The organism is Microbacterium sp. PRC9 (genome assembly GCF_031844125.1).
GTDB lineage: Bacteria > Actinomycetota > Actinomycetes > Actinomycetales > Microbacteriaceae > Microbacterium.
In genome coordinates this window covers 745294-799885 of record NZ_JAUZUR010000001.1, presented here as the reverse complement: position 1 = coordinate 799885, position 54592 = coordinate 745294, and the positions used below count along the sequence as shown (strand labels likewise).

The following is a 54592-nucleotide window of genomic DNA, read 5'->3' as shown; positions in this document are numbered from 1 at the left end:
GACCGCTCGGACGACATCAGCGTCCTCAGCGTCCGCAACATCGCGTTCGCCCACGTGCTGCCGGCTGACCAGCTCAACGCCTACGACGTGCTCGTCTCGGACGACATCGTCTTCACCAAGGCCGCCTACGACGCGTTCGTCGCGTCGAAGAGCGCCGTCACCGAGGAGGCCTCGGCATGACCGCCGTCAACAAGGACCCGCGCGACATCATCCTGAAGCCGGTCGTTTCGGAGAAGAGCTACGGGCTCATCGACGAGGGCAAGTACACCTTCCTCGTCGACCCCCGTGCCTCGAAGACCGAGATCAAGCTCGCCATCGAGAAGATCTTCGGCGTCAAGGTCGCAGCGGTCAACACGCTCAACCGCACGGGCAAGGCCCGTCGCACCCGCTTCGGCACGGGCAAGCGCAAGGACACCAAGCGCGCCATCGTGACCCTGAAGTCGGGCACCATCGACATCTTCACGGCAGTCGGCTGACGGTCGGGATAGAGGACTAGAGATATGGCTATTCGCAAGTACAAGCCCACGACCCCGGGTCGCCGCGGCTCGTCGGTGGCCGACTTCGCCGAGATCACCCGATCGACGCCTGAGAAGTCGCTCCTCCGCCCGCTCAGTAAGACCGGTGGCCGCAACAACCAGGGCCGCATCACCACGCGTCACATCGGTGGTGGCCACAAGCGTCAGTACCGCGTCATCGACTTCCGTCGTAACGACAAGGACGGCATCAACGCCAAGGTCGCTCACATCGAGTACGACCCCAACCGCACCGCGCGCATCGCGCTCCTGCACTACTTCGACGGCGAGAAGCGCTACATCATCGCGCCGAACAAGCTGTCGCAGGGCGACATCGTCGAGTCGGGTCCGTCGGCCGACATCAAGCCGGGCAACAACCTGCCGCTGAAGAACATCCCCACCGGTACCGTGATCCACGCGATCGAGCTCCGCCCCGGCGGCGGCGCGAAGCTGGCCCGCTCGGCCGGCGCGTCGGTTCGCCTCGTGGCGAAGGACGGCCCCTACGCCCAGCTGCGTCTGCCCTCGGGCGAGATCCGCAACGTCGACGCGCGCTGCCGCGCGACCGTCGGCGAGGTGGGCAACGCCGAGCAGTCGAACATCAACTGGGGCAAGGCCGGCCGTAACCGCTGGAAGGGCATCCGCCCGACCGTCCGCGGTGTCGCCATGAACCCGGTCGACCACCCGCACGGTGGTGGTGAGGGTAAGACCTCCGGTGGTCGTCACCCGGTTTCGCCGTGGGGTCAGGCCGAAGGCCGCACCCGTCACGCGAACAAGGAAAGCGACAAGTACATCGTCCGTCGTCGCAACGCCGGCAAGAAGCGGAAGTAGGAGTAGAGGAAGATGCCTCGCAGCCTTAAGAAGGGCCCCTTCGTCGACGAGCACCTGCTTCGCAAGGTCGTCGTCCAGAACGAAGCCGGCACCAAGAACGTCATCAAGACCTGGTCGCGCCGTTCGATGATCATCCCGGCCATGCTGGGTCACACCATCGCCGTGCACGACGGACGCAAGCACATCCCCGTGTTCGTGTCCGAGACCATGGTCGGCCACAAGCTGGGCGAGTTCGCGCCCACCCGCACCTTCCGCGGCCACGTGAAGGACGACAAGAAGGGCCGCCGCCGCTGACGCGGGGGCAGAGGAGAGAGAAATGGTGGAGTCCATCGCACGCGTGCGACACATCCGCGTGACCCCTCAGAAGGCTCGTCGTGTCGTTGCGCTCATCAAGGGCAAGCAGGCTGAGGAGGCCCTGGCCATCCTCAAGTTCGCACCGCAGGGTGCGAGCGAGCCGATCTACAAGCTCGTCGCCGCCGCGATCGCGAACGCTCGCGTCAAGGCGGACAAGGACGGCGAGTACCTGGACGAGCAGGACCTGTACGTGAAGAACGCGTACGTCGACGAGGGCACGACGCTCAAGCGTTTCCAGCCCCGCGCGCAGGGTCGTGCCTTCCAGATCAAGAAGCGCACCAGCCACATCACCGTCGTGCTCTCGACCCCCGAGGTCGCGGAGACGGCACCGGCTGCCAAGAGCAAGAAGGCGAGCAAGTAATGGGACAGAAAGTCCACCCGTACGGCTTCCGCCTCGGCATCACGACCGACCACGTGTCGCGTTGGTTCTCGGACTCGACGAAGCCCGGCCAGCGTTACGCCGACTACGTCGCCGAGGACATCCGCATCCGCAAGCTCCTGCAGACCCAGCTCGACCGGGCCGGCGTGAGCAACATCGAGATCGAGCGCACCCGTGACCGCGTTCGCGTCGACATCCACACCGCCCGTCCGGGCATCGTGATCGGTCGCCGCGGCGCCGAGGCCGAGCGCATCCGCGCCGACCTCGAGAAGCTCACCGGCAAGCAGATCCAGCTGAACATCCTCGAGGTCAAGAACCCCGAGGCCGACGCTCAGCTCGTCGCGCAGGGCATCGCCGAGCAGCTCACCGCTCGCGTGGCGTTCCGTCGCGCGATGCGCAAGGGCCTGCAGGGCGCTCAGCGCGCCGGCGCCAAGGGCGTCCGCATCCAGGTCTCCGGCCGCCTCGGCGGCGCCGAGATGAGCCGCTCGGAGTTCTACCGCGAGGGTCGTGTGCCGCTGCACACGCTGCGCGCGAACATCGACTACGGCTTCTACGAGGCGAAGACCACCTTCGGCCGCATCGGCGTGAAGGTCTGGATCTACAAGGGCGACCTCACCAACAAGGAGCTCGCTCGCGAGCAGGCCAACGCGCCCAAGTCGGACCGTCGTCGTGACGACCGCCGTGGCGCCCCGCGTGGCGACCGCGGCGAGCGTGGCGGCGACCGCCGCAACGAGGCCCCCGTGGCAGAAGGAGCGTCGGCGTAATGCTCATCCCCCGCAAGGTCAAGTACCGCAAGCAGCACCACCCCGGCCGCTCGGGCCAGGCCACCGGTGGCACGAAGGTGTCGTTCGGTGAGTTCGGCATCCAGGCCCTCACGCCCGCTTACGTGACGAACCGTCAGATCGAGTCCGCTCGTATCGCGATGACCCGTCACATCAAGCGTGGCGGCAAGGTGTGGATCAACATCTACCCCGACCGTCCGCTCACCAAGAAGCCGGCCGAAACCCGCATGGGTTCCGGTAAGGGTTCGCCCGAGTGGTGGGTCGCAAACGTCAAGCCGGGTCGCGTCCTCTTCGAGGTCGCCGGCGTCAACGAGGAACTCGCTCGTGAGGCCCTGACCCGTGCCATCCACAAGCTGCCTCTCAAGGCACGCATCATCAAGCGCGAGGAGGGCGACGCGTAATGGCGATCGGCACCAAGACGCTCGCTCCGAGCGAGCTCGACACGTTCGAAGACCAGCGCCTCGTCGAGGAGCTGCGCAAGGCCAAGGAAGAGCTGTTCAACCTGCGCTTCCAGTCGGCGACCGGCCAGCTCGAGAGCCACGGCCGCATCCGCGCGGTCAAGCGCGACATCGCGCGGCTCTACACCGTGATCCGTGAGCGCGAGCTCGGCATCCGTGCCACGCCCGCGCCGCTGGAGACCGCGACGAAGGCGAAGAAGACGAAGGCCAAGAAGGCGGATGCCGCTGACGAGGCCGCGAAGGAAGAGGCCGAGTGATGGCTGACAAGAAGCAGGCCGCTGAGGTCGAGCACGGCGAGCACGACGTTCGCGACGCCGACGCCCGTGGCTACCGCAAGGCCCGCCGTGGCTACGTCGTCAGCGACAAGATGGACAAGACCATCGTCGTCGAGGTCGAGGACCGCGTGAAGCACCCGCTCTACGGCAAGGTCATCCGCCGCACCTCCAAGGTGAAGGCGCACGACGAGACGAACTCCGCCGGCATCGGCGACCTCGTCCTCATCAACGAGACCCGCCCGCTCAGCGCCACCAAGCGCTGGCGTCTGGTCGAGATCCTGGAGAAGGCCAAGTGATTCAGAACGAGTCCCGCCTCAAGGTCGCCGACAACACGGGCGCCAAGGAGCTGCTCACCATCCGCGTTCTCGGTGGCTCGAACCGCCGTTACGCGGGTCTCGGTGACATCATCGTGGCCACCGTCAAGGACGCGATCCCGGGCGGCAACGTCAAGAAGGGCGACGTCGTCAAGGCCGTCGTCGTTCGCACCAAGAAGGAGACCCGTCGTCCCGACGGGTCGTACATCAAGTTCGACGAGAACGCCGCCGTCATCCTGAAGAACGACGGGGAGCCCCGCGGCACCCGCATCTTCGGACCGGTCGGTCGTGAGCTTCGTGACAAGAAGTTCATGAAGATCGTCTCGCTCGCACCGGAGGTGATCTGACCCCATGGCCAAGATCAAGAAGGGTGACCTGGTTCAGGTCATCACGGGCAAGAAGCAGGACAAGGGCGGCGACCGCGGCAAGCAGGGCAAGGTCCTCGAGATCCTCGCCGAGCAGAACCGCGTCATCGTCGAGGGCGTGAACTACGTCACGAAGCACAACCGTGTCGGTCAGTCGCAGCGCGGCACCAAGACGGGCGGCATCGAGACGATGGAAGCCCCCATCCACATCTCCAACGTCCAGGTCGTCGACCCCTCGACCAAGAAGCCGACCCGTGTCGGCCACCGTGTCGAGGAGCAGACCAAGGACGGCGTGAAGCGCACCGTCCGCGTGCGCTACGCGAAGAAGTCAGGCAAGGACCTCTGAACATGAGCAGCACCACTGCCGTGGAGGCTGGCAAGATCCAGCCCCGCCTGAAGCAGAAGTACAACGGCGAGATCAAGAAGGCTCTGCAGGACGAGTTCGGCTACGCCAACGTCATGCAGATCCCCGGCCTGGTCAAGGTCGTCGTGAACACCGGTGTCGGCGAGGCAGCTCGCGACAGCAAGGTGATCGATGGCGCGGTCGACGACCTCACCAAGATCACCGGTCAGAAGCCGGTCGTGACCAAGGCCCGCAAGTCCATCGCGCAGTTCAAGCTGCGTGAGGGGCAGGCCATCGGCGCGCACGTCACCCTCCGTGGCGACCGCGCGTGGGAGTTCATCGACCGCCTCGTCAACCTGGCGCTGCCCCGCATCCGCGACTTCCGCGGCCTGTCGGGCGCCCAGTTCGACGGTCACGGCAACTACACCTTCGGTCTCCAGGAGCAGTCCGTGTTCCACGAGATCAACCAGGACAAGATCGACCGCGTCCGCGGCTTCGACATCACCATCGTGACGACGGCGAAGACGGACGCCGAGGGCCGCGCACTCCTGCGCGCCCTGGGCTTCCCGTTCAAGTCGGACGACGCGCAGGCGTAATTCCTGAATCGGATGCCTCGACCCGGGCGCGTGCGCGCGGGTCGAGGCATCCGGATCCCATAACTGAACATGGCAATCATGGAAGGTCGTCCGGCGTGTAACGCCTGCCGATACCTCGTGAACAAAGGAATCAAGAAATGACAATGACAGACCCGGTCGCAGACATGCTGACCCGTCTGCGCAACGCGAACTCGGCGCACCACGACTCCGTGTCGCTGCCGAGCTCCAAGCTCAAGACCCACATCGCCGAGATCCTCAAGCAGGAGGGCTACATCTCCGCGTGGGAGGTCAGCGACGCCCGCGTCGGCTCGACCCTCACCCTGACGCTCAAGTACGGCCCGAACCGCGAGCGGTCGATCGCCGGCATCAAGCGCGTCTCGAAGCCCGGCCTGCGCGTGTACGCGAAGTCGACCGAGATCCCCCGCGTCCTCGGCGGCCTCGGCGTCGCGATCCTGTCCACCTCCTCCGGTCTTCTCACCGACCGTCAGGCAGAGCAGAAGGGCGTGGGTGGGGAAGTCCTCGCCTACGTGTGGTGATCTGACATGTCGAGAATCGGTCGTCTTCCGATCGACATCCCCGCCGGCGTGACCGTTTCGGTCGATGGCCAGGATGTCGCCGTCAAGGGCCCCAAGGGCGAGCTCCTGCTCACCGTGGCCCGTCCCATCGAAGTCAAGGTCGAAGAGGCACAGGTCGTCGTGACCCGTCCCGACGACGAGCGCGCCTCGCGTTCGCTGCACGGCCTGACCCGCACGCTCATCAACAACAACATCATCGGTGTCACCCAGGGCTACACCAAGGGTCTCGAGGTCGTCGGCACGGGTTACCGTGTCGCGCAGAAGGGCAGCTCGATCGAGTTCGCCCTCGGCTTCTCGCACCCGGTGCTGGTCGACCCGCCCGCCGGCATCACGCTGACCGTCGAGGGCAACAACAAGGTCACCGTGAGCGGCATCGACAAGCAGGCGGTCGGCGAGGTCGCCGCCAACATCCGCAAGATCCGCAAGCCCGAGCCGTACAAGGGCAAGGGTGTGCGGTATGCCGGCGAGGTCGTTCGTCGCAAGGCCGGAAAGAGTGGTAAGTAACCATGGCTGTCAAGACAAAGACCCAGGCGCGTTCGCGCCGTCATGCCCGCCTCCGCAAGAAGGTCGTCGGCACCGAGCTGCGTCCGCGCCTCGTCGTCACCCGTTCGGCCCGCCACGTCTTCGTGCAGGTCGTGGACGACAGCAAGGGCCACACCGTGGCATCGGCCTCGACGCTCGAGACCGGTCTGCGCACGTTCGACGGTGACAAGACCGCCAAGGCCCGCAAGGTCGGCGAACTCGTCGCCGAGCGCGCGAAGGCCGCCGGCGTCTCGGACGTCGTGTTCGACCGTGGCGGCAACCGCTACGCCGGCCGTGTCGCGGCGATCGCCGACGGCGCCCGCGAGGGAGGTCTGAACCTGTGAGTGACAACAAGGAGAACATCGTGACCGAGCAGGCTGCTGCCGAGGCTCCGGCCGACGCCGCCGCGACGGCTCCCGCCGAGCGCGAGCGCGAGCCGCGCCGCGGTGGGCGCGAGCGCAACCAGACCCGCGGTGACCGCGGTGGTCGCGATCGCAACGAGAGCCAGTTCCTCGAGCGCGTCGTCACCATCAACCGCGTGTCGAAGGTCGTCAAGGGTGGTCGTCGCTTCAGCTTCACCGCGCTCGTCGTCGTCGGCGACGGCAACGGTGTGGTGGGCGTCGGCTACGGCAAGGCCCGCGAGGTGCCGCTGGCGATCTCGAAGGGTGTCGAAGAGGCCAAGCGCAACTTCTTCCGCGTGCCGCGTGTCGGCTCGACCATCCCGCACCCCGTGCAGGGTGAGGCCGCTGCCGGTGTGGTGCTGCTGCGCCCCGCCGCCGCCGGTACCGGTGTCATCGCCGGTGGCCCGGTGCGTGCCGTCCTCGAGTGCGCCGGTATCCACGACGTGCTGTCGAAGTCGCTCGGCTCGTCGAACACGATCAACATCGTCCACGCGACGGTGGAGGCCCTGAAGCAGCTCGAGGAGCCCCGTGCGGTCGCCGCGCGTCGCGGTCTCGACTTCGACCAGGTCGCCCCCGCCCGTCTCGTCCGTGCCGAGGCTGAGGCCGCGGCCGCTGCGAAGGCAGGTGTCTGATGGCTGCGCGCCTGAAGGTTACGCAGGTCAAGTCCAAGGTGAGCGAGAAGCAGAACCAGCGTGACACGCTGCGTTCGCTCGGTCTGAAGCGGATCGGCGACTCGGTCGTCCGCCCCGACGACGCGCAGACGCGCGGCTACGTCCGGACCGTCGCACACCTCGTGAAGGTTGAGGAGATCGACTGATGGCTGAGAAGAACGACGCCGTCGAGGCTGAGAAGGCCCCGAAGAAGGCTGCTGCTCCCAAGGCTGCCGCCGAGAAGAAGGCCCCCGCGAAGGCGTCCGCCGCCAAGGCGGACAAGGCTGAGAAGGCCCCCGCGAAGAAGGCTGCGCCGGCGAAGAAGGCTGCTCCCAAGAAGGATGCTCCGGCTTCGCGCCCGGGCGTGCTCAAGGTGCACCACCTTCGTCCGGTCCCCGGCTCCAACACCGCGAAGACCCGTGTCGGTCGCGGTGAGGGCTCGAAGGGCAAGACGGCGGGTCGCGGTACCAAGGGTACGAAGGCCCGCTACCAGGTCAAGGTCGGCTTCGAGGGTGGGCAGATGCCGCTGCACATGCGCACCCCGAAGCTCCGCGGCTTCAAGAACCCGTTCCGCGTCGAGTACCAGGTCGTGAACCTGGACAAGCTCGCGGAGCTGTACCCCGCTGGTGGCGACGTCACCATCGGCGACCTGGTCGCCAAGGGTGCAGTGCGCAAGAACGAGAAGGTCAAGGTGCTCGGCACCGGCGACATCTCGGTGAAGCTCAACGTGTCGGTCGACAAGGTCTCGGCTTCGGCCGAGCAGAAGATCGTCGCCGCGGGCGGCGCCGTCAAGTAATACGCACACAGTGGGGGCCGGAGCTTGCTCCGGCCCCCACTGGGTTACCCTGGACGTCGGTACGTCTGCGTGCCGACGCCCCCTCTGGAGGAATCCTCTTGTTCAGCGCCATCGCGCGGATCTTCCGCACACCCGACCTTCGGCGGAAGATCGCATTCACCCTGGCGATCATCGCCCTGTACCGCTTCGGCGCGCACGTTCCTGCGCCGTTCGTCGACTTCCCGAACGTGCAGTCGTGTCTGCGGCAGTCCGCCGGCACCGAGGGTCTCCTCTCGCTGGTGAACCTCTTCTCCGGCGGCGCCCTCCTCCAGCTGTCGATCTTCGCCCTCGGCGTCATGCCGTACATCACGGCGACGATCATCGTGCAGCTGCTGCGCGTCGTCATCCCGCACTTCGAGACCCTCTACAAGGAGGGCCAGGCGGGCCAGGCCAGGCTGACGCAGTACACGCGCTACCTCACGATCGCGCTCGCACTGCTCCAGTCGACCACGCTCGTCACCGTCGCCCGCAGCGGCCAGCTCTTCGGGACCACCGGTGTTCCCGAGTGCGAGAACCTCCTCACGAACGACGTGTGGTGGGCTCAGCTGCTCATGATCATCACGATGACCGCCGGCACCGGCCTCATCATGTGGTTCGCCGAGCTCGTCACCGAGCGCGGCATCGGCAACGGCATGTCGCTGCTGATCTTCACCTCGATCGCCGCAGCGTTCCCCGCCTCGATGTGGGCGATCTGGCAGTCCAAGGGCTTCGAGGTCTTCCTGCTCGTCCTGGCCGTCGGCATCGTCGTCGTCGCGCTCGTCGTCTTCGTCGAGCAGTCGCAGCGCCGCATCCCGGTCCAGTACGCCAAGCGCATGGTCGGACGCCGCACCTACGGCGGCACGAACACGTACATCCCGATCAAGGTCAACATGGCCGGCGTCGTGCCCGTCATCTTCGCCTCATCGCTGCTGTACATCCCGGCGCTCATCGCGCAGTTCAACCAGCCGCAGGCGGGCGAAGAGGTTCCGGCCTGGGTCGCCTGGATCCAGCTGTACCTCGTGCGCGGCGACCACCCGCTGTACATGGCGCTGTACTTCCTCCTCATCGTCGGCTTCACCTACTTCTACGTCGCGATCACGTTCAACCCGGTCGAGGTCGCCGACAACATGAAGAAGTACGGCGGCTTCATCCCCGGCATCCGTGCCGGTCGGCCCACGGCGGAGTACCTGGACTACGTGCTCACGCGCATCACCCTCCCGGGCTCGATCTACCTCGGTCTGATCGCGCTCCTGCCGCTCATCGCCCTCGCGACGGTCGGCGCCAACCAGAACTTCCCGTTCGGCGGCGCCTCGATCCTGATCATCGTCGGCGTGGGTCTCGAGACGGTGAAGCAGATCGACGCGCAGCTGCAGCAGCGCCACTACGAAGGGCTCCTCCGATGACGCGACTTCTGATCGTCGGCCCGCAGGGTTCGGGCAAGGGCACGCAGGGCATCCGCATCGCCGAGGCGTTCGGCGTCCCGGCCATCTCGACGGGCGACGTGTTCCGCGCCGCCGTCGCCGATGGCTCGGACCTCGGCAGCCAGGTCAAGGCCATCATCGAGGCGGGCGACCTGGTCCCCGACGAGCTGACCAGCGCCGTGGTGCGTGAGCGTCTCTCGCAGGGCGACGCCGAAGGCGGCTTCCTGCTCGACGGCTACCCCCGCAACGTGGCTCAGGTCATGCACCTCGACGAGTTCCTCGAAGGACGCGACGAGGAGCTGGACGCCGTGATCCTGCTCGATGTGCCGCGTGAGGAGAGCATCTCGCGCATCGCGGGCCGTGCTGCCGAGCAGGGGCGCAGCGATGACACCGAAGAGGTCATCGCGAACCGCCTGGCGATCTACGAGCGCGAGACGGCGCCCATCCTCGGCGTGTACGAGACGCGCGACCTCGTCGTGCCGGTCGACGGTGTGGGCACCCTCGACGAGATCACCGAGCGGATCGTCTCCGCCCTCGAGGCGCGCGGGCTCGTCCGCGTCCCCGTCGCCTGATCCCGTGTCGCTCCGCCGTTCGATCTACAAGTCGCCCGCCCAGCTGCGGGCGATGGTGGAGCCCGGGCTCATCACGGCTGCAGCTCTCGACGCGGCCCGCAGCTTGATCGCCCCCGGCGTGACGACGGCGGAGCTGGATGCCGCGGCATCCGCTCTCATCACCGGCCGAGGCGCGAAGTCCAACTTCCAGATGGTGCGCGGGTACCGCCACACCATCTGCGCCTCGGTCAACGAGGAGGTCGTCCACGGCATCCCCGGCGACCGGGTGCTCGCGCCCGGCGACATCCTGTCCGTGGACGCCGGCGCCGAGTACAAGGGCTGGAACGGGGACTCCGCGTTCACGTTCGTCCTCCCGGACGACAGCCGCCCCGACGTCGTCGCGGCGCGGCAGCACCTTTCGGACGTGACCGAGGGGTCGCTGTGGGCCGGTATCGCCGCGCTCGCGACCGCGAAGCACATCGGCGAGGTCGGCGCGGCTATCGAGGGGTACATCGAAGCCAACTCGCCGCGCTCTTCGGACGGGTCTGCCGGAACCTACGGCATCCTGCGCGAGTACGTCGGGCACGGCATCGGTCGCAAGATGCACGAGTCGCCCTCGGTGTTCAACTACCGCGTCGCCGACCCCGGCCCCGAGGTGCGGCCCGGACTGGTGCTCGCCATCGAGCCCATGGTCGTGATCGGCGACCAGGCCACGTTCGTCGAGGACGACGGATGGACGGTCTCCACGATCGACGGCACCGCCGGCTCGCACTGGGAGCACAGCGTCGCCGTTCACGAAGACGGAATCTGGGTGCTCACCGCACCCGACGGCGGCGCCGCGGGCCTTGCGCCCTTCGGCGTGACCCCGCGCGAGATCGCCTAGGAGGCTCCACATGGCACAGACGTCCCGCAAGACCAACTGGTTCGCGATCTGGGTGACCCTGGGCGTCGTGGTGGCGCTCGTGCTCGTCACCGTGCTCGTGGTCACCCTGAACAACGCGGCGACGCCCAAGCCGCTGCCGACCGAGGTGAACACGCCGTCGGCGTCGAACATCGACAGCGAGACCGGCGCGATCGTCGTCGGCACCGGCGAGGACACCCTCGGCACCTACATCGACTTCATGTGCCCCGTCTGCAACCAGTTCGAGCAGGTCTACGGCGCCGAGATCGAGAGCATGGTCGACGACGGCAGCATGACTCTCGAGATCCACCCGATCTCGATCCTCGACGGCCAGTCGAGCGGCACCCAGTACTCGACCCGCGCCGCGAACGCCGCCTACTGCGTGGCCGTCGCCGACGCCGACGCGTCGCTGCCGTTCCAGCAGGCGATGTTCGAGAATCAGCCCTCCGAGGGTTCGAAGGGCCTCACGAACAACGAGATCCTCGACATCGCCTCGGGCGTGGGCGTCACGGGCATCGACTCGTGTGTCAACGACGGCACCTACGCCGGCTTCGTGACGACGATGACCGAGCAGACTCCGATCCAGCCCGGCTCCTCCGGTATCGGCACCCCGACGATCACGGTCAACGGCCAGGTCATCGCGAACTCGGCGCTGCCGCCCGCCGGCTCGCTCGCGACGCTGTTCGAGTAGAAGCTCTCCGGGGGACGGATGCTGCAGCCGCAGCATCCGTCCCCCGGAGACGTCCGCCGACCCAGGCTCACCACGAGGTCGCATCGGTCCGCCGAAGATTCCTCGCGATGTCGGCCCCGGGCCAATAGAGTCGCACTCACGGGGGAGTGGGAGAAGAGCGGATGCTGCAGGCGAGTGTGCGTCGAATCGGGACGGTGGTCGCCATCGGCGCGCTGGCCGGTGCCGGGGTGGTCGCGGTCGCACCGCTCGCGGACCCGCCGGCGGCTGTCGCCGCTGTGGGGGAGTGCCCACCCGGCACGATCCCGGGACCGGGCAACACGAACCCGATCTGGACAGACAACAACGTCGCGATCTACGCGGGGCAGGACTTCCGCGCCGAGGCCGGCGCGGCGGAGGCCGAAGGCCTGGTGGTGGTGCAGGGCGACGCCGACTTTACGAAGTCGGCAGGCGGCACCTTCAACGTCGGCTGGGTCGGGGTCGGGTCGGGTGTGGTCCCCACTCCCGGCGACACCATGCTCGCGGTCGGGGGCGACGTGTCGGTCGGCGCCGGCACCGTGCTCGACGTCGGCGCGAACGCACGCAACGCCGAGAACGAGCTCGTCGGCGGCAACGTCGACGTCGGCGGCATCACGACTCCCGACTACGAGACCGATGGCTCGCGCTATCGGCTCAACAACGGCACGCTCACACAGGACCTGGGCGCCGATGCGACGGCGAACTGGTCGACGTGGGGCACAGAGATCACCACGATGTCGGCGGAGTACGCGGCGCTCGCTGCGACCGGGACGGTGACCGCGGCGTTCACCGTGATCGACTTCGTCGGTGACGGGGCGGCCGCCCAGCAGGTATTCACGGTCACGTCGGCCGCCCTCGCCGCCAATCCCGAGATCCACTTCACCGGCATCCCTGACGGGGCGTCCGTCGTGATCAACGTGACAGGCTCCGGCCCCGCGAGCTGGGCGCCCTACTATTTCAGCGACAACGGCGTGCGTGTCGACGCCCCGGCATCCGCGGACTTCGGGACCGTGGCGCAGCGCACCCTCTGGAACTTCGTCTCCGCGACCTCGCTGCACGTCGCCGGGTCGTCGCAGGTGCTCGGCTCCATCCTGCTGCCCGCGGCCGATCCTGCCGCCGACCAGCCCGCGCTGCGCGTGACCGCGAGCACCAACGGCCGGCTGTACACGAACGGCACGATCGTCATGGACGGCGTGGGCAACGAGCACCACAACTATCCGTGGATCGACCCGCCGTTCGACTGCATCCCCGAGCCGATCCCTCCGCTGGCGACGGGGTCGGTCACGATCGCCAAGGAGATCTCGCCCGAGGATGCCGCCATCCTTCCCGAAGGCGTGCTGTTCTACGGCACGGTCGTGTGCGACCTGCCTGAGGACGGCGGCGAGGTCGTGGCGGAGTGGTACGTCGCACCCGGCGAGTCCGTGGTGGTGGACGGGCTGCCGGTCGGCGCGTCCTGTGTCATCCAGGAGTCGATCGGCGTGGGCTCGCGCGCGGTCGCGCCGTTGGTGCTCGTCGGTCCGGTGCTCGCTCCGACGTACTTCCTGTGGCAGACCCCGGTCTGGGATCCGTCGCCTCCGCAGTTCGTGGTGCCGGCGTCGAACGATCCCGTCCAGTTCACCTTCACCGTCACCAACGCGCTCGTGCGCGGTGCGTTCACGATCGAGAAGTCGGTGGAGGGCGAGGGTGCGCCGGATGCGGCCTTCACCGGCACCTGGTCGTGCACTCTCGCGGGCGAGGCGGTCGGCGACGGCGACTGGTCGCTGCAGGCGGGGCAGACGACGGAGCCTATCGAAGCGCTCGTCGGCGCGGTCTGCGCAGTCACCGAGACGACCCCGGCCGAGCCCGACGGCGGCAGCTGGTCGGCCCCGGTCATCGATCCGCCATCCGTGACCATCACCGCAGCGTCCGCCCAGGAGCCGCTGACGTTCGTGGTCACCAACACGTTCGTCCCCGACCCGGTACTCGGCGGGTTCGACATCGTCAAAGTCGTCGATGATCCGGACGGCGTCGGCTTCGACGATTCCTTCGGCGGCACCTGGTCGTGCACGGCGGAGGGCAGCGAGGTCGCCGGCGGCTCGTGGACGGCTACGACGACGGAGCCCTTCGCGGTCGACGACATCGCCGTGGGAGCGACCTGCAGCGTGACGGAGGACGCGCCCGCGGACCCGGCGGACGGCACATGGGGCGACGTCGAGATCGCACCCGCGAGCTTCGTCGTCGAAGACGCCGAGACCCGGGTCATCGTGACCGTGACCAACACGCTCACCGCCGACGCGCCCGCGACCGGCGGCGGCGCGCTTCCGGCCACCGGCACCACGGTGCCGTGGTGGGCCATCGCGGTGGGCGGAGCGCTGCTCGTCGGAGGAGCCGCGGTCGTGCTCATCACCGTGGTGCGCCGCCGGCGTTCCTGAGTGCGAGCCGTGACGGCACCGCGGTCATTTGCCGAGGCATCCACTATCACGTATGCTTGATCTTTGGTGCGTTGCGCCTGTATTGGCGTGTCGCCGCACCGAATCCCATCCACCGCAGATCGACCGGTCTGCACAAGTGTTAGCGAGCGTATGGCGAAGAAAGACGGTGTCATCGAGATCGAGGGCGTCGTGTCCGAGGCGCTGCCCAACGCGATGTTCCGCGTTGAGCTCAGCAACGGCCACAAGGTCCTCGCGACGATCTCCGGCAAGATGCGGCAGAACTACATCCGCATCATTCCCGAGGACCGTGTCGTCGTGGAGCTGTCGCCCTACGACCTCACCCGCGGGCGCATCGTCTACCGCTACCGCTAGACCGGTCGAGAAGTAACACCCCAGGCTCCGGCCTGCCCGGTGAAGACAGCGAAGAGAAGAAGTCATGAAGGTCAACCCCTCCGTCAAGCCCATCTGCGACCACTGCAAGGTCATCCGTCGCCACGGTCGCGTCATGGTGATCTGCAAGAGCAACCCGCGTCACAAGCAGCGCCAGGGCTGACATCAGGTCTGGACGGATGCTGCGGCCCGCAGCATCCGTCACCCCACAACTGAATACGACTACAGGCAGCGTCAGAACCCGCATCGAGCGGGGGACACCTCGGGCTGGGGGCCCGGGCACCGATGCTGCTCCACACCTCCACCAACTCTCAGGAGAATCGCATGGCACGTCTTGCCGGCGTTGACATCCCGCGCGACAAGCGCGTGGTGATCGCCCTCACGTACATCTACGGCGTCGGCCGTACCCGCTCGAACGAGATCCTCGCCGCGACGGAGATCGACGAGAACATCCGCGTCAAGGACCTCAGCGACGACCAGCTCGTCGCACTCCGCGACTACATCGAAGGCAACTACAAGGTCGAGGGTGACCTCCGTCGTGAGGTTGCCGCCGACATCCGCCGCAAGGTCGAGATCGGTTCCTACGAGGGCCTGCGCCACCGCCGCGGCCTCCCGGTGCGCGGTCAGCGCACGAAGACGAACGCCCGTACCCGCAAGGGCCCGAAGCGCACCGTCGCCGGCAAGAAGAAGGCGCGCTAAGGCGCGGCCCCCAGGGTTTAGGAGAGCAAGAGCAATGGCACAGGCCAAGTCCGCCGCGCGCAAGCCGCGCCGCAAGGAGAAGAAGAACATCGCGCTGGGCCAGGCCCACATCAAGTCGACGTTCAACAACACGATCGTCTCGATCACCGACCCGTCGGGCGCTGTCATCAGCTGGGCGTCGTCGGGTGGCGTGGGCTTCAAGGGCTCGCGCAAGTCGACGCCGTACGCCGCCGGCATGGCCGCGGAGTCCGCTGCCCGCCAGGCGCAGGAGCACGGCGTCAAGAAGGTCGACGTCTTCGTGAAGGGCCCGGGTTCGGGCCGCGAGACCGCGATCCGCTCGCTGACCGCCGCCGGCCTCGAGGTCGGCTCGATCCAGGACGTGACGCCGCAGGCCCACAACGGCTGCCGTCCGCCCAAGCGCCGCCGCGTCTGACTTCCCGTAAGCCGGGGCACCGTTCGTCGGTGCCCCGGCTCCGGCACGTTTCCCACGGATGCCGCGACCGCTCGCCCGCGCGTCGGCCGCAGCATCCCGAGCAAAACTCAACACCTCACCCACCGCACGTGTCATATAGCGGGCACGTGATCGAAAGGAACACATAGTGCTCATCGCACAGCGTCCCACTCTGACCGAGGAGAAGATCGGGGAGTTCCGCAGCCGTTTCGTCATCGAGCCGCTGGAGCCCGGCTTCGGTTACACGATCGGCAACGCGCTGCGTCGCAGCCTCCTGTCGTCCATCCCCGGCGCAGCCGTGACGTCGATCCGCATCGACGGCGTCCTCCACGAGTTCAGCACCATTCCCGGTGTCAAGGAGGATGTCACCGAGATCATCCTCAACATCAAGCAGCTGGTCGTCTCCAGCGAGCGCGACGAGCCCATCACCGCGTACCTGCGCAAGACCGGCGCCGGTGAGGTCACCGCCGCCGACATCTCGGCGCCGGCCGGTGTCGAGGTGCACAACCCCGAGCTCGTCATCGCGACGCTGAACGACACCGCCAAGTTCGAGCTCGAGCTCACCATCGAGCGCGGCCGCGGCTACGTCTCGGCGACCCAGAACCGCAACGAGTACGCCGAGGCCGGTCAGATCCCGATCGACTCGATCTACTCGCCGGTCCTCAAGGTCTCGTACCGCGTCGACGCGACGCGTGCCGGTGAGCGCACCGACTTCGACAAGCTCGTGCTGGACGTCGAGACCAAGTCCTCGATCGCTCCGCGCGACGCCGTCGCGTCGGCCGGCCGCACCCTGACGGAGCTCTTCGGCCTGGCCCGCGAGCTCAACGTCGAGGCTGAGGGCATCGAGATCGGCCCCGCGCCGGTCGAGACCGTCCTCTCGAACGAGCTGTCGATGCCCATCGAGGACCTCGACCTGTCGGTGCGTTCGTACAACTGCCTCAAGCGTGAGGGCATCAACACCGTGTCGGAGCTCGTCGCCCTCTCGGAGACGCAGCTCATGAACATCCGCAACTTCGGTCAGAAGTCGGTCGACGAGGTGCGCGACAAGCTCATCTCGCTCGGCCTGTCGCTGAAGGACTCGGTCCCCGGGTTCGACGGCGCGCACTTCTACGGCGGCTACGACGACGAGACCGTGTGATCGGATGCCGGGACTCCCGGCATCCCGTATCCCCTGACCGAATTTCATCCTGGAGTAACTGAGAATGCCCAAGCCCACCAAGGGTCCCCGCCTCGGAGGCGGCCCCGCCCACGAGCGCCTGCTGCTTGCGAACCTGGCCGCCGCGCTGTTCACCCACAAGTCGATCAAGACGACCGAGACCAAGGCCAAGCGCCTGCGTCCGCTCGCCGAGCGTCTCATCACGTTCGCGAAGCGCGGCGACCTGCACGCGCGTCGTCGCGTGCTGTCGGTCATCGGTGACAAGGAAGTCGTGCACGTCCTGTTCACCGAGATCGCTCCGCTGGTCGCGGACCGTGAGGGCGGCTACACCCGCATCACGAAGGTCGGCAACCGCAAGGGCGACAACGCGCCCATGGCCGTCATCGAGCTCGTCCTCGAGCCCGTGACGAAGAAGCCGTCGGCCAAGAAGGCCGCCGCCGCCAAGGCTGCTCCGGCCGAGGAGGCTCCCGCCGAGGAGACCCCCGCCACGGACGAGGCCGCCGAGGCCGGCGCCGAGTCGCAGGACGAGGGCGCTGCCGCTGAGGCTGCCGCCGAGGAGGCCGTCGAGGCCCCCGCCGAGGAGAAGTCCGAGTAATTCGGATCCCGCCGGGCGCAGCAGCCCGGCACCCCTTGCACCGCGAGGCCCGTCACCCCCTGGGTGACGGGCCTCGCTGCGTCTGCCCGTCCTTGTGCCGGGGTGCAGGGGGCGCCGGCTCAGGGGACGCCGGTTCAGGGGGTGAGGTCGGCGCTGAAGATCTCGGCGAGGCGGTCGGCGCGGTCCGCGGCGTCGGCGCGGCGCTCGTCGGCGAGCTCGTCGACGGCGGCCGCGACGGTGTCGGCGAAGATACGCCCGCCGGCGGCGCCGGGGTGGATCCTGTCGCCGGCGAGGAGATCCTCGTGGGGCGCGATGGCTCCGGACCAGTCGGCGACGATGACGTTGCGGTGGTCCTCGGCGAACGCGGCGAGCTCGGCGTTGACGCCGGGGATCCAGTCGCGCGGCGCGTACGCGTTCACGAGGACGAGGTTGCGCTTCGGTCCCACCGTGTCGGCGAGCTGTTCCAGCGTCGAGGGGTCGACCGCGCCGTTCGTGCCCAGGGCGACGACGACGTACGGCCGCAGCCGGCCGGTGGCGTCGAGGTCGTCGACGATCTCGGGTCCTGCCCACATGGAGCGCGAGACCTCGGCGTCGACGTCGATGCCCGGCAGGCGCTCCACGAGCCCGCCGGCCGACGCCAGCATGACGGAGTCGCCGACGGCGCTGATCTGGTCGCCCGGGATGTCAGCGGGGGCGGTGGACGCCGCATCCGTTGCCGAGGGGGTGGGGGCGATCGGCGCGGGAGCCTCGCGCAGCGCCTTCTCGAGGGCGGCGCGGCCGGCCGCGACGGCCGCCTCGGCGCTGGTCTCGTCGGGCGAGACCGCGATGGCGGTGCCCGCGCCGGCGAGCACGAGCGCGCCGCTGAGCGCGACGCCGACGGCGCGAAGCCGTGCGCCGGGCCCGCTCTGCAGGCGTGTCGCGAGCAGCCGCACCGAGGCGCGGAATCCGTGCCGGCGCACGGGCGTCTCCACCAAGCGGAACGACAGGGCGGATGCTGCGGCCGTCGCCGCGAGGACTCCGAGGCCGATCCAGGCGGGCGCCGTCGCGACGGTCGCGTCGGGTGCGAACGCCGCCACCGCGAGTACGAGCAGCGGCCAGTGCCACAGGTAGATGCCGTAGGAGCGGTCGCCGATCCAGCGCATCGGCCGCACGTCGATCGCGCGTCCGAACCAGGAGCCGGGCCACACGCCCGCGACGATCGCGACGGCGCTGAGCAGGCTCGCGGCGAGGAGGGCGCCGGGGAACGTCAGGATGGAGGAGCTCTGCGGCAGCATCGCGAGCGCGACCAAGCCGACGAGGGCGAGCACGCCGGCCGCGCCGGTCACGTCCCGCGCCACGCGCGACTCGGCCCACTGCAGGCCAGCCAGTGGCGCCAGCAGGAACGCGAGGCCGACGCCGAGCAGCAGGCCGAACGCGTGCGTGTCGGTGCCGAAGTAGGCGCGCGTGACGTCGCCGCCGCCCGAGACCACGACGCCCATCCAGGCGGCCGAGGCGGCCGCCAGCACGAAGGCGGCCGCGGTGCGCGCCCACGGGCGCGGCAGCAGCAGGAACAGCGGGAAGATCAGCGGCCAGAGCACGTAGAACTGCTCCTCGACCGCGAGCGACCAGAAGTTGCGGAACAGTTCGGGCGTCGCCGCGGCGAAGTACCCGCCGCCGCCCGCGACCGAGACCCAGTTGTAGCTGAAGGTCGCCGCGCCCAGCACCTGGTCGTCGAGGTCGACGAGAACGTCGCCGCCCACGATCCAGGCGAGAGCCGAGCAGACCACGACCACCACCGCGAGGGCGGGCAGCAGCCTCCGCGCGCGCCGCTGCCAGAACCGGCCGAGGGCGACGCGTCCGGTTGAGAGCTGCTCCCGCAGCAGCAGGCTCGTGATGAGGAATCCGCTGATCACGAAGAAGACGTCCACTCCGACGAACCCGCCCGGCAGCACCGCCGGCGGGAACAGATGGTAGACGACCACGAGCAGGACGGCGATCGCGCGCATGCCGTCCAGCCCGGCGAAGCGGGCGGGCGGGGCGGGGGAGGGCGCAGTCGACGTCATGGGTTCTCACGAACGAAGGAGGGGGAAACGGCAATCATACGCGGCGCGTCTGGGCGTATCACGGCGCGCGGTGGCCGCTCTATGCCAGAAGCAGGCCGAGCGCTACTCTTGGCCCCAACCTCGGCGCGCCGAGGTGTTGGGGATGCTTCCAGCGCCGCTGCACGTGATCGAACGGCGGCGTACGAGGGGAGAGAGCGTGTCCGGACCGGAGACGCCCGTGGCGACACCCGCGCACTGGGTGGGCACGCCACGGGTCCGTGCGCGTGCGGGTCTGTCGATCTACTCGATCCTGCTCATCATGCTGCTGTCGGTGAGCGTGCTGTCGAGCATCGTCGTCGGCATCATCGGATACGTCAACGGCACCGAGGCGCTGCGCGCGATCGCATACGAGAAGCTCGTCGAGATCCGCGAGAACCGCGCGCGCGAGGTGTCGCAGCTGTTCCGCTCCATCGAGAACTCGGTGCGGCTGTCGGCGCTCAACGACACCAGCAAGGCTGCGGTGCGCGCCTTCACCGAGGGCTTCGCGGAGTTGAACGCGCAGGAGACGGATGCCGCAGCATCCGCCGCCGTCAGCACCTACTATCGCGACGCATTCGCCGCCGACCTCGAGGATGCGACCGGCGAGGACGTCGACGGCTCGGCGTTCGCCCCGCGCGGGGCGGCCCAGACGTACCTGCAGAGCCACTACGTGATCCCGTACGACAGCTGGGAGGACGCGATCGTCGCCGATGACGCGGGCGACGGCAGCGCGTGGTCGGCGGCGCACGCGAAGTACCACGACTACTACCGCACGATGACCGAGCTGCAGGAGTACGAGGACGTGCTCATGCTCGACACCGAGGGCAACGTCGTCTACACCGCGTACAAGGGCGTCGACCTCGGGACGAACCTGTTCGACGGACCGTACCGGCTGTCGAACCTCGCCGTCGCGTACCGCGAGGCGATGGACCGCAACATCGTCGGCGACGTCGTGCTCGCCGACTTCGCGTCGTACGGGCCGAGTCTCGGCGCGCCGGCCGGCTGGGCCGTGGTGCCGATCGCCGACGACGGCGAGGTGCTCGGCGCGCTCGCGATCGAGCTGCCGATCGAGCGCATCGACGACGTCATGACCGTCGCCGGCGAGTGGGAGCTCAACGGCCTCGGCGCGACGGGCGAGACGTACCTCGTGGGCGCCGACGGCACGATGCGATCCGTCTCGCGCGCGCTGCTCGACGACGCGGCGACGTACGAGACGGATGCTGTGGCCGCGGGTCTTGCGCCGGCTGCGGCGGCGCTCGCCGTGAACAACGGCAACACGCTGCTCAACCAGGCGATCGCGGGCACCGCCGTGACCCGCGCTCTGGCCGGCGATTCGGGCACGCTGCTCGAGAGCGACTACCTCGGCCGTGCCAGCCTCACGGCCTACGCGCCGCTCGAGGTCGACGGTCTGGACTGGGTGATCGTCGCGCAGGAGACCGAGCAGGAGGCGATGGTCCCCGTCGAGGACTTCACGCGCAATCTCATCCTCTCGACGGCGGCGATGATCATCTTCGTCTGCGTGCTGTCGCTGGTGCTCGCGCAGGTGTTCGTGCGGCCGCTGCGCCGCCTCAAGACGGCGGCCCAGCGCATCGCCGCGGGCGACGAGGGCGTGCAGGTCGACGCCGGTTCGAGCGACGAGCTCGCCGACGTCGCGAACGCCTTCAACGACATGAGCCGCAGCCTGCAGGTGAAGTCGCACCTCATCGCTCAGCAGGAGAAGGCCAACGAAGACCTCATCCTCTCGTTCATGCCCGAGGGCATGGCGAGCCGCTACAAGCTCGGCGACGACGCGATCACGCAGGACAGCGACGACGTCACGGTGGTCTTCGCCGACATCGTGGGCTTCGAGGCACTCGCGCTGTCGATGTCGTCCGACGACGCGGTCGCGCGTCTCAACGACCTCATCCGGGCGTTCGACGAGGCGGCTGAGCGGCACGGCGTCGAACGCGTGCGCACCACACGGCAGAGCTACCTCGCCAGCTGCGGGCTCGCCACGCCACGGGTCGACAACGCGCGCCGTGCGGTCGAGTTCGCCCTCGAGCTCGACACGATCCTCGAGCGGTACTCGACGCAGCAGGGCGTGTCGCTGACGCTGCGAGCGGGGCTCGACTCCGGCAAGGTGACGAGCGGCCTCATCGGTCGTGCGCGGGTCGTGTACGACATGTGGGGCGATGCCGTGAACCTCGCGTTCCGCGTGCAGGGCGACTCCGACGAACCCGGCATCTACATCACCCAGCGCGTCGCCGAGCGCCTGCCCGACTCGATCACGACCCTGCCTGCGGGCGAGATCGAGACGCAGTCGGGCGGCCAGCGCGTGTGGAAGGTGCAGGCCCCGAGCGTCGTCGTGGCCGAGGGGTGAGGCATCCGTGGCCGATATCGTCTCGCAGCCGTGGTTCTGGCCCGCCGTCGTGGTCTCGGTGGGGCTGCCGCTCGCGCTCATCGGGCTGACGGAGTTCCACAACGCGCTCGCCCGGCGCGGCAGCCGCGCGGCGCCGATCGTGCTGATGGTGCGCAACTACCTCGTGCCGGTCGCCGGCATCCTGGTGCTGCTCAGCCAGCCGGGTGCGTGGGAGGGATCGGGCACCTGGCCGAAGGTCGTGTGGACGATCTTCGGGCTGCTCGTGATCGTCGTCACGATCAACGCCGTCAACCACCTCGTGTTCCACCGCGCCGAGAAGGGGTCATGGCGCGACCGCTTCCCCACGATCTTCAGCGACCTCATCCGGTTCGTCTTCATCATCCTCGGCATCGCGGCGGTGTTCTGGTGGGTGTGGGACGCCGACGTCGCCGGCGTGTTCGCCGCGCTCGGCATCACCTCGATCGTGGTCGGCCTCGCGCTGCAGAACGCGGTGGGGTCGATCGTCTCGGGTCTCTTCCTCGTGTTCGAGGCGCCGTTCGAGCTCGGCGACTGGATCGAGACCGGCGGCACGCGCGGGCAGATCGTCGAGGTGAACTGGCGCGCCGTGCACCTCGAGACCGGCAACGGCACGGTGATCATCCCTACGGCGGAACTCGCCGGCGGCTCGTTCGTGAACCTCTCGCGCAACCCGGAGCCGTACGCCGCGACCCTCGAGGTCGAGTTCGGCACCGATGACCCGCCCGGGCGCGTGCGCGAGCTGCTCGTGGCGGTGGCGCGGGACATCCCGCTGCTGTCGCCCGATCTCGAACCGTCGGCGGTGACCCTGGGCGGCTCGCGGTACGAGGTGTCGATCCCGCTCCGCACGCCCGGCGACCGCGCGGACGCCCTCGATGCGTTCGCGACCCGTGTCTGGTACGCCGCGCGCCGCGGCGACCTGCACCTGGACGGCGACCTCACCGACGACTGGCGCACGTCGGCGCGACTTCAGGATGCCCTGCGGCAGATCGCGCCGTCGCTGAGCCTCGCGCCCGGTGAGGCCGAGGCGCTCGCCGCTCACGCGCGCCTCGAGCGGTACTGCGCGGGGGAGTCCCTGCTGCGGCCCGGCATCGTGCCCGTGGAGACCCGCTTCATCCTCGCCGGCACGGTCGTGCTCGGCATCCCGACCGAGGACGAGGGGTTCGTGCAGGTGGGGATTCTGGCCGAAGGCGACGCCGTCGGCCTCACCGCGCTCTCGCGCACGCCGACCATCTCGCGAGCACTCGCCACGAGCGAGGTCGATGTCGTGGTCGTGCCGGTCGCCGCGCTCGACGACATCGTCCGTGCGCATCCCGTGGTCGCGCGCGAGATCGTCCGCGAGAGCGAGAACCGGCTCCGCCAGGCCGGCGCGGCGCTCGCCGCGGTCGGCGAGACGCTGCCCCGGGGCCGCTTCGTCGTCGGGTGAGGGCGCCTCGGCAGGTGGGAGCGCCTCGGTAGGCTGGAGTCCGTGCGGATCCGCCTCGACATCGCCTACGACGGCACGCACTTCCGCGGGTGGGCGCGTCAGCCCGGGCTGCGCACGGTACAGGAGACGCTCGAGTCGTCGCTCGCACGCGTCGTCGGCGGCGATCCGCGGCTCGTGGTCGCCGGCCGCACCGATGCGGGCGTGCACGCCACCGGTCAGGCCGCGCACGTCGACCTCGACGAGGCGCAGCAGCAGCGCATGCTCACCAGGCACGCGCGTCCGGCCGCCGGCGTCCCCACCGCCGAAGACCGCGCAGCCGCCCTCGCCGCCCGCATGACGGGCGTGGTGGGCGCGTACTCCGACGTCGCGGTCACGGGCTCGCGCATCGCCCCCGAGGGCTTCGATGCGCGGTTCTCGGCGGTCTGGCGCCGCTACGAGTACCGCATCGGCGACACCGTGACCGGCTACGACCCGCTCGAGCGCCATCGCACCACCTCGGTGCGGGCATCCCTCGATGCGGAGGCGATGGATGCTGCCGCTCGCGCCCTCATCGGACTCCACGACTTCGCCGCCTACTGCAAGCCGCGCGAAGAGGCGACGACGATCCGCACGCTGCTCGAGTTCGACTGGCACCGCGACGACGCCGGCGTGCTCGTCGCGAACGTCAAGGCCGACGCGTTCTGCCACAGCATGGTGCGCGCCCTCGTCGGCGCGTGCGTCGCCGTGGGTGAGGGCCGTCTCGACGTCGACGACGTCGTCGACATCCGCGACGCGCAGGAGCGCGTGCCCGAGGTCAAGGTGCTCGCGGCGCGCGGGCTCACGCTCACCGAGGTGGGCTACCCGGCCGACGATCTGCTCGCACAGCGGGCAGAGCAGACGCGCGCGCGGCGCGATCGCGAGTGACACCGTCCCGCTAGACTGACCGGACGTTTCCGGCGCGACTCGGGGGTTTTATGCGCAGGTGGAACCGGTTCGCCGGTGTCGTGACGATCTCGCTCGTGGGCATGGCGGCGCTCGCCGGCTGCGGGCCCGCGCCGTGGGAGGAGGGCGGAGGCGGGAGTACGCCGACCCCCACGTCGAGCGCCGTCCCGACCCCCGTGCCCAATGACCTGTCGGGCGGTGCCACCGAGCGCCAGCTCACCGCCGGCGCCGTCGCGGCGACGATCGACTACTGGTCGACGCTGTCGATGGACAAGTGGACGGCCGAAGCGGTCAAGCCCGTCAGCATCTCGCTGATCACGACCGTCACGCCGAACGACGGCCAGAAGGTGTACCTGCAGCGCGCGACCATGACGGCGATCCCCTCCACGCCGACGGGCGCGCTCGACGCCCTACAGCCGCAGGTCGACGCCGCGACGGTGAGTCCCGGCTACCTCGTGCTGGACCCGTACAGCTACTCGCAGACGTTCAACGTCGGCCCGGTGCCGGCCGAGGCGACCTCCGTGACGTTGCAGTTCAGCTACGACTTCCTGGTGCAGACGACGCCGACCTCGAGCGAGTACGCCAAGCAGACGGCGACCGACACGCTCACGGTAGCTCTGACTGACTGATCAGGCGGTTGACGATGGTGGCGCCGACGCGCTCCCATCGGTCGCCGCCCTTGCCGCTCGCGACCCGTGCGGCCTCGCGGCCGGTGTACACGAGGGTGTCGAGGTCGTACCCGAGCACCGAGACCGGCGCCCAGCCGGCGCTCGCCGTGGGCCGGATGGGGAGCGCGCCGTGCACGTCGAGCAGTGTCACGCGCTCGAGGGTCGCGCGCAGCAGATCGCGCACCACCGCATCGGGGCGGGGCACGAGCACCACGACGGCGCCCGCCGAGGGCGATCCGACGTCGGATTCGGCCGGGAACGCGGCGCGCACCTCGTCCTCGAGTCGCTCGGACAGGGTCGCGAACGCGGCGGCGCCCGCGGTCTGGCGGATGTCGGCGGCGTCGTCGAGCCCGAGATAGACGACCGACCACGGCTCCGAGGTCTTCTGCGCCCGCGCGAGGCGGTCGCCGGCGGTCCGCTCGAACTGCTGCCACGCCGTCGAGACGGCCGCGGTGCGGCCGAGCCCGCTGTCGCGGGCCGTGGTGCCGACCACCGCGACCAGAGCGCAGGCCACGTACACCAGCATCCCGACCGACGAGATCAGCCGCACGAGCTCGAAGTCGTCGCCGCCCGATGGGGGGTAGACGAGGCCCGCGATCAAGGTGCCGACGCCGGTGACGAAGAACGCGATCGACACGATCACGAGCGGCAGCAGCAGGCGGTCGTGGCGGCGCGATGAGGAGCGCGCCCAATCGAGCACGAAGAGGCCCGCGAACACGGAGGCCGCGAAGAAGATGGTGCGGTACGCGACGGTGAACCACGCCAGGTCGTCGACGATCGCCAGCGAGAACGCCGACACCGCGGCCATGGCCGCTCCCGCCCAGATGTGCGGACGCAGCCCCCACGCCGCGCGGAAGCCCGACCACAGGAATGCCGGTGCTCCCATCAGTGCGCCGAGCGACGCGCGACGGAGCTGCTCGATGCCGGCGACGTCGCCCGCGACGACGCCGTAGGTGGCGAGCATCGCGAGGGTGAAGGCGATGCTCCAGTAGAGCGTCGGGAGTCCGGGCCGCACGAGGAACGCGATGCCGATGGTGAGCATCGTCGCCAGGGTGGTGATCACCGCCTGGGCGATGCCGAGGTCGACGCCTGCTCCGGCGATGAGGTCGGTCATGCTCGCCCTTCTGTGTCGCGCCGGGCGTCCGGCCGCGCGGCCGCATCCCCGGCCAGCTCGCCCGCCAGGGGCAGGCGGATCGTGATGGTGGTGCCCGCGCCCGGCTCGCTGTCGATCGACAGGGTGCCCCCGTGCGCGAGCACGATGTCGTTGCTGATGCCGAGTCCGAGCCCGGTGCCGCCGGACTTCTTCTTGGCCTCCTCGGTGCGGAAGTACGGCGTCAGGATGTTCGGGAGGTCGTCCGCGGCGATGCCGATGCCGGTGTCGGCGACCGACAGCACGACGTGGTGGTCCTCGACGGCCCCGGTGATGCGCACGCGGCCGTCGCGCGGCGTGTACTTGATCGCGTTGCTCACGACGTTGTCGACGACCTGCCGCAGCCGGAACCCGTCCGCCGTGATCGGAAGGGCCTCGTCGGCGCGCACGTCGATCGAGATGTCGCCCGAGACCGCGGTCGGGCGGAACGAGGCGACCGATTCGAGCAGGATCTGGCGCAGGTCGATGTCGTCGACCTCGTCGCGGGCGGTGAAGCCGCGCTTCGAGGTCGTGCCCAGGCTCTGGATCATCGTCAGCATGCGGTCGCTCGCCGCCACGATCGACTCGAACCGCTCGCGGGTGCGCGGGGTCAGGTCGTCGAGTTCGAGGGCGAGTTCCGCATTGCCGATCATCACGGTGAGGGGGTGCTTCAGCTCGTGCGACGCCATGGCGGTGAACCGCTCCCGCTCGCGCTGCGCGTAGGTGAGGGCCGTCACGTCATGCACGAGGAGAAGGATGCTGGATCCCTCGTCTCCGCCGGCGGCGAGGCGCTTGGCGGTCACCGTGAGCGCACGCCACTCGCCTTCCGCGGTGAACAGCCAGACCGAGGCATCCGTGAAGGTGTCTCCGCGTGCAGCGCGTGCGAAGGGTCGCTCGGAGAACGGCACGGGCATGCCGCGCCGCCCGGTGTACTCGACGGAGCGGGCGGGCAGCGTCGGGTCGAGCGGGTCGAGCCCGTACAGGCGTGAGTAGGCGTCGTTGACGGCGAGCACGGACCCGTCCTCGGAGATGCGCGCGATGCCGGTGTCGACGCCGTTGAGGATCTCGCCGGTGCGGCGCTCCTGATCGGCGCGGCGCGTGTAGGTCGCGGTGAGACGGCCCGCCTGACGTCGCAGCAGGTGTCGCAGCGCGCGGGTCCGGCGGAGGGCGAGATGGGCGGTGATGCCGATGAAGGTCAGCGACAGCAGGACGACGAACACCCGCAGCGCCGCGAGATTGCTGGATGCGATCGCGGAGTCGACGAGGAGGATGAGCCCGATCATCGCGAGCATCGCGGCGAGGGCGGTCGTGCGGAAATGCATCGCGACCCACATCACCGGGAACGCCCAGAGGTAGCCCAGGCGCAGCTCGGTCCCGCTCGACATCAGGCCGATGGCGATCGCGTCCGCGAACGGCACCGCGAGTACGGCCCAGGGGGGCAGGCGCGACCACGGCAGAGACAAGGTCGCCAGCGTGAGGATGACCACGAGGAGCGTGCCGAGCAGGAAATTCCAGCGGCCGAACATCTCGGGCTGCAGCACCATCACGAGGATCGCGGTGATGAGCACGGACGCTGCGAGCACGAGCTGCGTGAGCCAGATCGACCGGGTGCGGCCGTCGGGCGCGCCCACGACGAAGGTCGATCGTGCAGCCCCGGTAGCCATAGGCCGATTCTATTGACCCGGCCACCTGGCATTTCGGCGCCGGGCCGACAGTCGGCAAACGCTCTCTTGCGGATGCCTTGCGCAAACCTTGCGGTTGCGTTCGCGGTCTCTCGGAGGGACCTTGCGGTCGGTGGGAGAAGCTCTTCATGTGCCGGAGACACCGGCCGAGGATCCGAAAGGCGACGAACGTGACCGAGATCGTCCCCCTCACCCGCAGCCAGCGCACCCACCGCGCGGAGCCGGCAGCTGCACTCGAGGATGTCACGACCGTTCACGGATTCGCCGACGACTTCGAGGCCGTCCTCGACGACACCTCGGTGCACCGCTCGACCATCGGCTGCGTCATCCCGGCGTACAACGAGGAGGAGTCGATCGCCCAGGTGATCGAGTCGCTGCTCGGGCAGACCCGCGTGCCGGACGTGATCCACGTCGTCGTCAACAACACGTCCGACGCGACCGTCAAGCTCGCATCGCAGTACGCCGGCCCGCACGAGGTCGTCACCGAGCTCGGCGAGCAGTTCACCGAGGTGTTCGTCCACGACATCGGCAAGAACCCCGACAAGAAGGTCGGCGCGCTCAACTACGGCTACACGCTGGTCGAGGGCTACGACTACCTGCTCGGTGTCGACGGCGACACGGTCGCGGACGCGAAGGCGGTCGAATACCTCGAGGCCGAGGCGACCAGCGACACCCGCATCGGCGGCATCTCGGCGATCTACTCGATCGACGACAAGCCGATCAAGGGCGCTCTCGCGAAGTTCCTCACGACCGGCCAGCGCTCGCAGTTCGCGGCGTTCAACCTGCACAACCTGCTCCGCGGCCGCAACATGGCGGTTCTCGGCGGCCAGTTCTCGATCTTCTCGACGCACGCCCTGCGCGACGTGATGAAGGAGAACCACCAGTCGACGCCGTGGGTGAAGGACTCCGAGGTCGAGGACTCGCTCCTCTCGCTGCAGATCAAGAGCGCCGGCTACCTCACCAAGATCAGCCCGTTCGCCCGCGCCGACGTCGGCGGCATGACGACCCTCCGGGCGCTCGACGCGCAGCAGGTCAAGTGGACCTACGGCGCCATCGAGCTCATGTGGCCGGGTCAGCGCGGCGACACCAAGGGGCAGCCGTTCCACCCGAACCTGCGCGTCCGCTGGCTCGAGCACTTCGACATGCTCATGAACATGTTCGTGCGCATCGCATTCGTCACGCTGCTCGCGGCGTCGCTGTCGATCGGCGCGTTCGTCTTCTCGTACTGGTGGCTCATCCCGCCGGTGGTCGCCATCGCGCTCAACACCCGCATGGCGCTCACGATGCACAACCGCAACGCGCGCGATGTGCTCTTCGGCCTCACGCTGGTGCCCGCCGAGATCTACATGTGGATCCGCTGCAGCCACTTCGTACGGTCATGGACGCGATTCCTGTCGCGCAAGAAGGTCGACAACTGGGCGATGCAGGCCAAGGCCGAGCGCGGCGGCGGCTTCGGCCACTGGACGCCGCTCATCCTCGCGATCGGCGTCATCGTCGCGATGGTTGCGATCTGGATGATGCTGCCCGTGATGGTGCAGTCCACCGTCCTGTGGATCGGCTGGCCGATCGTCGGCGTCGTCACGGTGCTGCAGACGCTGTCCATGTTCTTCAAGCTCATCCGTCGTCAGCACGGATACAAGGTCTGACCCGAACCCGAATCGGGTCGGAACTGGGGAAAGCGCCGAGGCTGGGGAGCACGGCGCGGGGGAGGAGGTGAGGGGCCCGTCTGGGGGAGAGGCGGGCACCCTCACCGACATCGCACGGCGGAGGCATCCGCTCTGTCTGGGGCAGAGAGGATGCCTCCGCCGCTGTCGGTTCGCCGCGCGGGTGTCAGCTCTCCGAGGTCAGCCGGTATCCGACGCCGCGCACGGTCTCGATGTAGCGCGGGTTGGCGGCGCTCTCGCCGAGCTTGCGCCGCAGGTTCGTCATATGCGCTTCGACCGCACGCTTGTCGGCGTCGCCGACGAAGTAGCTCGTGACGTACGATTCGCCGCGCAGCACCAGCGTCAGATCGGCCTTGCTGCGCACGCGCCGCTTCGACTCGAGCAGCGTCGCGAGCAGGTCGAACTCGGTCCGCGTGAGGTCGAGCTCCTCACCGCCGATGAGCACGATGCGGTTCTCGGGGTGCAGCCGCAGGTCGCGGTGCGTCAGCCATTCGCCGTCCGTGTCGACGACGGCGGGGACGGATGCTGCGCCCGCAGGCACGATCACGGTCGCGGGCGTTGCGAGGTCGCGGTCCTCGATCGCGGGCGCGGTCGGCACCGCGGTGGTGTTCGGCCGCGTGCCGGGGAACGACGGACCGACGCTCCCCTGCGAGGGCGCGGCGGGCGCGGTGACGGCGCGCTCCGCGTCGGTGGTCCGGCGCCGCATGAGCGCCTCGACGCGGGCGCGGAGCTCGCGCGGCCGGAAGGGCTTGAGGAGGTAGTCGTCGGCGCCGGCGCCGAGCCCGGCGATCACATCGGCCTCATCGTTCATGCCGGTGAGCATGATGATGTACGTGTCGGACTGGGCCCGGATGCGCTTGGCCGCTTCGATGCCGTCGATGCCGGGCATGTTGACGTCGATGGTCGTCAGCACCGGCTGGTAGGTGAGCACTGCCCGCACGCCGTCGATGCCGTTGCCGACCGAGACCGTCGAGAACCCGGAGGACTCCAGGACCTCCGCCAGGACGTGGCGGATCTCCTTGTCGTCCTCGATGATGACTGCTGTCTTCAGCTCGTCAGAAGGGGTGCTCATGCGTGCGTACTCTCTGGGACGGTGGAACCGGACATGCGCCGATTGCCGACCCCAGCCGCGGCCCCCGACGCATGCGCAAAGTACTCCCGATGCTACACAACCGCGGGAAGGCCTGGTCGGAGCTCAATCCGTGACGACGTCCCGGGTGAGCTCGACGGCGGCCTCCGGCCACCACTGTCCGGCCGCCGGGCCGCCGTTGCAGTCGCCGTCGCTCTCACCCGGCGGTTTGACCCAGAGGTTCGTGTCGACGACGTCGTCGCCGATCGTGCCGCCGGGTTCTCCGACGAGACGCCCGGGCGGGTTGCACCACTCGCCGTTCGAGCCCGCGCCGTTGCGGCCGGTGTCGATGATCGCGTGCAGGTCATCGAGGCGGCTCGCGACGTCGTGGGCGTAGTCCACCTCGTCGTCGGTCGCCTCGAAGTTCGACACGTTGGTGACGAAGCCACGGATGCTTCGGCCACCGTCGCCGCGGGACGCGCGGTCGACGCGGCCGATGAGGTCGGCCATCTCCGCCGGGGCCAGCCAGTTCGAGTGTCCGCCGTCGACGTAGATCCAGGTGCTCTCGGCGGCGAGCGCCTCGACCGCGGCGCTCAGCTGCTCGACCCGCTCGTCGACGTTTCCGCACTCGGGCGCGAGGGCGAGGCTGTCGGGCTCGAGGATCACGATCGGCGACGTGTCGGCCGCCTCGCGCAGGGCGTCGCCGATCGCGCGCGTCCACTCGAGGTACGCGTCGCCCTCGAGGCCGCCGGCGGAGTGCCCGCCGCAGTCGCGCTCGGGCAGGCCGTAGACGACGACAGCGACGCGCGCGGACTGGTCGCGCGCCTCCGCGGCGAGGCCCGCGATGCGCTCGCCCACGACGTCGACGGGGTCGCCCTCCGGCGTGAGCCAGACGGCAGTGGGCTGTTCGCTCAGATATCTCGCCGCAGCCTGCTCGGGGCTGCCGTCGGCCGCACGGGTCGCAGCATCCGTCGCCTTCGAGAGGTCGGAGGCGACGATCTTCGTGCCGCGCGCGGGCGGCTCGGGCGACTGACCGCGCAGGAGGACGACGGCCGCGACGGCGGCGACGACCGCGACGACGCTTGTGATCGCCAGGATCGTGATGGTCCGTCGCGACGTGGGCACGAAGGCGAGCCTACGAGAACTCCGCCGCGGCGACGTGCCGCGGCGTGTCGTCTCAGGCCGTGCGCGGGCGGGGGCTCCGTACGCGCGCGGCGGATGCGGTGCGTCCGGTCGCGAGTGCGCCACGGCGGGCGGTGCCGCCGCGCTTCGACCCGACGAGCTGCAGCAGGGCGGCCGCCAGCGGGCTCGCCGACGTCGCCTCCGCTTCGAAAGCACTCGCGACGACGGATGCTGCGCGCTCGAACTCCTGCGCCTTCAGGACGGCCGCGCGGCGCTCGGCGACGACGCGGTCGGCGGCGGCGTACTCGGCCCGGAGGCGCTCGCGCTCGGACTCGTCGAGCCCGGGTCGCCGCGCGGTGCGCTCGAGGGCCTCGGCGGCGCGGGAGCGCAGCGCGATGCTGCGGTGCAGCTCGCTTTCGGCGGTCTCACGGGCGAGGCGGCTCGCATCGAGGGCGTCGGCGAGCTCGGCGCGGACGGTCTTCGGGGATGCAGCGGTCATGGGGTCCTCCAGGATCGGGGTACGGGTTCACGCTCGGATGCCGTGAACCGGCACACCACTCAAGAGCCGCAGCATCCGGTTTTCGTACATACGAGCTTCCTGTCAAGGCCATCCGCTCGCCACGTCGGCGGAATAGGCTGTGGTCGTCATGAAGGTCATCTCGTACAACCTGCGCAAGCACCGGGCGGCGGGGGAGCTCGCCCACCTGGTGGAGCGCCATGGCGCCGACGTGCTGTGCCTCCAGGAAGCGGACACGTCCGACATCCCCGAAGAGATCTCGGGGCTGCGGCTCGCGGACTCCACGCAGCGCAATCGCCTCGGGCTCGCCGTGTACTACCGCGAGAACACCTACCGCGCCGTCGAGGTGCGGGCGCTGGCGCTGAAGAAGTCGCTGCACGACCGCGTGCTCAAGCCCGCCGAAGAGCGACTGCTCGGCGTCCGGCTGCACGACATCGACGAGAACACCGACCTCATCGTGGCCTCGTTCCACGCCGCGCCGCTCACGGCGCTGAACTCGCTGCGCCGCCACCAGATCCGCACCGCGCTCGGCGAGCTGCAGCAGCTCGGCGAAGGACTGCCGGCGCTCATGGTCGGCGACTACAACTACCCGGTGTTCAAGGAGCGGCTGGGCCAGCACATCCGCGAGCAGGGGTACGAGCTGAACCTGTCGGACTCGCGCACGTACACGCGCTACCGCTTCTTCCGCGGCCACTACGACTTCGCGACCTCGATCGGCTTCGAGATCGACCGCGTGCGGACGCTGCCGCAGGGCCTCAGCGACCACCTGCCGATCCTCGTGACCGCGCATCCCGCGGCCGGGGTGCGCCGCGTGGTCGAGATCGCCGATCCCGAGACGGCCGCGGCGGGCAGCGGCGCCGCTTAGAGCAGCGACGGGTCGGGGTCGCTCCACTTCTCGATCCCCTGCACCACCCAGAACACGAAGAACAGCGCGAGCGCGATCGCTTCGACGATGAGGACGATGGGGATGCCGGAGCCGCTCGCCTGCGGCAGCAGCACGACGTACGCCACGAGCACCAGCACGAGCCCCACGGCGATCGCGGTGTACAGCACACGGAACGCCGGGGCCGGAGGCGGACCCTGCCGGGGGAACGCGCTGCGCACGGCGACCGCCGCGAACAGGGCGAAGAAGGCCGTCGTCGCGATGAAGTGCGCGTTCTGCAGGAACGCGTCTCGCGCGAACGCCCAGGTGAGGCCCGTGACGGCGAGCACGACGGCCGCGATCAAGAGCGACGGCCACACCGCCCCGAGCGAGACCTGGCCGAGCGCACCGAGCAGCAGCGCGACGAGGAGCAGCAGCATCCCGAGCACGAGGTAGACGACGACGCCGTTCGCGACGTCCGCCTCGTACGCGGGCGGGAAGCACCGCCCGGTGCACGGGACGTCGACGCCGGGCACGGCGCCAGCGGCGAGAGTCGTCGGCACCAGGGCGATGAGCGGCGCGAACAGTGCGGCCGCATCGAGGAGGGCTCGCTCGGCACCCCGCCCCGACAGCGCGAACAGCGCGAGAGAGACGGCGATCAGCGCGCCGACGAACACGTCGCGTGCCGGCGTGTAGAAGTAGTCGCTGATGGATGTCAGCCAGCCGAACGTCGTCGCCGCCTGGGCGATGGCGACGAAGATCGCGATGACGGTGCCTGCCAGCCCGATCCGCAGGTAGCGGTAGGTCCGCTCGAGCGACGTCGACGCAGCGGAGGCCATGGCGATCACGATAGCGGTCGGCCCCGACGACGGCGCCGAGCGGACTCGCGGGTGGTCGCCGCTCCACCCCACGGGCCTGGTCCGCGCAGTCGCTGCGAGCTCAGCGGGTGTCCGCCCCGGCGTAGTCGCCCTGGTACTGGTAGCCGTAGTAGCCGCCGTCCCTGCGCGGCACGCGGTTCAGCACGACGCCGAGCACACGGGCGTTGGCCTTGCCGAGGTTCGCGAGCGCCTTGTGCAGCATGTCGTACGTCGTCTTGCCGGCGCCGACCACGATGAGCGCTCCGTCCGCGGCGGTCGTGAGGATCGCAGCATCCGTCACCGGAAGGAGAGGCGGGGAATCGATGATGACGAGGGCGTGCTCGGTGAGGCTGCTCACGAGCGCCTGCATGCGGTTCGAGCCGAGCACTTCGCTGGGGTTCGGCGGGACGCGGCCGGCGGTGATGACGGCGAGGTTGCGGCTCGCGCCGACGTTGTGCACGACGTCGTTGAGCTCGGCGCGTCCGGCGAGGACGTCGGTGAGTCCGGCGCCGTCGGGCAGGCCGAACACCGTCGAGACCATCGGGCGGCGCAGGTCTGCATCGAGCAGCACGACGTGGCGACCGGCGGCCGCGAGGCTCACGGCGAGGTTCGCGGCCATCGTCGACTTGCCGTCGCCGGGCAAGGGGCTCGTGACGACGATCGCGCGGGGCGGGTTGTCGACGTCCATGAACTGCAGGTTCGTGCGTAGCTCGCGCATCGCCTCGGCGAGCGGGGCGGAGGAGGAGTGCTGGCTCTCGAAGTCGGCGAGGCCGCGCGCGACGCTGAGGCCCTTGTCGACCGGAAGGGTTCCGACGACGGGAACGCCGGTCTCGCGCTCGATGTCGCGCGGATCGCGCAGGCGCCGGTCGACCACGTGGCGCACGACCGCGTAGCCGATGCCCAGGGCGAGCCCGACGAGGGCGCCGAGGGCGAGCGCGAGGCGCACATTGGGCGACGAGGGCGCCGTGGGCAGGCGGGCTGAGTCGCCCGTGACGAGCGTGACGGCGGCCGTGCCGGTCTCGTCGGTGCCCTCGACGGCGTTGATCTGCTCGACCATGCATCCGAGCCACGACTCGGCGAGGTCGCGGGCCTCTTCGGGGCTCGATGCGTTCGCAGTGACGCGCACGATGACGGTGTCGAGGGGGTTCGAGACGTCGACGCGGGTGACCAGGGATTCGGGCGTCGTGTTCAGGCCGAGCTCGTCGATCGCGCACTCTGCGACGGCGCGCCACGATCCGAGCTCGACGTACGAAGTGACCTTGCTGCGGGCGAGCTGGTCGCCGACGAGGGATGAGCCGGTGTCGGAGCCGGCGTTGGTCGCCGTGACGATCCCGCTGGCGTTCGCCGTGTAGACCTTGGGCTGCAGGGCGGTCCATCCCCACGCCACGGCCACGCCCAGGAGAGTGAGGATCACGATGGCGAGCCAATGCGCTCGCAAGATGCGCAGGTAATCCCGCAGCTCCATGGGCCCCCTCCCAGTCCCCCGTACACTACCGCGTGTGACCGGCAACCTCGTGATCGCTGCCCTCGGGGTGCGGGTGGGCATCGTCTGCGACGGCCTGGATGCCGATGCACGGGCCGCTGTCGAGCAAGCGTGGACGGATGCTGCGACCACCGGTGTCGCCGACATCGAGGTGGTCGCGGACGCGGGTGGCAGCGTCCGCTCTCTGCTGTCGTCGCTGTCTCAGCGCGTGACGCTCGCGGCGATCGAGGCCCAACGTGGACGGCTGTGGATGCTGCACGCCGCCGGCATCGCCCTGCCCGACGGTCGGGTGGTCGCGCTCGTGGGCCCGAGTGGGCGGGGCAAGACGACGGCGTCGCGGGTACTCGGCGAGGCGTACGGATACGTCTCGGACGAGACGGTGGCCGTCGACTCGTCGGGTCGCGTGCACCCGTACCGCAAGCCGTTGTCGATCATCGAGCCGGGCGAGTCCGAGAAGGCGCAACGCTCGCCGTCGGTGCTGGGTCTGGGCCCGCTGCCGGATGGTGAACGGCAGCTCGCGGGAATCGTGCTCCTCGACCGGCGCGAGGGCCTCTCAGGGGCGGTCGTCTCGGACGTCGACCTCGGCGATGCGCTCGAGGAGCTGGTCGCTCAATCGAGCTATCTCACGAACCTGCCTGCACCGCTGCGCACGATCGCCGCGCATGTCGCGTCGGTCGGCGGCGTGCGTCGGGTTTCCTACACGGATGCTGCGGCCCTCGTCTCGGTGCTCCCCGAGCTGGCCGTGGAGTCACCGTCGCGACCGCGGGTGTCGAAGCCGGTGTCTCTGGGCGGTTCGGCTGTTGTCGGTTCGTCCCCGGATCGGGTAATCCGTCGCGTCGCGCCGCTGGACGTATTGCCGCTCGTCGATCCCGATCGTCTCGCCCTCCTCCACGTCGACGCCGACCACGCCGGCACGGTGCGCGTGCTGGCGGGCATCGCTCCCGCGCTGTGGCGCGCCGCCGACGGCGTCGGTCTCGAGGCGTTGGTGGATGCTGCGATCTCCGCCTACGGCGCTCCTGGGGATAAGGACGCCACAGTCGCCGTCGAAGCCGCCGTCGATGAGCTGGTTGCGGCCGGCGTGCTGAAGGTCTCGTCGCCGGCGAAGGCTTCGGTGCCGGCGTTGTGGCGCATCCACGACGATGTCGCCTGGACGGGCGAGTCCTCGCGCGTGGTGGTGCTGGCGCTGGCGAATCCCGCGGCTTCGCCGCTGGCCCTCGAGGGTTCAGCGGCGCTGATCTGGGTTGCCCTCGCCGCCGGTCCGGGGTGCTCCGACGACATCGTCGCGCGCGTAGCTGATGCGGCGGAGGTCGATCATGATGCGATCCGCCCCGACGTCGAGTCGTTCCTCGGAACGCTTCGCGATCAGCACCTTGTGTTCACCGGCTGATTTCGCTCAGGGAGTTGCCGGCTCGCTGGGGTGCTGAGCGGTACTACCACCCGTGAGCACGGTGGTGCTCTGAACGGAGGCGGCGGCAGCGGTGAACACGATCGACCCTTGCCCCACGAAGTCACCGGATCCGGTGTAGACGCCGCGGATCGCTGTGGTGCCGCCATAGGCGACGTATTGTCCGGCCGCCGGGACGTGGATAAATGAGCCGCTGCTCCCTCCCGATACAGATGCCGGGCCTTGCCATCGTGAGTCCGCGTCGGTGCGGGTGAACGTGTAACCGGGCGGCACGCTGACGACCATGGTGAGCGTACCGGTCGGGCTCACGGGGCCAGATAGCGGTTCGTGGAAGATATAGCCGCCGACGTCTTGCACCGTGTTCGTGAACGATGACGCGACGAGTCGGCTGGTCTGGAGCGATGCCGCAGCAGCCGGAACGGCGGCGGCGACAACAAGGGCCGGCGCAGTCCAGGCGCCGATGCGGAGCAGCTCGCGGCGGTCGAGTTGAGATCTCAGTGGCGCGATTACAGAACGTTCCATGGTTCCCCCCCCGGAGCCCATCAGACAGTATGTGGGTCGACGCCTTCGTCTCGACCTGGTGGTCTATCACCACAATAAGAGAAGCGACCGCAACCGGACAAAAGCGTGAATCACAGGGATCCCCACCGCGTTGCGGGCCACAGGATCGAGAGGATCTTCCGACGATCCCATCGCGGGTCGCCCATCGCCAGCATCCGGTATGCGGGCTCTGGGTCCGACGCCGCGTCGCGGAGTCTGAAGATCCCGCGCGGCTATCACGCGTTTCGCGTTTGCGGGATGAGCCTGATAGATACGGTGAGGCTCGACGTGGCGTTGTTCTTGATCGGCACGGAGAACCTCGCGTTGCCGCCGTGCGTGGTTGGAATGGCCAGAGTCAGCAACGTGGCGGTGTCCACGGACGCGCTATCCGCAGGCGCCGCAGCAGCCAGTACCACTATGCCCGCTGCCCCGGTCGCCGACCTTCAGCAGCTTGGGGTCGATCGTTTGCTCAGCGCAAGCGTGTCGGTGACTGTGTTCCCCCAGAGACCGTCGTGGCTGACGGGCGCGCCGTCGCGCACCAAGGGAGAGGCGCGAGATGGCACAACCACGACGGCGCCGGCGGCGGCGCTACGAGATCGGGCAGGAGCCGTGGCTGCTTCGCGAATACGGCGGGGCGCCGATGTGGCTCATCTGCGTCGCAGCCGTATTCCTCGTGGCGGTCGCCGCGATGTGGTTCGTCATGGGGTGAGCCGGCGGCGGTGGGTCCACACGGCCCGCACTCCCGCAGGGGCGGAACGGATGCCGCGTCCCCACCGCGCGAGCCGCGCACGCGTCCGCCCGCGAAGAGTGTCGACCGTCTCGGGCCGGGCAACCAGCAGGTCAGGCCTGGTGGGCCAGACCGCGCGCCACAGGATGCGCGGGCGCTGAGTCCACCGCGCGCGCCGGAGCGCCAGCATCCAGAAATACGAGCCGTGCGAGCCGGCGGTCACCCGCTCGCGCCAGTCGCGCAGGTCCGGCGACGCCAGCTCTGCGGCCGAAGGCTCGACGGCGACCCCGAGCCGAGGCAGCACCGTCTCGAGGGTCGCCACGCAGCCGGTGTCGCGCGCGAGCACACCGAGATCGGCTCGCTCCTCGTCGGTGAAGGGTGTGCGCACCAGTTGCTCGAGCTCGTCGAGGTGGCGGGGCTGGATCGTCGCACCCCGCAGCGAGTGCAGGCCGAGCACGAGCGCGCCGGCGACCTTGTCGAGCGCGAGGCAGTCTCGGTGCGCAAGCTGCAACGTCCACCGGTGCCGCCAGAGCGCCTCGAACACGTCGGCGGGATCGGCGAGGAACCCCGGAAAGAAGTTGTGCACATCCAGATCGCATGGCCACCCGTTGTGCAGAAACGTCACGGAGTGCAAGGTGGTGAGCTCGCTGATCAGCCCGCCGGGCCGTTTCGTCCACCCGGACTCCGCGATCGCCTCGCACAGCTCCTCGAATCGCGACGGCTCGACGAGCAGGTCGACGTCGGCCGACACCCGCTCCTCGCGGAGGCCGTGGAGGTGCAGCGCGGGCCCCTTGATGAGCACGGCACGGATGCCTCGCCTCTCGGCAAGTGCGCACACCCAGGCGGCAGCGAGCTCGTCGGCCTCGTCGAGGCGCAGCAGAACCGTCGCATCGGTCGAGACATCGGTGGGCACGGGCCCCACGATAACGGGGGTTTCAGGCGGCGAAGTCGTAGCGGGCGCGCCCGCCGAGGCGTGGAGTGCGCGCGGGGTCGACGTAGGCGGGTGGGATGAGCCACACCTTGGCTTTTCGACCGGTGCCTTCGACCTGTATGTCCCACCCGTTGTCGTGTATGCGGTGGTGACACGATTCGCAGAGCAGTACGCCGTTGTCGAGGTCTGTCGGGCCGGCGTCTCGCGCCCACCAGCGGATGTGATGCACCTTCGTGAACTGGGGCGGAAGCCCGCACCCGCCGCACCCGCCGTCGCGCTCGCCGAGGGCGAGTTTCTGGGACCTGGAGTAGAGCCGCCGTTCGCGACCCCAGTCGAGGATCTCGCTGTCGCCGCCGAGCACGACGGGGATCACCGAGGCGCTGGACGCGAGCTTGCGGGCCGCGGAGGCCGAGATCGGAGCGTCGATACCGTCGATCTCGGCGGTGCCGATGCCCTCGCGGAGGGTCTCGAGGTCCATGCGCACGACCACGGTCACCCCGTTCAGGGGGAGGTCCTTCTCGTCACAGCCGAGGACGTGCTCGCAGATGCTCACGAGCGCGTCGGCCTGCATCTGCGGGATCGTGCGGCGCTCAGCATCCGTCGTCTCATCGAGCAGGAGCATCGCGGGCGCATCGGGCGCGGGTGTGACGCGGGCGTTCTGGGCGTCACGCTGGGCGCGGAGCTTCGCAGTGACCATGCCTTCGAGTGCGGTCACGACCGGCGCGCCGCTCACGGGGTCGAACTTGCCGTTGATGACGATCATGCCGGAGCGATCGCGGCGGATGGTCAGCGCCGTCTCGGCCGCCAGGTCCGCTTCGCGGGGCTCGACACCGTCAGGGTCGAGCCAGGCCTCGGCGCGGAGAATGAGCTTCGACAGGGCGTCGAGGGGGAGCCCGGCGGCCTGCGACACGAGGAGCTTCTCGGCCCGGTCGACCTTCTCAGCGCCGGCGCGGATCGCGACGCGGTCGAGCATGGCGATGATCGCCGACGCCGCCTGCGCTCCGATGCCGCCGTCGCTCAGCCCTTGTCCGACGTGCGGATGCCGGGCCGGCGCCTTGTCGCCGGAGAGGAGCATGCGCGGAGTCGTGGCCTCGCCGACCTTCACGAGCCGGGCGGCGTCGCCGGTGGTGGTGCCCAACGTCGCCGCGATGAACTGCGTGGGATTGCGGAAGCCCTGGATCTTCGCGAGGCTCTCGGGCCCGAGCTCGGGTCGTGACTGCCGCTGGATCTCGGACGCCACCAGCGCTTGAACGCTCTCGGCGAGACGTTTGCCGCGCCCGATCTGCTCGTTGAGAGCGATCAGCTCGGCCGGCGCGAGCGACGCGATGTCGCGCTCGTCGGGCAGGATTCCCCGCGCAACGTCGATCGCCTCGGCGAGGGACGACAGTGCGCTGGTCATGGATTCAGCGTACCGGAGACCCGCGTGAGTGTCAAAGATTTGTTCGAATGAATCCATTGATTCGTCTGATCGGCCGAGCCTGAACGAGACTGTCTGAAACCTGAAGTCTTCAGCTGATCCTTGCTCTCTCGGTGATCGGATCACCGGCCGCGCCTGCGCCGCGGTGGTCGAGCATCCGCTTCCAGCGTCCCTCGAGCATGGATGATCTTCAAGCTGAACCCGATCGCGAAATAGAACATCTGTTCCATTATCTTCCTCGTACTCTCGCTCCAACGCGGTGCCGAGTAGAATCGCCGCACTGCGCGGCAGTGTCGCGGCGCCCGATTGAGGGGAGCCCGCCATCACCGACGCACCCACGGTCGCGCCCGCGCAGCCCTCCACCGCGGCCGTCGCCACCCTCCACCTGCGTCGCGCGCAGGGGCGAGGCATCCGTCTGCTCATCATCTATGCCGTGCTGCTCGCGCTCATCGCGTTCTGGCCGACACCCGTGGATCGCGGAGCGTCGGGCCTGCTCGAGGCGATCACACGGGCGATTCCGTGGCTGACGTACGACGTCATCGAGACGACCGCGAACGTCGCGCTGTTCGTGCCGTTCGGGGTGCTGCTGGCGCTCGTGCTTCCGCTGCACCGCGGACTCGTCGTGCCGATCGCCCTCGCCACCACGCTCGTGATCGAGTCGGGGCAGGCGCTGCTCCTCTCCGAGCGCACGCCGAGCCTGCGCGACATCGTCGCCAACGTGCTGGGCGCCGCGATCGGCCTCGCGATCGTGCACCTGACGGAGCGGCGCAGGATTCCGGATTGACGGGTGCTGCGCCCTTCAGTGCGTCCGCAGGGAATGCCCCCATCCGGCGCTCTTGTGCGGGGGTATTCGTAGCGCTAGCATCCGGGCATCGATAGCCGGGGGGACGGCGATCGGTTCAGGTCCAGCGCGGAGGCGCGGCTGTTCGTCGTGCCACTTCGACCGGGGGGCGAGACCATGGACGACGCTCAGAAGAACGAGCCTGCAGCACACGGCGCCGATGCGGATGCTGCGGCAGCAGCTCCTCCAGCGCCCGCAGGTGCCATACCTGACGCTGCGCCGGCCAAACCTCACCCTGCGCCAGCCAAACCTGAGCCCGCACCGGCGCCCGCACCGGCACCCGCACCGGCACCGGCTCCCGCACCCCCGAAGCCGGTGCTGACCCTCGCCGCGGTCGTCGCGCCGAAGCAGCCGGTGACAGCGCCGACGCCGCTCACGGCCGTGCCGCCGGGCGCGCCCGTGAGGTTCACCGTGACGTCGGCAGTGGCGATTTCCGCTCCATCGCTGAGGTCCGGCAACGTGCCGATCGCCGCGACGTTCGCCAACTCGGCCCGCTCCGCCACGGCCACCGAATGGAGCGCGAACGTCGTGTTCACGGCGCAGCCGGACGGCGACGTCCGAGCCTCCGTCGGCGAGGGCGCTGACGAGGTCGTGTCGGCGCCGATGCGGATCACCCTCACCAGCGGTCCTGTCACCGGGCAGCCTCCCGGCGGCGGCGGCGGTGGAGACGTCGTCGGCCCTGCCGAGGTCGCGGTGGGCGAGTACGACGCCGACTTCGCGCGCCGCACGGGCGCGGTGTTCCGGGGGCTCGCCTTCCTGTTCGCGGGTCTCGCCGCCTGGATGCTCCTGTGGATCCTGCCGATGGGTGGCCTCGACGACACCGAGACCGACCTCACTGAGCGGGTCATCGCGGCGGCGAGCACTGTCGCCCTCGCCGCGGGGGTCATCGCGATCCTCGCGGGAGTCTGGATGGCACTGCTCGAGGCGAGGGGGCGACAGCGCGCTCGCGTTGCCATCGCCGCAGGCGGCTCGAGGGGCGCCGGAGGCCTGGGAATGAGCATCGCCGACGTCGAGAAGCTCGCGGCGGCGCTGAGCAAGGTCCGCGGAACGATCGCCGCCTTCGTCATCGGCGTGCTGCTGATCGTGCTCTCGCTGACGGCGCTCACCGTCGGTCAGGCCATCCCTGATCCGGCTCCGACGACTCAGACCGACGACGGGCAGTCGACAGGTGATGACGAATGAGCGAGGTGCACGCGGTGCTGATCGGTGTGGCTCAGCCGGCGCCCGTGCGCTGGTCCGAGGGTGACGGAAGGTTCGTCACCGCCACGCAGCCCTACCAAGAACACGATTTCCTCTTCGCTGCGCTGGACGGTGTCGGCAGCGACCTCACCTCGTACACGATGATGATCATCGACGCGGCCCCCGACGCGGTGATCTCGAGGCTCGAGACGCCCGAAGACACGACGCTGGCGGCAGTCACCGCCGAGCTCGAGAAGCACGTGCGTCGCGAGGATCCTTGCACCTGCTCGTCACTGGTGATCGTTCTCGTGGGTCACGGTTTCCAGGTCCAGACGTGGGATCCCGCTGAGCCTGACCGCATGGACGAGCTATTCGCGCTGTCCGACCTGCCCCTCATCGATGACTGGTGGGTGCCTTTCTGGCGGGAGGCTCGACGCGACCTCACCGCGACGATCGTGGTCGACTCCTGCCACTCCGAGACGATCGTTCGCGGCCTCTTCGTGCCCGATCCGGTCATCGTGCGAGAGCTGGTGAACGATGGGCCGCGTCGCGTCATCATCTCCGCCTCGATGGACGCCCAGCTCGCGTATGAGCATTCGATGGCGGGCCAGACCCAGGGCGTCCTCACCCGTGGGCTCGAGCTCGCGTGGGCCTTGCCCGATAACCGGGTGAGCTACGAAACCTGGTTCGCATCCGCGTCTTCGATCGTGAATCGGACGATCCTGCAGACCGCCGTCATGCGCATCATCGATCCCGAGCAGACCGTCCAGCTCGTCCCGCCGTTCACGACCGGAGCGCCGACCGCGTAGGTCGGGCAGAGCTTTCGCTCCTCCGCGAGCGACCGTCCGGCCCCGCCCCGATCACGAGCCCAGCGACGGTGTGCCGCGACCTACAGCGCGCGCGCCGCCAGCACCAGCTTCTCGGCGGCGCTGCGCGCGGTGGTGACGCGCTGTGCCGACATCGGGCTCGCGCCGTAGCCGGCGGCGGACTTCATGCCCACCAGGCGGGCGAGCGACGGGGCCAGCGATGCATCGGCCTTCTCCAGCAGAGTGATCGCCTCGGCGTGGTTGGCCGAGCTCGAGTATTCGCCGAGCTTCGCGCAGCAGATCGCGTCGGCCGCCGCGATGCCCGCGTGGACGTAGAGCGTGACGATGCTGTTGGGGCTGGCTTCGCCGAGCTCGCGAAGGTCTTCGGCGTCCTGCCAGAAGCCTTCGGCCTGCGCGAGTCGTCCTGCGCGATCGGCGGCCGTGCAGTCCTTCGTGCGCTGGTTCTTGGGCGTCATCGGCGTCCTTTTCTCCTGAGGGTCTTGCGCAGCCAGTCGGCGTCGTCGCTGAACGCGATGCCCTCGGCGGCGATGGTGGTCAGCAGTGGCTGGGTTGCAGCATCCGTCACCTCCTCGACGGCGAGGTCGACGATCCTGGTGTCGTTGCCGGTCCATGCCGTGGCGGCCTTCGTGAGGCGTGCCAGGTTGGCGCCCCACTCGTCGAGCGACGCGTCGTCGCGGCGGACGAGCAGGATGTCGAGGTCGCTGTCGGGGCGCATCTCGCCGCGGGCGGCGGAGCCGTAGAGGCTTGCGAACACGGGCGGCTCGTGCCAGGCGGCGACATGCTCGCGCAGTCGCGTCAGCAGCGCCTGCTTGAGCCCGGCGATCTGACGGACGGCGGATGCTGCGAGGTGATCGTCGTTGAGCGCGTAGGCGTTCGAGCGGCCGATGCCGTGGCTGACCACGATTCCCTGCGCGACGAGCCTCGCGAGAGAAGAACGGATGCCGACGACCGACCGTTCCGGGATCAGCTGGTGCAGCCGCGGAACGCTGAACTCGGCGTCGCTGGACGCGAGCACACGCAGCACGTCGCCGTCGACGCTCGTCGTCACGACGGTGAAGGGGCGTTGGATCTCCACGGAAGGAATTGTATCCCTAGAGACACTTTTCTGTCTCTAGGGAAGGAATTCCGTCTCTTCTGGGCTGCGTTCTCGAGCCCGGCCGCGTCAGCTGCCGAAGTACTCCCTCGCGGAGCGGGTGTAGAGCAGGATCAGACCGATGATCGACAGGATGCTGCCGCTGATGGCCGACCAGAGGCTCTCGCCGTTGAACATCCCGAGCACCTCGAGCACGATGTTGGCGATGAACACGATCGTCGCGATCGTGCGGGCGGTGTGGTTGCCGCGCCAGAGCCCGACGCCGACGGCGAGTGTGACGATGCCGATGATGAGGCTGATCCACCCGACGATCGCGGGCCACGTGATGAAGAGCCCGGCGATGATGACGAAGATCGAGCCGATGATCTGCAGGAAGCCCGAGATCCAGGCGATGATGGCAACGAGGGTGACGCCGAGCGGGCGCTGAGTCATGTCGTGTCCTCCGTGGCGAGACAGAAGTCGGCTGCGTGGGTCCACCGTATCGGTCCCCAGGGTGTTCGGCTCGTAGGATCGGATCCATGCTCGTCGGCCGCATCCGCCCTGTCGAAACCCGAACCGTCGATGTCGAGGGCGCCTCCCTCGAGGCCCTGAGTGCCGCCGTCACGGCGCAGCTGTCAGCGGGGTGGGTCGTGACCGACGTCCCGGCCGCGATGCCGAAGGGCTCGCAGCTGCTCACATCGACCGCGACGATGGCGCGCCGCGACGGCGTCGAACAGATCGAGGCGGACGACATGGCCGCGCTCGAGGCGAAGGTTCCTGAGGGCTGGCAGCTCCTCAGCGTCCACGAGCTCTGACGTCTACGGGCGTCCCATGCCGTAGTAGGTCCAGCCCGCCGCGCGCCAGGCGGCGGCGTCCCAGCCGTTGCGTCCGTCGATGGCGACGCGGCCGCGGGCGAGGGACGCAGCGTGTTCGGGGGTCAGTTCGCGGCGGTACTCGTCCCACTCGGTGACCATGATGATGGCGTCGGCTTCGCGGAGGGCTTCGTCGCGGTCTTCGACGTAGTTCAGCTGCGGGTGCAGGCGCTGCGCGTTCTCGATCGCGGCGGGGTCGGTGACGGTGACCCAGGCGCCGAGGCCGTGCAGGCGCACGGCGACGTCGAGCGCGGGGGAGTCGCGGATGTCGTCGCTATAGGGCTTGAAGGCCGCGCCGAGCACTGTGACGTTCTTCTTGAACACGGATCCGCCGAGCGCGTCGACGACGAGGTCGACGGCGCGGTCGCGGCGGCGCAGGTTGATGGCGTCGACCTCGCGGAGGAACGCGACGGACTCGCCGCGGCCGAGTTCCTCGGCGCGTGCGGAGAACGCGCGGATGTCCTTGGGCAGGCAGCCGCCGCCGAAGCCGATGCCGGCGCCGAGGAAGCGGCGGCCGATGCGGGCGTCGTGTCCGATGGCGTCGGCGAGCTGGGTGACGTCGGCGCCGGTGACTTCGGCGATCTCGGCCATGGCGTTGATGAACGAGATCTTGGTGGCGAGGAACGCGTTGGCGGCGACCTTGACCAGTTCGGCGGTCGCGAGGTCGGTGACGATGAAGGGCGTGTTCTTCGCGACGGCGGGGTGGTACACCTCGCGCAGCACATCGACCGCGGCGGCCCCGTCGACACCATCGGTTCCGGTACGGATGCCGACGACCAGCCGGTCGGGATCGATGGTGTCTTTCACCGCCCAACCCTCGCGCAAGAACTCCGGATTCCAAACGAGCGCTGCACCGACTGCCTCCACGCGGGGCGCGAGCCGCGTCGCGGTGCCGACCGGGACGGTCGACTTCCCGGCGACGACATCACCGGCGCGGAGGCAGGGAAGGAGCCCGTCGACGGCCGCGTCGACGTACGTGAGGTCGGCCGAGGTCCCATCCTTCTGCTGAGGAGTGCCGACGGCGATGAAGTGCGCCTTCGCACCGGATGCCTCGGCCATATCGGTACTGAATATCAGGCGTCCCGACTGGATACCGGCCGTGAGCAGATCTTGGAGATAGGGCTCGTAGAAGGGCGCCTCGCCGCGGGAAAGGGTCTCGACTCGATCCTCATCTATGTCGATGCCGACCACTTCGTGGCCGATCGACGCCATCGTGGCGGCGTGGACAGCGCCGAGGTAGCCGCATCCGATCACTGAAAGCCGCACGGTTCAGTGCTACCCGGGGCATCTGTCTGCCGGGCGTCTTGCGAGTGAACCGCCGGGTGCCGGTGAGAGAGGTCTGTTCGCGTCAGGAATGGGCAGGAGCGGATTTACGCGATCGGGCCCGCTTCTTCCGACCGATCGGCTTCTTCGAGCCGTCGAGCTCGTGCGTGGATCCGTAGGTGTACGCGCCGTAGCCGTAACTGTCCGGCCCGCGGGTAGGCAGCATCGTGACGACCAGCCCGAGCAGTTCGCCGCCTGCGGTTTCGAGGCTGCGGACGGCTCCGGTCAGGTCATGCTTCTTCGTCTTGCCGGACGCCGCGACCAGGATCACGCCGCGCGTCTTCTTGCTGAGTACCGCAGCATCGGTGACCAGCAGCAGTGGCGGAGCATCGATCAGCACGTAGTCGAAGTGCTCGGTGAGGGCGGCCAGTACGAGGTCCATCGCGGCCGACCCGAGCAGTTCGCTCGGGTTCGGCGGGACAGGTCCGGAGGGGAGGACGAAGAGCTGGCCGCGTCCCCATTTCTGGAGCGCGTCAGCGAGCTCGACTCGTCCGATGAGGACATCGGTGAGGCCCACGCCGCCCTCGATGCCCATGTAGTCGGCCACGCGCGGTAGGCGCAGGTCGCCGTCGACGAGCGCGACCCGGGCGCCGGTCTCGGCCAGTGCGATGGCGAGGTTGGCCGTGGTGGTCGACTTGCCCTCGCCGGGGCCGGCGCTCGAGACGACGAACGAGCGGGGCCCCCCTTCGACGTTGAGGAACTGCAGGTTGGTTCGCAGCGACCGGAACGACTCGGCGCGCGGACTGCGCGGATCCGCGTGCACGATGAGCGGTCGCTTCTGCGCGCCCGGGTCGTAGGCGATACCGCCGAGAAGTGGAGAGGTGGTCAGCTGCTCGATGTCGTGCAGCGTGCGTACGCGGGTGTCGAGCACTGTCCGGAGCACGCCGAGGCCGAGCCCGACGGCGAGGCCGAGGAGTGCGCCCAGCACGATGTTGAGCATCGTGTTGGGGCTCGATGGCCTGGTCGGCACCACCGCCGGCTGCACCGCCGTGACCTGCACCGGGCTGGCCGCATCGGGCGTCGCCGGCTGCTCGAGCGTGGTCTGCACGGCGTTGGCGAGGCTCGCGGCTGTCGCGTCCGCGATCGCCGCCGCCTGCTCTGGATCGGTGTCCGTCGCGGTGATGTCGATCATGACGGTGTTGAGAGGCGCGGATGCCGTGACCTGACCGCTGAGCTGGGCCGCGGTCATGTCGAGGCCGAGCTCTTCGATCACGGGATCAAGGACGAGGGCCGTGTTGACGACATCCACATAGCTGGCGACGATCTGACGCGCGAACGTGGTGCCCTGCACCAGGTCGCCGGTCGCGGCGCCCTCGGAACGCACCGAGACGTAGAGCTGCGTCGTGGACTGGTACTTGGGGGACTGCGCGAAGGAGTACGCGGCGCCAGCCGCTGCGCCGACGACGGCGAGCACCAGGATGATGATCCAGTTCTTGTGCAGGATCCTGATGTAGTCGCGCAGTTCCACGGGGTTGGATTTCCTTCGTCGTCAGGCGCGACCAACGGCAAGCGCCATCCGCAATTCTGTCACAGCGATGTGCTGCCGCCTGGGAGGCGGCTAGGACGCGGCGTGCGTCACACCGTAGGTGTATTGACCGTATGCGGTGCTGTCGGGTCCCTTGGTCGGAAGCTTGGTGATGATGACGCCGAGCAGCTTCGCGTCCGCAGATTCGATCGCCTTCACGGCTCCGGCGAGTTGCGGCTTGCGCGTCGAGCCCGATGCGGCTACGAGGATCGCGCCGGTCGTCAACCTCGAGACGACGGCCGCGTCGGTGACCGCGAGCAGCGGGGGGGCATCGACGATGATGTAGTCGAACGCGCGTCGCATCTCTTCGAGCGTCTGCCACATCGCACGGGATCCGAGGATCTCGGCGGGGTTGGGCGGCAGGGTCCCAGCCGGGAGAAGGAACAGCTTGCTGCGTCCCCACGGCTGCATCGCGCCCGAGAGCGGCACTCGCCCGGCGAGCACGTCAGAGAGACCGACACCGCCCTCGATGTTGAAGTTGTCGGCCACACGCGGCTTGCGCAGGTCGGCGTCCACGAGCGCCACCCGCAGCCCCGTCTCGGCGAGGGTGAGGGCGAGGTTGGCGGCGGTGGTCGACTTGCCCTCCGCGGGGGCGGAGCTCGTGATGACGAAGCTGGGTGTGCCCGATTCGAGGTTGAGGAACTGCACATTGGTGCGCACCCGCCGGAAGGCCTCGGCGCGAGGGTCGCGCGGTGCCGCCTGGACGACGAGGGGGCGCTCCGCGGACTCCGGATCGAAGGGGATCCCTCCGAGGATCGGCGCGTCGACGGTGCTCTCGACATCCGTGATCGTGCGCACCCGCGTGTCGAGCACGGTACGCAGCACGGCGAGGCCGATTCCGACGGCGAGGCCGATGAGCAGGCCGAGAGCGAGATCCAGACGCAGGTTGGGTGATGAAGGCTGAGTGGGGACCTTCGCCGCCGAGATCGTCTCGACCCGCACCTTGCTCTCGGCCTCCGCCCCGGTGGGGGCTTCGAGTTTGGTGGCGACGGCGTTGGCGAGGCTGTCGCCGATCGCGTTCGCCAGCTGCGCGGCCTGACTCGGGTTCTCGTCGGTGACGGTGATCGCGATCACCTGGGTGTTGAGAGGAGCGGATGCCGAGACCTGCGCTGCGAGCTGGCGCGAGGTCAGTTCGAGACCGAGGTCCTCGATCACCGGGTCGAGCACGATCGCCGTCGGCACGACGCGGGCGTAGTTGATGACTGCCTGTCGCGCATAGCTCGTGCTCTGTGCGAGATCCCACGCGGCGCCGCTGTTGCGCACCGACACGTACTGCTGAACGGTGGACTGGTACAGCGTCGGCGAGAACAGCGCGGCCATCGCACCGACGGACCCGCCGATGATCGTGCAAGCCAGGATCAGCAGCCAGTTGCGCCGGAACAGCGCCACGTAGTCTTTGAGCTGCAACGATCCCCCACAGGTCCGCGGCCGCACGACCGCTCCCGGCTATTCTGAAGGCTGGCGCCGGATGCCGGTGCTCCAGGCACCTTGATCCTCGCACATCCTGAACGGCCTTCCATGAGCTCACTCGCCCGTCTTTTCCCCGATGGGGCGTCCACGACGACGGTCGCGCCGACGGTGACGAGCCAGGAGCAGTCGCAGCGGGTGGAGCAGCTCTTCGAGAAGCCGCGCACGGCCACGGCCGAGGCCCCGGCACCCGTCGACGACACTGCGGCGCTGCAGGCGCTCGTGGGTGGACGAGGCCGCGCCGTCGCGATGGGAGCGGGCCCGGTCGCGGGCCCTGCCAGGATCCGACGCACGGGCAACTCCGTCGATGTGCTGAACGTCGTGACGGCCGTCCTCGCCGTGCTGGCGCTCGTGCTGGCCAGCGTGATCGCGTGGATAGTGGTCGCATCGGCCTCGCCCGAGACCGACGCGCTGCGTACGCTCTCGCAGACCGAGGCGGTGCTCACGAACGAGACGCAGGCGGTCAACTCGGCGATCGGTCGCGCCGCCGCGACGCGAGAGGCGGGCATCGCCGAAGCGCAGCAGTTCGCCACGCCGCTCGCCGAGGTCGCAGGTTCCACCGACGAGGCCGCGCGCGCGGTGGCCGACCAGGCCCGAGCGGATTACGTCGCTGCCCTCGAGGCCGTCGTCGTGCCGTCGGCGCTCGAGCCGTACACGACGCCCACCGTCGACGAGGAGTCGCTCGCATCGATCGGTTCTGCGATCGACGCGGTGTCGGTTCGCTCCGGTGAGGTGGCCGGCACCGCAGAGACCGTGGCCGATCTCCAATCGCAGCTGGTCGCGCTCGGCCGCACGTTCGTAGCCGCCATGGCGACTTTCGCGGCGACTCTCCCGGCGAGCGCCGAGGCGATCGTCGATGAGAATCCGGATGCCGATGAGTCGCTCGGGCTGGCAGTGAGCGCGGCAGCGGATGCGGTGGCTGCGTCCGCGCTGGCGACACCGGAGTCCGCCGCGACCCTCTCGGCCTACGCGACCGCGGTGACCGCGCTGCGAGACGACCAGGAGCGCGCCGAACGTGCCATCGCCGAACAGCGAGCGCGGGAGGAAGAAGAGCGTCGCCGTCGGGAACAGCAGCAGTCCAGCGGAGGCGGCGAGACGACCGATCCGACTCAGCCCACCGATCCGACGCAGCCGACCGATCCGACGCTGCCGATCGACCCGCCGTCGGATGGCACGGGCGCCTCGGGGGAGTGAGCCCGAACCCCTCTGAGGGCTATCGCGCCGTCATGGCGATCGACATCACCCGCACGACCTGATCCACGGCGGGCACCAGTTGGGATGCCGAGCGCTGGTAGGTCTCCCACGAACGACGGTAGGGGTCGATCACGTCGTCATCGGCGAGGTCGGCGGGCGGCGCGCTCATCCCGCGCTGCGCGGCGACGGCCGCGACCGCCGCGCGGGCACGCGCCGAGCCGTCGGCACCGCCCGTGATCGACGCCGCGGCGATCTCCTCGTCCGACGTATCGGCCGCGAGTCGTGCGAACTCGCGCACGGTGAAGGCGGAGCGTAGTCGCGCGGGGGCGAGCTCGACGATCTTGCGTCGGTGCTCACGGCTCATCGCGAGGATGAGGTCGGGCGAGCGCAGTTCCGCATCCGTGAGGTACCGGGACCGGTGAGCTTCCGCGACGTCCTGCGGAACGCCGAGCGCGAGCGCGAGCTTCACCGCCTCGGGAGTCATCGGGGCTGCGTCAAGACCCATCGTTCCGGCGCTGTGCACCCGCGGCGAGTAGGGCGCGAGCCGTGTGCGCAGCAGTGTCTCGGCGAGCGGCGAACGGCAGATGTTGCCCGTGCACACGGTGAGGATCTCGAACATGACTCGCTTCCGGTGGGAGTGCGCTCGCGGCGCTTGGCGGCCTCTTCGATGCTACGCGAGCACTTCGAGGGCACGGGCCGGGGCCCATCCAAGAGGCATGGTTCGCCGCGAACGGCTGTCGCGTGCGGGAACTCCCAGCCGTCGCCGATTAACATGACACGGTGACTCCCGATGATCTGCTCTCTGCGCCTGCGCGCGGTTCGTCGCGCCGCGCCCACCGCGAGGCGATCGCAGAGTCGGGGCTGCTGCAGCATCCGCCGGTCGACGAACCGTCGGCCGATGAGCAGAAGCGCCCCCGCAAGCGTCGCACCTGGCTGTGGATCCGCCTCGGAGTGTTGTTGGTCATCGTGGGCGCTATCACCGCGGTCGCGCTGATCTTCTTCTCCGAGGTGCGAACCGCGCAGGCTGCGCTTGAGCGGGCGAAGACCGGACTGACCACGCTCACCACGAATCTGGGATCGGCCGACCAGGCGACGATCTCGGCTACCGCCGGCGCGATCGCCGGCGATGTCGCGGTGGCAGCCGAAACCGTCGAGGGGCCGCTGTGGAACCTCGCGGCCCGGGCGCCGTTCGTCGGTCAGAACATCGACGCGGTCCAGCGCGTGACCCGCGCTGTCGATGTTCTCGTAGATCGAGCGCTTCCGCCCGGGATGCAGTTCCTGTCAGCCGTCGACTTCGACCAGCTCACCGTCGAGGGCGGCGGGATCAACCTCGAGCCGTTCCGGCAGGTGCAGAAGTCGATCCCCGAGATCTCGGCCGCGTTCGTCGACGCGCAGGCGCTGATCGCCCCGATCGACACCGCTTCCCTGCTGCCGCAGGTCGCAGGCCCGATCGGCCAGGTCACGACCCTCATCGATCAGGCGACGCCAGCGCTCGCCACCGCCGAGAAGTATCTGCCCACCCTGCTCGACATCGCCGGCTCGGGCGGCACCAAGACCTACCTCGTGCTGTTCCAGAACAACGCCGAGATCCGCGCGACGGGCGGCAATGCCGCCAACGGCATGATCCTGACGATAACCGACGGCAAGCTGGGGTACGTCGATCAGACCTTCTCCGAACTCTTCCTTGACTCGATCGAGTGGCGCCGTGAGTACTTGTCTCTCCCGGATGCGACGACCGGTTTGTACCTGCCGACGATGACGAGCTCGATCGCTGATTACAACTTCACTCCAGACTTCCCAACAACCGCACAACTCTTCCGCGCGCTGTGGCAGCAGGCCTCCGCGACCCCCCTGGACGGGGTGATCTCGATCGATCCCGTCGTCCTCTCGCACATGCTTGCGGTGGCCAGCCCCGTGGTCCTGGCGACGGGGGAGCAGCTGACGGCCGACAATGTAGTCAAGGTGCTCCTCAGTGATTCGTACGAGCGATACCCCAACCCCGCACAATCGGACGTGTTCTTCTCCGACACCGCCAAACGAGTGTTCGACCACTTGACGACCGCTTCCTGGGACCCGATCGCGATGCTCGGGGCGCTCGAGAAGTCGGCCGAGGAACAGCGAATCTACCTGTCGTTCCTGGATCCTGCGGCTCAAGCACTGGCGGTCGAGTTCGGTGTCGACGGAGCGCTCATGAGCGACAACGCCGCGCAGACTCAAGTGGGCATCTATCTCAACGATTACGCGGTGGGAAAGCTCGACTACCACCTCACGTCGGCTATCACCGCGACCTGCGACGCCAGCGCGCGCACGATGACGACAACTATGACGCTGCACAACGCGATCACGAGCGACATCCGCAGCAACTACACGCTTGGCTGGCGCAACGGCCGAAATGGGCTGCCTCGCACAACGATGATGCTCGACGTGCTTTTCTTCGCGCCCCCGGGCGCTCAGATTCTCCAGACGTCGCCCGCAGTCGGAGATCTGCCGCGGCTGGACCGGAGCGGTGTGGAGAAGGACAACACGGGAGTAAGCAGGACAGTCCTGGTGCCAAAGGATGAAACGGTGTCTGTGTCATACACAGTCGCGCTTCCTGCGGGGGACTTGGGCCCGTTGAACCTACGTCACACTCCGACCGCCAATGACACGGCGGTCGCAATCGATGCCAGCTGCGACGCACTCTTCCCGCGTTCCGACTAGTGGGGCCCGACCGGCATCCGCTGTTGCGCGATTGTCGGGTTCGACGGTCAGACATGTTCGTTCCGCTCCGCTGCGAATGGAGTCATCTCGCAGTCGGGCTCGATGCTCAGGAGCCATGCCGCCTCCGCGTCGAATCCCGCTGCTAGCGTGTGCGACGATTATGTAGTTCTACAAGCTTGCGCCTCCATGGCGCGATCTGCGGGTCCTGAGCGCAGGGCGCCGCCTAGGGGGTTCAGATGTCGTCGCCGACGGTTGTTGCGGACGCGGGTAACCGCTTTCGGAGGCGAGTTCTCGCTGCCGTGGTCGATGGTGCAGCGTGGGTGATCGCGATCTTGATCGCAGTCGTGCTGCGCTTCGAGTTCGATCCTGAGCCGGTTCGATGGACTTCGACGATCATTCTGACCTTGGCGGCGGCCGGCCTCCACGCCGCTCTCGGCTACGCGACCGGTCTCTACCGCGGGCGCTTCCCTTACGGCTCGTTCGACGAAGTTCGAACCCTCGCGGTCGTCGTTGTGATCGAAGCGTTGTTGCTCGCTACCGTCGTCATCGCGTTCGGCAACGTAATCGGGATCCCACGAAGCACGATCTTCATCGCATTCCCGTTCGTGCTGCTGTTCATGTTCGGCGTGCGCTACACCTCTCGCCTGTTGCTGGAGCACAGGCGCAAACCTTCTGCCGGTGCTCCACGCGCACTCATCGTTGGCGGAGGTCACCTTGGAGAGACGTTGCTCCGGTCCATCATGACGGACCCGAAATCGCCCCTACGCCCGGTCGGAGTGATTGACGACGACCCCGCGAAGCGAAACCTGCGGCTGCGCGGTGTCCCCGTCCTCGGTCGCATTGATCAGATCCAGGAAGTCGCGCGAAAGACCGACGCGGAGATCGTGGTCATCGCGATCGGATACGCCGACAGCGTCCTGCTCCGTCGCATTACCGAGACGTCTGAGCGCGCAGACCTGAAGGTCTTCGTAACCCCGACTGTGTCGAAGCTCGTGAGCGGCGATGTTTCGGTGGACGATCTTCGCGACATCAGTATCGAGGACCTCATCGGCAGGCATCCAGTCGACACGGAGATCGAATCCATCGCGGGGTATATCACCGGCCGCCGCGTTCTCGTGACGGGTGCCGGCGGCTCAATCGGATCGGAGCTCTGTCGTCAGCTGGCGAAGTTCGGTCCTGAGGAGCTGATCATGCTGGACCGGGATGAAACCGGCCTGCAGATGGCGCAGCTCGGCACTGCTGGCCACGGATTGCTCGACACGAAGGATGTTGTTCTTGCCGACATCCGC

At 68.9% G+C, this 54592-nt stretch carries 62 protein-coding genes (2 of these 62 running past the window's edge); 44 read left to right on the top strand and 18 right to left on the bottom strand.

What is annotated here, in order from left to right; all coding sequences use genetic code 11:
• From rplD to rplQ, 29 genes are all read left to right on the top strand, one after another.
• Positions 1-180 carry the end of a 50S ribosomal protein L4 gene (gene rplD, locus Q9R33_RS03505; protein WP_056371392.1) on the top strand. Its footprint begins 483 nt before the window's first position, so the window shows 180 of its 663 coding nt (coding positions 484-663); its start codon lies beyond the left edge, outside the window; it ends in the stop codon at positions 178-180.
• Entirely contained in the window at positions 177-476 is a 300-nt protein-coding gene (rplW, locus tag Q9R33_RS03500) for a 50S ribosomal protein L23 (RefSeq protein WP_045301485.1), read from the top strand. Before rplD ends, rplW begins: the two co-directional genes overlap by 4 nt.
• A gap of 24 nt (positions 477-500) precedes the next feature.
• Positions 501-1340, top strand: coding sequence for a 50S ribosomal protein L2 (gene rplB, locus Q9R33_RS03495; RefSeq protein ID WP_045301487.1), 840 nt, complete (start codon positions 501-503; stop codon positions 1338-1340).
• Positions 1341-1352: 12 nt separating this feature from the next.
• Positions 1353-1634: a 30S ribosomal protein S19 gene (gene rpsS / locus Q9R33_RS03490; protein WP_045275479.1), complete on the top strand. Its 282-nt coding sequence runs from the start codon at positions 1353-1355 to the stop codon at positions 1632-1634.
• 22 nt (positions 1635-1656) lie between these two features.
• Positions 1657-2055 carry a 50S ribosomal protein L22 gene (rplV, locus tag Q9R33_RS03485; RefSeq protein ID WP_045301488.1) on the top strand — a complete coding sequence of 133 codons (399 nt, stop codon included), beginning with the start codon at positions 1657-1659 and terminating at the stop codon, positions 2053-2055.
• Complete coding sequence (gene rpsC / locus Q9R33_RS03480; RefSeq protein ID WP_311292878.1) at positions 2055-2837, top strand: 30S ribosomal protein S3; 783 nt, start codon at positions 2055-2057, stop codon at positions 2835-2837. The genes rplV and rpsC overlap by 1 nt, the downstream gene beginning before the upstream one ends.
• Positions 2837-3256, top strand: coding sequence for a 50S ribosomal protein L16 (gene rplP / locus Q9R33_RS03475; protein ID WP_018171451.1), 420 nt, complete (start codon positions 2837-2839; stop codon positions 3254-3256). Before rpsC ends, rplP begins: the two co-directional genes overlap by 1 nt.
• Positions 3256-3570 carry a 50S ribosomal protein L29 gene (gene rpmC / locus Q9R33_RS03470; RefSeq protein WP_045301493.1) on the top strand — a complete coding sequence of 105 codons (315 nt, stop codon included), beginning with the start codon at positions 3256-3258 and terminating at the stop codon, positions 3568-3570. Before rplP ends, rpmC begins: the two co-directional genes overlap by 1 nt.
• Positions 3570-3884 carry a 30S ribosomal protein S17 gene (rpsQ, locus tag Q9R33_RS03465; RefSeq protein ID WP_056371390.1) on the top strand — a complete coding sequence of 105 codons (315 nt, stop codon included), beginning with the start codon at positions 3570-3572 and terminating at the stop codon, positions 3882-3884. The genes rpmC and rpsQ overlap by 1 nt, the downstream gene beginning before the upstream one ends.
• Positions 3881-4249: a 50S ribosomal protein L14 gene (rplN, locus tag Q9R33_RS03460; RefSeq protein WP_056371389.1), complete on the top strand. Its 369-nt coding sequence runs from the start codon at positions 3881-3883 to the stop codon at positions 4247-4249. The genes rpsQ and rplN overlap by 4 nt, the downstream gene beginning before the upstream one ends.
• Positions 4250-4253: 4 nt before the next feature.
• Entirely contained in the window at positions 4254-4613 is a 360-nt protein-coding gene (rplX, locus tag Q9R33_RS03455) for a 50S ribosomal protein L24 (RefSeq protein ID WP_056371387.1), read from the top strand.
• A gap of 2 nt (positions 4614-4615) precedes the next feature.
• Positions 4616-5206: a 50S ribosomal protein L5 gene (rplE, locus tag Q9R33_RS03450; RefSeq protein WP_056371384.1), complete on the top strand. Its 591-nt coding sequence runs from the start codon at positions 4616-4618 to the stop codon at positions 5204-5206.
• Positions 5207-5343: 137 nt separating this feature from the next.
• Complete coding sequence (gene rpsH / locus Q9R33_RS03445) at positions 5344-5742, top strand: 30S ribosomal protein S8 (protein ID WP_045301501.1); 399 nt, start codon at positions 5344-5346, stop codon at positions 5740-5742.
• Between the two features lie 6 nt (positions 5743-5748).
• Positions 5749-6285 carry a 50S ribosomal protein L6 gene (rplF, locus tag Q9R33_RS03440; protein WP_056371383.1) on the top strand — a complete coding sequence of 179 codons (537 nt, stop codon included), beginning with the start codon at positions 5749-5751 and terminating at the stop codon, positions 6283-6285.
• A 2-nt stretch (positions 6286-6287) separates the two neighbouring features.
• Positions 6288-6647 (top strand): 50S ribosomal protein L18, encoded by a 360-nt coding sequence (rplR, locus tag Q9R33_RS03435; RefSeq protein ID WP_056371381.1) that lies wholly within the window; start codon positions 6288-6290, stop codon positions 6645-6647.
• Complete coding sequence (gene rpsE, locus Q9R33_RS03430; RefSeq protein WP_056371379.1) at positions 6644-7336, top strand: 30S ribosomal protein S5; 693 nt, start codon at positions 6644-6646, stop codon at positions 7334-7336. The genes rplR and rpsE overlap by 4 nt, the downstream gene beginning before the upstream one ends.
• Positions 7336-7521, top strand: coding sequence for a 50S ribosomal protein L30 (gene rpmD, locus Q9R33_RS03425; protein WP_018171461.1), 186 nt, complete (start codon positions 7336-7338; stop codon positions 7519-7521). The genes rpsE and rpmD overlap by 1 nt, the downstream gene beginning before the upstream one ends.
• Complete coding sequence (gene rplO / locus Q9R33_RS03420; protein WP_082497159.1) at positions 7521-8150, top strand: 50S ribosomal protein L15; 630 nt, start codon at positions 7521-7523, stop codon at positions 8148-8150. Before rpmD ends, rplO begins: the two co-directional genes overlap by 1 nt.
• Before the next feature lie 98 nt (positions 8151-8248).
• The gene (gene secY / locus Q9R33_RS03415; RefSeq protein WP_056371373.1) at positions 8249-9571 is read left to right on the top strand and encodes a preprotein translocase subunit SecY; all 1323 of its coding nucleotides are present in this window, start codon (positions 8249-8251) and stop codon (positions 9569-9571) included.
• Positions 9568-10161, top strand: coding sequence for an adenylate kinase (locus tag Q9R33_RS03410; RefSeq protein ID WP_056371371.1), 594 nt, complete (start codon positions 9568-9570; stop codon positions 10159-10161). Before secY ends, Q9R33_RS03410 begins: the two co-directional genes overlap by 4 nt.
• Positions 10162-10165: 4 nt before the next feature.
• Positions 10166-11023, top strand: a complete 858-nt coding sequence (gene map, locus Q9R33_RS03405; RefSeq protein WP_311292877.1) for a type I methionyl aminopeptidase — start codon at positions 10166-10168, stop codon at positions 11021-11023.
• Positions 11024-11033: 10 nt separating this feature from the next.
• Positions 11034-11732, top strand: a complete 699-nt coding sequence (locus Q9R33_RS03400; protein ID WP_311292876.1) for a thioredoxin domain-containing protein — start codon at positions 11034-11036, stop codon at positions 11730-11732.
• A gap of 161 nt (positions 11733-11893) precedes the next feature.
• Entirely contained in the window at positions 11894-14158 is a 2265-nt protein-coding gene (locus Q9R33_RS03395; RefSeq protein ID WP_311292875.1) for a choice-of-anchor A family protein, read from the top strand.
• A 150-nt stretch (positions 14159-14308) separates the two neighbouring features.
• Complete coding sequence (gene infA, locus Q9R33_RS03390; RefSeq protein WP_018171468.1) at positions 14309-14530, top strand: translation initiation factor IF-1; 222 nt, start codon at positions 14309-14311, stop codon at positions 14528-14530.
• Between the two features lie 64 nt (positions 14531-14594).
• Entirely contained in the window at positions 14595-14711 is a 117-nt protein-coding gene (gene rpmJ, locus Q9R33_RS03385; protein ID WP_005050492.1) for a 50S ribosomal protein L36, read from the top strand.
• 161 nt (positions 14712-14872) lie between these two features.
• On the top strand, positions 14873-15247 hold the full coding sequence (gene rpsM, locus Q9R33_RS03380) for a 30S ribosomal protein S13 (protein WP_056371363.1): 375 nt from the start codon (positions 14873-14875) through the stop codon (positions 15245-15247).
• A 34-nt stretch (positions 15248-15281) separates the two neighbouring features.
• Entirely contained in the window at positions 15282-15680 is a 399-nt protein-coding gene (gene rpsK / locus Q9R33_RS03375) for a 30S ribosomal protein S11 (RefSeq protein ID WP_018171470.1), read from the top strand.
• A gap of 166 nt (positions 15681-15846) precedes the next feature.
• A complete protein-coding gene (locus Q9R33_RS03370) occupies positions 15847-16836 on the top strand; it encodes a DNA-directed RNA polymerase subunit alpha (RefSeq protein ID WP_056371361.1) in 990 nt (329 codons plus the stop codon).
• Positions 16837-16900: 64 nt separating this feature from the next.
• Positions 16901-17449 (top strand): 50S ribosomal protein L17, encoded by a 549-nt coding sequence (gene rplQ / locus Q9R33_RS03365; RefSeq protein ID WP_056371359.1) that lies wholly within the window; start codon positions 16901-16903, stop codon positions 17447-17449.
• 134 nt (positions 17450-17583) lie between these two features.
• Here the strand turns inward: rplQ and Q9R33_RS03360 are convergent, their stop codons facing one another.
• Positions 17584-19491 (bottom strand): acyltransferase family protein, encoded by a 1908-nt coding sequence (locus Q9R33_RS03360; protein WP_311292874.1) that lies wholly within the window; start codon positions 19489-19491, stop codon positions 17584-17586.
• Positions 19492-19687: 196 nt separating this feature from the next.
• Here Q9R33_RS03360 and Q9R33_RS03355 point away from each other — a divergent pair, with 196 nt between their 5' ends.
• The 4 genes from Q9R33_RS03355 to Q9R33_RS03340 are packed head-to-tail and all read left to right on the top strand — an operon-like array spanning position 19688 to position 24859.
• Complete coding sequence (locus Q9R33_RS03355) at positions 19688-21868, top strand: adenylate/guanylate cyclase domain-containing protein (RefSeq protein WP_311292873.1); 2181 nt, start codon at positions 19688-19690, stop codon at positions 21866-21868.
• A gap of 7 nt (positions 21869-21875) precedes the next feature.
• A complete protein-coding gene (locus tag Q9R33_RS03350; protein WP_310248659.1) occupies positions 21876-23309 on the top strand; it encodes a mechanosensitive ion channel domain-containing protein in 1434 nt (477 codons plus the stop codon).
• Between the two features lie 42 nt (positions 23310-23351).
• The gene (gene truA / locus Q9R33_RS03345; RefSeq protein ID WP_056371350.1) at positions 23352-24212 is read left to right on the top strand and encodes a tRNA pseudouridine(38-40) synthase TruA; all 861 of its coding nucleotides are present in this window, start codon (positions 23352-23354) and stop codon (positions 24210-24212) included.
• Positions 24213-24262: 50 nt separating this feature from the next.
• Positions 24263-24859: a hypothetical protein gene (locus tag Q9R33_RS03340; protein WP_311292872.1), complete on the top strand. Its 597-nt coding sequence runs from the start codon at positions 24263-24265 to the stop codon at positions 24857-24859.
• Here the strand turns inward: Q9R33_RS03340 and Q9R33_RS03335 are convergent.
• Positions 24837-26012: a hypothetical protein gene (locus Q9R33_RS03335; protein WP_310248665.1), complete on the bottom strand. Its 1176-nt coding sequence runs from the start codon at positions 26010-26012 to the stop codon at positions 24837-24839. The two genes, Q9R33_RS03340 and Q9R33_RS03335, sit on opposite strands and share 23 nt — an antisense overlap.
• Positions 26009-27691: a PAS domain-containing sensor histidine kinase gene (locus Q9R33_RS03330; RefSeq protein ID WP_311292871.1), complete on the bottom strand. Its 1683-nt coding sequence runs from the start codon at positions 27689-27691 to the stop codon at positions 26009-26011. Before Q9R33_RS03330 ends, Q9R33_RS03335 begins: the two co-directional genes overlap by 4 nt.
• A 188-nt stretch (positions 27692-27879) precedes the next feature.
• Between Q9R33_RS03330 and Q9R33_RS03325 the strand changes: the two genes are divergently transcribed.
• The gene (locus tag Q9R33_RS03325; protein ID WP_311292870.1) at positions 27880-29355 is read left to right on the top strand and encodes a glycosyltransferase family 2 protein; all 1476 of its coding nucleotides are present in this window, start codon (positions 27880-27882) and stop codon (positions 29353-29355) included.
• Positions 29356-29539: 184 nt separating this feature from the next.
• On the opposite strand, the gene Q9R33_RS03320 is transcribed toward Q9R33_RS03325, so the two are convergent.
• The 3 genes from Q9R33_RS03320 to Q9R33_RS03310 form a co-directional block, all read right to left on the bottom strand.
• Complete coding sequence (locus Q9R33_RS03320; protein ID WP_311292869.1) at positions 29540-30445, bottom strand: response regulator; 906 nt, start codon at positions 30443-30445, stop codon at positions 29540-29542.
• A gap of 123 nt (positions 30446-30568) precedes the next feature.
• Positions 30569-31567, bottom strand: a complete 999-nt coding sequence (locus tag Q9R33_RS03315) for a glycoside hydrolase family 6 protein (RefSeq protein WP_311292868.1) — start codon at positions 31565-31567, stop codon at positions 30569-30571.
• A gap of 52 nt (positions 31568-31619) precedes the next feature.
• A complete protein-coding gene (locus tag Q9R33_RS03310) occupies positions 31620-32063 on the bottom strand; it encodes a hypothetical protein (RefSeq protein WP_056371336.1) in 444 nt (147 codons plus the stop codon).
• A gap of 148 nt (positions 32064-32211) precedes the next feature.
• On the opposite strand from Q9R33_RS03310, the gene Q9R33_RS03305 reads away from it, so the two are divergent.
• Complete coding sequence (locus tag Q9R33_RS03305; RefSeq protein ID WP_056371632.1) at positions 32212-32946, top strand: endonuclease/exonuclease/phosphatase family protein; 735 nt, start codon at positions 32212-32214, stop codon at positions 32944-32946.
• Here Q9R33_RS03305 and Q9R33_RS03300 read toward each other — a convergent pair.
• On the bottom strand, positions 32943-33782 hold the full coding sequence (locus tag Q9R33_RS03300; RefSeq protein ID WP_311292867.1) for a hypothetical protein: 840 nt from the start codon (positions 33780-33782) through the stop codon (positions 32943-32945). The genes Q9R33_RS03305 and Q9R33_RS03300 overlap by 4 nt on opposite strands.
• A 100-nt stretch (positions 33783-33882) precedes the next feature.
• Positions 33883-35265 (bottom strand): polysaccharide biosynthesis tyrosine autokinase, encoded by a 1383-nt coding sequence (locus tag Q9R33_RS03295; protein WP_311292866.1) that lies wholly within the window; start codon positions 35263-35265, stop codon positions 33883-33885.
• A gap of 34 nt (positions 35266-35299) precedes the next feature.
• Here Q9R33_RS03295 and Q9R33_RS03290 point away from each other — a divergent pair, with 34 nt between their 5' ends.
• On the top strand, positions 35300-36670 hold the full coding sequence (locus tag Q9R33_RS03290; RefSeq protein ID WP_311292865.1) for a PqqD family peptide modification chaperone: 1371 nt from the start codon (positions 35300-35302) through the stop codon (positions 36668-36670).
• Positions 36671-36676: 6 nt separating this feature from the next.
• On the opposite strand, the gene Q9R33_RS03285 is transcribed toward Q9R33_RS03290, so the two are convergent.
• Positions 36677-37210, bottom strand: coding sequence for a hypothetical protein (locus Q9R33_RS03285; RefSeq protein WP_311292864.1), 534 nt, complete (start codon positions 37208-37210; stop codon positions 36677-36679).
• A gap of 574 nt (positions 37211-37784) precedes the next feature.
• Here Q9R33_RS03285 and Q9R33_RS03280 point away from each other — a divergent pair.
• On the top strand, positions 37785-37937 hold the full coding sequence (locus Q9R33_RS03280) for a hypothetical protein (protein ID WP_310248700.1): 153 nt from the start codon (positions 37785-37787) through the stop codon (positions 37935-37937).
• Here the strand turns inward: Q9R33_RS03280 and Q9R33_RS03275 are convergent.
• Complete coding sequence (locus tag Q9R33_RS03275; protein ID WP_311292863.1) at positions 37927-38868, bottom strand: nucleotidyltransferase family protein; 942 nt, start codon at positions 38866-38868, stop codon at positions 37927-37929. The two genes, Q9R33_RS03280 and Q9R33_RS03275, sit on opposite strands and share 11 nt — an antisense overlap.
• 22 nt (positions 38869-38890) lie before the next feature.
• A complete protein-coding gene (locus Q9R33_RS03270; protein ID WP_311292862.1) occupies positions 38891-40285 on the bottom strand; it encodes a DUF222 domain-containing protein in 1395 nt (464 codons plus the stop codon).
• A gap of 451 nt (positions 40286-40736) precedes the next feature.
• Here Q9R33_RS03270 and Q9R33_RS03265 point away from each other — a divergent pair, with 451 nt between their 5' ends.
• The 3 genes from Q9R33_RS03265 (at position 40737) to Q9R33_RS03255 (ending at position 43132) form a co-directional block, all read left to right on the top strand.
• Positions 40737-41087 carry a VanZ family protein gene (locus Q9R33_RS03265; RefSeq protein ID WP_311292861.1) on the top strand — a complete coding sequence of 117 codons (351 nt, stop codon included), beginning with the start codon at positions 40737-40739 and terminating at the stop codon, positions 41085-41087.
• 174 nt (positions 41088-41261) lie between these two features.
• Complete coding sequence (locus Q9R33_RS03260) at positions 41262-42326, top strand: hypothetical protein (RefSeq protein ID WP_311292860.1); 1065 nt, start codon at positions 41262-41264, stop codon at positions 42324-42326.
• Complete coding sequence (locus tag Q9R33_RS03255) at positions 42323-43132, top strand: caspase family protein (protein WP_311292859.1); 810 nt, start codon at positions 42323-42325, stop codon at positions 43130-43132. Before Q9R33_RS03260 ends, Q9R33_RS03255 begins: the two co-directional genes overlap by 4 nt.
• Positions 43133-43212: 80 nt before the next feature.
• Here Q9R33_RS03255 and Q9R33_RS03250 read toward each other — a convergent pair whose 3' ends face one another.
• The 3 genes from Q9R33_RS03250 to Q9R33_RS03240 all read right to left on the bottom strand — a co-directional run bounded on the left by Q9R33_RS03250 (position 43213) and on the right by Q9R33_RS03240 (position 44675).
• The gene (locus Q9R33_RS03250; protein ID WP_310248716.1) at positions 43213-43605 is read right to left on the bottom strand and encodes a hypothetical protein; all 393 of its coding nucleotides are present in this window, start codon (positions 43603-43605) and stop codon (positions 43213-43215) included.
• Positions 43602-44225: a nucleotidyltransferase domain-containing protein gene (locus Q9R33_RS03245; protein WP_311292858.1), complete on the bottom strand. Its 624-nt coding sequence runs from the start codon at positions 44223-44225 to the stop codon at positions 43602-43604. Before Q9R33_RS03245 ends, Q9R33_RS03250 begins: the two co-directional genes overlap by 4 nt.
• Positions 44226-44312: 87 nt before the next feature.
• Complete coding sequence (locus tag Q9R33_RS03240; RefSeq protein WP_056371306.1) at positions 44313-44675, bottom strand: hypothetical protein; 363 nt, start codon at positions 44673-44675, stop codon at positions 44313-44315.
• A gap of 86 nt (positions 44676-44761) precedes the next feature.
• Here Q9R33_RS03240 and Q9R33_RS03235 point away from each other — a divergent pair, with 86 nt between their 5' ends.
• Positions 44762-45037, top strand: a complete 276-nt coding sequence (locus Q9R33_RS03235) for a hypothetical protein (protein WP_056371304.1) — start codon at positions 44762-44764, stop codon at positions 45035-45037.
• A gap of 3 nt (positions 45038-45040) precedes the next feature.
• Here the strand turns inward: Q9R33_RS03235 and Q9R33_RS03230 are convergent, their stop codons facing one another.
• The 3 genes from Q9R33_RS03230 to Q9R33_RS03220 form a co-directional block, all read right to left on the bottom strand.
• Positions 45041-46360 carry a UDP-glucose/GDP-mannose dehydrogenase family protein gene (locus Q9R33_RS03230; protein WP_311292857.1) on the bottom strand — a complete coding sequence of 440 codons (1320 nt, stop codon included), beginning with the start codon at positions 46358-46360 and terminating at the stop codon, positions 45041-45043.
• Between the two features lie 82 nt (positions 46361-46442).
• On the bottom strand, positions 46443-47885 hold the full coding sequence (locus tag Q9R33_RS03225; RefSeq protein WP_311292856.1) for a polysaccharide biosynthesis tyrosine autokinase: 1443 nt from the start codon (positions 47883-47885) through the stop codon (positions 46443-46445).
• Positions 47886-47975: 90 nt separating this feature from the next.
• Positions 47976-49349, bottom strand: a complete 1374-nt coding sequence (locus Q9R33_RS03220; RefSeq protein WP_311292855.1) for a polysaccharide biosynthesis tyrosine autokinase — start codon at positions 49347-49349, stop codon at positions 47976-47978.
• Positions 49350-49460: 111 nt separating this feature from the next.
• Between Q9R33_RS03220 and Q9R33_RS03215 the strand changes: the two genes are divergently transcribed.
• A complete protein-coding gene (locus Q9R33_RS03215) occupies positions 49461-50603 on the top strand; it encodes a hypothetical protein (RefSeq protein ID WP_311292854.1) in 1143 nt (380 codons plus the stop codon).
• A gap of 19 nt (positions 50604-50622) precedes the next feature.
• Here the strand turns inward: Q9R33_RS03215 and Q9R33_RS03210 are convergent, their stop codons facing one another.
• A complete protein-coding gene (locus Q9R33_RS03210) occupies positions 50623-51222 on the bottom strand; it encodes a low molecular weight phosphatase family protein (RefSeq protein ID WP_311292853.1) in 600 nt (199 codons plus the stop codon).
• A 161-nt stretch (positions 51223-51383) separates the two neighbouring features.
• On the opposite strand from Q9R33_RS03210, the gene Q9R33_RS03205 reads away from it, so the two are divergent.
• Both Q9R33_RS03205 and Q9R33_RS03200 read left to right on the top strand, forming a co-directional pair.
• A complete protein-coding gene (locus tag Q9R33_RS03205) occupies positions 51384-53303 on the top strand; it encodes a DUF4012 domain-containing protein (protein WP_311292852.1) in 1920 nt (639 codons plus the stop codon).
• A 236-nt stretch (positions 53304-53539) separates the two neighbouring features.
• Positions 53540-54592: the 5' portion of a nucleoside-diphosphate sugar epimerase/dehydratase gene (locus Q9R33_RS03200; protein ID WP_311292851.1), read on the top strand. The gene runs 798 nt beyond the window's last position; only the first 1053 of its 1851 coding nucleotides appear in the window; the start codon lies at positions 53540-53542; the stop codon falls past the right edge of the window.

Excerpts from the sequence above, each read along its gene's own strand:
- rplW (WP_045301485.1), top strand. The coding sequence starts at position 177 with ATGACCGCCGTCAACAAGGACCCGCGCGACATCATCCTGAAGCCGGTC.
- rplB (WP_045301487.1), top strand. The coding sequence starts at position 501 with ATGGCTATTCGCAAGTACAAGCCCACGACCCCGGGTCGCCGCGGCTCG.
- rpsS (WP_045275479.1), top strand. The coding sequence starts at position 1,353 with ATGCCTCGCAGCCTTAAGAAGGGCCCCTTCGTCGACGAGCACCTGCTT.
- rplV (WP_045301488.1), top strand. The coding sequence starts at position 1,657 with ATGGTGGAGTCCATCGCACGCGTGCGACACATCCGCGTGACCCCTCAG.
- rpsC (WP_311292878.1), top strand. The coding sequence starts at position 2,055 with ATGGGACAGAAAGTCCACCCGTACGGCTTCCGCCTCGGCATCACGACC.
- rplP (WP_018171451.1), top strand. The coding sequence starts at position 2,837 with ATGCTCATCCCCCGCAAGGTCAAGTACCGCAAGCAGCACCACCCCGGC.
- rpmC (WP_045301493.1), top strand. The coding sequence starts at position 3,256 with ATGGCGATCGGCACCAAGACGCTCGCTCCGAGCGAGCTCGACACGTTC.
- rpsQ (WP_056371390.1), top strand. The coding sequence starts at position 3,570 with ATGGCTGACAAGAAGCAGGCCGCTGAGGTCGAGCACGGCGAGCACGAC.
- rplX (WP_056371387.1), top strand. The coding sequence starts at position 4,254 with ATGGCCAAGATCAAGAAGGGTGACCTGGTTCAGGTCATCACGGGCAAG.
- rplE (WP_056371384.1), top strand. The coding sequence starts at position 4,616 with ATGAGCAGCACCACTGCCGTGGAGGCTGGCAAGATCCAGCCCCGCCTG.
- rpsH (WP_045301501.1), top strand. The coding sequence starts at position 5,344 with ATGACAATGACAGACCCGGTCGCAGACATGCTGACCCGTCTGCGCAAC.
- rplF (WP_056371383.1), top strand. The coding sequence starts at position 5,749 with ATGTCGAGAATCGGTCGTCTTCCGATCGACATCCCCGCCGGCGTGACC.
- rplR (WP_056371381.1), top strand. The coding sequence starts at position 6,288 with ATGGCTGTCAAGACAAAGACCCAGGCGCGTTCGCGCCGTCATGCCCGC.
- rpmD (WP_018171461.1), top strand. The coding sequence starts at position 7,336 with ATGGCTGCGCGCCTGAAGGTTACGCAGGTCAAGTCCAAGGTGAGCGAG.
- rplO (WP_082497159.1), top strand. The coding sequence starts at position 7,521 with ATGGCTGAGAAGAACGACGCCGTCGAGGCTGAGAAGGCCCCGAAGAAG.
- Q9R33_RS03410 (WP_056371371.1), top strand. The coding sequence starts at position 9,568 with ATGACGCGACTTCTGATCGTCGGCCCGCAGGGTTCGGGCAAGGGCACG.
- Q9R33_RS03400 (WP_311292876.1), top strand. The coding sequence starts at position 11,034 with ATGGCACAGACGTCCCGCAAGACCAACTGGTTCGCGATCTGGGTGACC.
- Q9R33_RS03395 (WP_311292875.1), top strand. The coding sequence starts at position 11,894 with ATGCTGCAGGCGAGTGTGCGTCGAATCGGGACGGTGGTCGCCATCGGC.
- infA (WP_018171468.1), top strand. The coding sequence starts at position 14,309 with ATGGCGAAGAAAGACGGTGTCATCGAGATCGAGGGCGTCGTGTCCGAG.
- rpmJ (WP_005050492.1), top strand. The coding sequence starts at position 14,595 with ATGAAGGTCAACCCCTCCGTCAAGCCCATCTGCGACCACTGCAAGGTC.
- rpsM (WP_056371363.1), top strand. The coding sequence starts at position 14,873 with ATGGCACGTCTTGCCGGCGTTGACATCCCGCGCGACAAGCGCGTGGTG.
- rpsK (WP_018171470.1), top strand. The coding sequence starts at position 15,282 with ATGGCACAGGCCAAGTCCGCCGCGCGCAAGCCGCGCCGCAAGGAGAAG.
- rplQ (WP_056371359.1), top strand. The coding sequence starts at position 16,901 with ATGCCCAAGCCCACCAAGGGTCCCCGCCTCGGAGGCGGCCCCGCCCAC.
- Q9R33_RS03360 (WP_311292874.1), bottom strand. The coding sequence starts at position 19,491 with ATGACGTCGACTGCGCCCTCCCCCGCCCCGCCCGCCCGCTTCGCCGGG.
- Q9R33_RS03340 (WP_311292872.1), top strand. The coding sequence starts at position 24,263 with ATGCGCAGGTGGAACCGGTTCGCCGGTGTCGTGACGATCTCGCTCGTG.
- Q9R33_RS03335 (WP_310248665.1), bottom strand. The coding sequence starts at position 26,012 with ATGACCGACCTCATCGCCGGAGCAGGCGTCGACCTCGGCATCGCCCAG.
- Q9R33_RS03330 (WP_311292871.1), bottom strand. The coding sequence starts at position 27,691 with ATGGCTACCGGGGCTGCACGATCGACCTTCGTCGTGGGCGCGCCCGAC.
- Q9R33_RS03320 (WP_311292869.1), bottom strand. The coding sequence starts at position 30,445 with ATGAGCACCCCTTCTGACGAGCTGAAGACAGCAGTCATCATCGAGGAC.
- Q9R33_RS03310 (WP_056371336.1), bottom strand. The coding sequence starts at position 32,063 with ATGACCGCTGCATCCCCGAAGACCGTCCGCGCCGAGCTCGCCGACGCC.
- Q9R33_RS03305 (WP_056371632.1), top strand. The coding sequence starts at position 32,212 with ATGAAGGTCATCTCGTACAACCTGCGCAAGCACCGGGCGGCGGGGGAG.
- Q9R33_RS03300 (WP_311292867.1), bottom strand. The coding sequence starts at position 33,782 with ATGGCCTCCGCTGCGTCGACGTCGCTCGAGCGGACCTACCGCTACCTG.
- Q9R33_RS03295 (WP_311292866.1), bottom strand. The coding sequence starts at position 35,265 with ATGGAGCTGCGGGATTACCTGCGCATCTTGCGAGCGCATTGGCTCGCC.
- Q9R33_RS03285 (WP_311292864.1), bottom strand. The coding sequence starts at position 37,210 with ATGGAACGTTCTGTAATCGCGCCACTGAGATCTCAACTCGACCGCCGC.
- Q9R33_RS03280 (WP_310248700.1), top strand. The coding sequence starts at position 37,785 with ATGGCACAACCACGACGGCGCCGGCGGCGGCGCTACGAGATCGGGCAG.
- Q9R33_RS03270 (WP_311292862.1), bottom strand. The coding sequence starts at position 40,285 with ATGACCAGCGCACTGTCGTCCCTCGCCGAGGCGATCGACGTTGCGCGG.
- Q9R33_RS03260 (WP_311292860.1), top strand. The coding sequence starts at position 41,262 with ATGGACGACGCTCAGAAGAACGAGCCTGCAGCACACGGCGCCGATGCG.
- Q9R33_RS03255 (WP_311292859.1), top strand. The coding sequence starts at position 42,323 with ATGAGCGAGGTGCACGCGGTGCTGATCGGTGTGGCTCAGCCGGCGCCC.
- Q9R33_RS03250 (WP_310248716.1), bottom strand. The coding sequence starts at position 43,605 with ATGACGCCCAAGAACCAGCGCACGAAGGACTGCACGGCCGCCGATCGC.
- Q9R33_RS03240 (WP_056371306.1), bottom strand. The coding sequence starts at position 44,675 with ATGACTCAGCGCCCGCTCGGCGTCACCCTCGTTGCCATCATCGCCTGG.
- Q9R33_RS03235 (WP_056371304.1), top strand. The coding sequence starts at position 44,762 with ATGCTCGTCGGCCGCATCCGCCCTGTCGAAACCCGAACCGTCGATGTC.
- Q9R33_RS03215 (WP_311292854.1), top strand. The coding sequence starts at position 49,461 with ATGAGCTCACTCGCCCGTCTTTTCCCCGATGGGGCGTCCACGACGACG.
- Q9R33_RS03210 (WP_311292853.1), bottom strand. The coding sequence starts at position 51,222 with ATGTTCGAGATCCTCACCGTGTGCACGGGCAACATCTGCCGTTCGCCG.